Source organism: Acidovorax sp. (assembly GCF_046291265.1).
Classification (GTDB): Bacteria; Pseudomonadota; Gammaproteobacteria; order Burkholderiales; family Burkholderiaceae_C; genus Acidovorax.
Window position 1 is genome coordinate 1 of the sequence record NZ_JBKBTV010000042.1, and the last position, 44,978, is coordinate 44,978.

General features: G+C 64.5%; 39 protein-coding genes. 31 read left to right on the plus strand and 8 right to left on the minus strand.

Annotation, left to right across the window (positions count from 1 at the left end; genetic code table 11):
• Positions 1 to 228 precede the first annotated feature (228 nt).
• From cheY to ACK41V_RS15660, 7 genes are all read left to right on the plus strand, one after another.
• Positions 229 to 615 carry a chemotaxis response regulator CheY gene (gene cheY / locus ACK41V_RS15630; protein WP_409783526.1) on the plus strand — a complete coding sequence of 129 codons (387 nt, stop codon included), beginning with the start codon at positions 229 to 231 and terminating at the stop codon, positions 613 to 615.
• A 4-nt stretch (positions 616 to 619) separates the two neighbouring features.
• A complete protein-coding gene (locus tag ACK41V_RS15635) occupies positions 620 to 1,240 on the plus strand; it encodes a protein phosphatase CheZ (protein ID WP_409783527.1) in 621 nt (206 codons plus the stop codon).
• A gap of 236 nt (positions 1,241 to 1,476) precedes the next feature.
• Complete coding sequence (locus tag ACK41V_RS15640) at positions 1,477 to 2,631, plus strand: flagellar biosynthesis protein FlhB (protein ID WP_409783528.1); 1,155 nt, start codon at positions 1,477 to 1,479, stop codon at positions 2,629 to 2,631.
• The gene (flhA, locus tag ACK41V_RS15645) at positions 2,628 to 4,709 is read left to right on the plus strand and encodes a flagellar biosynthesis protein FlhA (protein WP_409783529.1); all 2,082 of its coding nucleotides are present in this window, start codon (positions 2,628 to 2,630) and stop codon (positions 4,707 to 4,709) included. Before ACK41V_RS15640 ends, flhA begins: the two co-directional genes overlap by 4 nt.
• On the plus strand, positions 4,706 to 6,211 hold the full coding sequence (gene flhF / locus ACK41V_RS15650) for a flagellar biosynthesis protein FlhF (protein ID WP_409783530.1): 1,506 nt from the start codon (positions 4,706 to 4,708) through the stop codon (positions 6,209 to 6,211). The genes flhA and flhF overlap by 4 nt, the downstream gene beginning before the upstream one ends.
• The gene (locus ACK41V_RS15655; RefSeq protein WP_409783531.1) at positions 6,204 to 7,001 is read left to right on the plus strand and encodes a hypothetical protein; all 798 of its coding nucleotides are present in this window, start codon (positions 6,204 to 6,206) and stop codon (positions 6,999 to 7,001) included. The genes flhF and ACK41V_RS15655 overlap by 8 nt, the downstream gene beginning before the upstream one ends.
• 28 nt (positions 7,002 to 7,029) lie before the next feature.
• Entirely contained in the window at positions 7,030 to 7,746 is a 717-nt protein-coding gene (locus ACK41V_RS15660) for an RNA polymerase sigma factor FliA (protein ID WP_409783532.1), read from the plus strand.
• Positions 7,747 to 8,025: 279 nt separating this feature from the next.
• Here the strand turns inward: ACK41V_RS15660 and ACK41V_RS15665 are convergent, their stop codons facing one another.
• The 3 genes from ACK41V_RS15665 to flgA all read right to left on the minus strand — a co-directional run bounded on the left by ACK41V_RS15665 (position 8,026) and on the right by flgA (position 9,588).
• A complete protein-coding gene (locus tag ACK41V_RS15665) occupies positions 8,026 to 8,379 on the minus strand; it encodes a hypothetical protein (protein ID WP_409783533.1) in 354 nt (117 codons plus the stop codon).
• A 33-nt stretch (positions 8,380 to 8,412) separates the two neighbouring features.
• Positions 8,413 to 8,733, minus strand: a complete 321-nt coding sequence (flgM, locus tag ACK41V_RS15670) for a flagellar biosynthesis anti-sigma factor FlgM (protein ID WP_409783534.1) — start codon at positions 8,731 to 8,733, stop codon at positions 8,413 to 8,415.
• A 93-nt stretch (positions 8,734 to 8,826) separates the two neighbouring features.
• Entirely contained in the window at positions 8,827 to 9,588 is a 762-nt protein-coding gene (gene flgA, locus ACK41V_RS15675; RefSeq protein ID WP_409783535.1) for a flagellar basal body P-ring formation chaperone FlgA, read from the minus strand.
• Positions 9,589 to 9,851: 263 nt separating this feature from the next.
• On the opposite strand from flgA, the gene ACK41V_RS15680 reads away from it, so the two are divergent.
• The 12 genes from ACK41V_RS15680 to ACK41V_RS15735 all read left to right on the plus strand — a co-directional run bounded on the left by ACK41V_RS15680 (position 9,852) and on the right by ACK41V_RS15735 (position 22,408).
• Positions 9,852 to 10,328 (plus strand): flagellar basal body rod protein FlgB, encoded by a 477-nt coding sequence (locus tag ACK41V_RS15680; RefSeq protein WP_409783536.1) that lies wholly within the window; start codon positions 9,852 to 9,854, stop codon positions 10,326 to 10,328.
• A gap of 39 nt (positions 10,329 to 10,367) precedes the next feature.
• Positions 10,368 to 10,772, plus strand: coding sequence for a flagellar basal body rod protein FlgC (gene flgC / locus ACK41V_RS15685; protein ID WP_409783537.1), 405 nt, complete (start codon positions 10,368 to 10,370; stop codon positions 10,770 to 10,772).
• 15 nt (positions 10,773 to 10,787) lie between these two features.
• Positions 10,788 to 11,444 (plus strand): flagellar hook assembly protein FlgD, encoded by a 657-nt coding sequence (locus tag ACK41V_RS15690; protein WP_409783538.1) that lies wholly within the window; start codon positions 10,788 to 10,790, stop codon positions 11,442 to 11,444.
• 53 nt (positions 11,445 to 11,497) lie between these two features.
• On the plus strand, positions 11,498 to 12,778 hold the full coding sequence (gene flgE, locus ACK41V_RS15695; protein WP_409783539.1) for a flagellar hook protein FlgE: 1,281 nt from the start codon (positions 11,498 to 11,500) through the stop codon (positions 12,776 to 12,778).
• Between the two features lie 56 nt (positions 12,779 to 12,834).
• Complete coding sequence (gene flgF / locus ACK41V_RS15700; protein WP_409783540.1) at positions 12,835 to 13,575, plus strand: flagellar basal-body rod protein FlgF; 741 nt, start codon at positions 12,835 to 12,837, stop codon at positions 13,573 to 13,575.
• Between the two features lie 46 nt (positions 13,576 to 13,621).
• Positions 13,622 to 14,404, plus strand: coding sequence for a flagellar basal-body rod protein FlgG (flgG, locus tag ACK41V_RS15705; protein WP_409783541.1), 783 nt, complete (start codon positions 13,622 to 13,624; stop codon positions 14,402 to 14,404).
• Between the two features lie 22 nt (positions 14,405 to 14,426).
• A complete protein-coding gene (locus ACK41V_RS15710) occupies positions 14,427 to 15,149 on the plus strand; it encodes a flagellar basal body L-ring protein FlgH (protein WP_409783542.1) in 723 nt (240 codons plus the stop codon).
• Between the two features lie 325 nt (positions 15,150 to 15,474).
• Positions 15,475 to 16,617 carry a flagellar basal body P-ring protein FlgI gene (locus ACK41V_RS15715; RefSeq protein ID WP_409783543.1) on the plus strand — a complete coding sequence of 381 codons (1,143 nt, stop codon included), beginning with the start codon at positions 15,475 to 15,477 and terminating at the stop codon, positions 16,615 to 16,617.
• A 146-nt stretch (positions 16,618 to 16,763) separates the two neighbouring features.
• Entirely contained in the window at positions 16,764 to 17,684 is a 921-nt protein-coding gene (flgJ, locus tag ACK41V_RS15720; protein ID WP_409783544.1) for a flagellar assembly peptidoglycan hydrolase FlgJ, read from the plus strand.
• 174 nt (positions 17,685 to 17,858) lie between these two features.
• Complete coding sequence (flgK, locus tag ACK41V_RS15725; RefSeq protein WP_409783545.1) at positions 17,859 to 19,835, plus strand: flagellar hook-associated protein FlgK; 1,977 nt, start codon at positions 17,859 to 17,861, stop codon at positions 19,833 to 19,835.
• A 20-nt stretch (positions 19,836 to 19,855) separates the two neighbouring features.
• Positions 19,856 to 21,109 (plus strand): flagellar hook-associated protein FlgL, encoded by a 1,254-nt coding sequence (gene flgL, locus ACK41V_RS15730; protein WP_409783546.1) that lies wholly within the window; start codon positions 19,856 to 19,858, stop codon positions 21,107 to 21,109.
• 66 nt (positions 21,110 to 21,175) lie between these two features.
• Positions 21,176 to 22,408, plus strand: coding sequence for an HDOD domain-containing protein (locus ACK41V_RS15735; protein ID WP_409783547.1), 1,233 nt, complete (start codon positions 21,176 to 21,178; stop codon positions 22,406 to 22,408).
• Between the two features lie 87 nt (positions 22,409 to 22,495).
• Here the strand turns inward: ACK41V_RS15735 and ACK41V_RS15740 are convergent, their stop codons facing one another.
• Positions 22,496 to 23,971, minus strand: coding sequence for a PLP-dependent aminotransferase family protein (locus ACK41V_RS15740; RefSeq protein WP_409783548.1), 1,476 nt, complete (start codon positions 23,969 to 23,971; stop codon positions 22,496 to 22,498).
• 155 nt (positions 23,972 to 24,126) lie between these two features.
• Here ACK41V_RS15740 and ACK41V_RS15745 point away from each other — a divergent pair, with 155 nt between their 5' ends.
• From ACK41V_RS15745 to ACK41V_RS15760, 4 genes are read left to right on the plus strand one after another with little or no spacing between them, the layout of a single operon-like run.
• A complete protein-coding gene (locus tag ACK41V_RS15745) occupies positions 24,127 to 24,741 on the plus strand; it encodes a LysE family translocator (protein WP_409783549.1) in 615 nt (204 codons plus the stop codon).
• Positions 24,738 to 25,643 (plus strand): DMT family transporter, encoded by a 906-nt coding sequence (locus ACK41V_RS15750; RefSeq protein ID WP_409783550.1) that lies wholly within the window; start codon positions 24,738 to 24,740, stop codon positions 25,641 to 25,643. Before ACK41V_RS15745 ends, ACK41V_RS15750 begins: the two co-directional genes overlap by 4 nt.
• Positions 25,640 to 26,062 carry a hypothetical protein gene (locus ACK41V_RS15755; RefSeq protein WP_409783564.1) on the plus strand — a complete coding sequence of 141 codons (423 nt, stop codon included), beginning with the start codon at positions 25,640 to 25,642 and terminating at the stop codon, positions 26,060 to 26,062. The genes ACK41V_RS15750 and ACK41V_RS15755 overlap by 4 nt, the downstream gene beginning before the upstream one ends.
• A 3-nt stretch (positions 26,063 to 26,065) precedes the next feature.
• Positions 26,066 to 27,175, plus strand: a complete 1,110-nt coding sequence (locus ACK41V_RS15760) for a DNA glycosylase AlkZ-like family protein (protein ID WP_409783551.1) — start codon at positions 26,066 to 26,068, stop codon at positions 27,173 to 27,175.
• 52 nt (positions 27,176 to 27,227) lie between these two features.
• Here the strand turns inward: ACK41V_RS15760 and ACK41V_RS15765 are convergent, their stop codons facing one another.
• The gene (locus ACK41V_RS15765) at positions 27,228 to 27,608 is read right to left on the minus strand and encodes a hypothetical protein (protein WP_409783552.1); all 381 of its coding nucleotides are present in this window, start codon (positions 27,606 to 27,608) and stop codon (positions 27,228 to 27,230) included.
• A gap of 383 nt (positions 27,609 to 27,991) precedes the next feature.
• On the opposite strand from ACK41V_RS15765, the gene ACK41V_RS15770 reads away from it, so the two are divergent.
• Positions 27,992 to 29,755, plus strand: coding sequence for a methyl-accepting chemotaxis protein (locus ACK41V_RS15770; protein WP_409783553.1), 1,764 nt, complete (start codon positions 27,992 to 27,994; stop codon positions 29,753 to 29,755).
• A gap of 193 nt (positions 29,756 to 29,948) precedes the next feature.
• Here ACK41V_RS15770 and ACK41V_RS15775 read toward each other — a convergent pair whose 3' ends face one another.
• Positions 29,949 to 30,407 (minus strand): RidA family protein, encoded by a 459-nt coding sequence (locus ACK41V_RS15775; RefSeq protein WP_409783554.1) that lies wholly within the window; start codon positions 30,405 to 30,407, stop codon positions 29,949 to 29,951.
• 242 nt (positions 30,408 to 30,649) lie between these two features.
• Here ACK41V_RS15775 and ACK41V_RS15780 point away from each other — a divergent pair, with 242 nt between their 5' ends.
• The 3 genes from ACK41V_RS15780 (at position 30,650) to ACK41V_RS15790 (ending at position 35,791) form a co-directional block, all read left to right on the plus strand.
• On the plus strand, positions 30,650 to 33,223 hold the full coding sequence (locus tag ACK41V_RS15780) for a DNA internalization-related competence protein ComEC/Rec2 (RefSeq protein ID WP_409783555.1): 2,574 nt from the start codon (positions 30,650 to 30,652) through the stop codon (positions 33,221 to 33,223).
• 70 nt (positions 33,224 to 33,293) lie between these two features.
• Positions 33,294 to 34,829: a circularly permuted type 2 ATP-grasp protein gene (locus ACK41V_RS15785; protein ID WP_409783556.1), complete on the plus strand. Its 1,536-nt coding sequence runs from the start codon at positions 33,294 to 33,296 to the stop codon at positions 34,827 to 34,829.
• 2 nt (positions 34,830 to 34,831) lie between these two features.
• Positions 34,832 to 35,791 carry an alpha-E domain-containing protein gene (locus ACK41V_RS15790; RefSeq protein ID WP_409783557.1) on the plus strand — a complete coding sequence of 320 codons (960 nt, stop codon included), beginning with the start codon at positions 34,832 to 34,834 and terminating at the stop codon, positions 35,789 to 35,791.
• A gap of 125 nt (positions 35,792 to 35,916) precedes the next feature.
• Here ACK41V_RS15790 and ACK41V_RS15795 read toward each other — a convergent pair whose 3' ends face one another.
• Together ACK41V_RS15795 and ACK41V_RS15800 are read right to left on the minus strand one after the other, a co-directional pair.
• Positions 35,917 to 36,249, minus strand: a complete 333-nt coding sequence (locus ACK41V_RS15795; RefSeq protein ID WP_409783558.1) for a VF530 family DNA-binding protein — start codon at positions 36,247 to 36,249, stop codon at positions 35,917 to 35,919.
• A 49-nt stretch (positions 36,250 to 36,298) separates the two neighbouring features.
• Positions 36,299 to 37,216, minus strand: a complete 918-nt coding sequence (locus tag ACK41V_RS15800) for a LysR family transcriptional regulator (RefSeq protein WP_409783559.1) — start codon at positions 37,214 to 37,216, stop codon at positions 36,299 to 36,301.
• Positions 37,217 to 37,392: 176 nt separating this feature from the next.
• On the opposite strand from ACK41V_RS15800, the gene ACK41V_RS15805 reads away from it, so the two are divergent.
• The 4 genes from ACK41V_RS15805 (at position 37,393) to ACK41V_RS15820 (ending at position 44,899) form a co-directional block, all read left to right on the plus strand.
• Positions 37,393 to 38,307 carry an alpha/beta hydrolase gene (locus ACK41V_RS15805; RefSeq protein ID WP_409783560.1) on the plus strand — a complete coding sequence of 305 codons (915 nt, stop codon included), beginning with the start codon at positions 37,393 to 37,395 and terminating at the stop codon, positions 38,305 to 38,307.
• 472 nt (positions 38,308 to 38,779) lie between these two features.
• A complete protein-coding gene (locus tag ACK41V_RS15810) occupies positions 38,780 to 40,033 on the plus strand; it encodes an efflux RND transporter periplasmic adaptor subunit (protein WP_409783561.1) in 1,254 nt (417 codons plus the stop codon).
• 29 nt (positions 40,034 to 40,062) lie between these two features.
• Entirely contained in the window at positions 40,063 to 43,296 is a 3,234-nt protein-coding gene (locus ACK41V_RS15815; RefSeq protein ID WP_409783562.1) for an efflux RND transporter permease subunit, read from the plus strand.
• Positions 43,297 to 43,405: 109 nt separating this feature from the next.
• Positions 43,406 to 44,899, plus strand: coding sequence for an efflux transporter outer membrane subunit (locus ACK41V_RS15820; protein WP_409783563.1), 1,494 nt, complete (start codon positions 43,406 to 43,408; stop codon positions 44,897 to 44,899).
• Positions 44,900 to 44,978: the final 79 nt, after the last annotated feature.

Here is a 44,978-nt window from a genome sequence, read left to right on the forward strand (position 1 = left end):
CGCATGGGCTCATGCCCATGCAAGCGGCCGGGCGTCCAATCGCCCGATTTCACTCCAACCCTTCGGGCAAGTGCATTTTCGGGCGGTCTGCGGCGTTGCAGCGCTTGTGGATAGCTATGCTATCCACTGCGCACCGCGCCTTGCATCCCATCCCGAAAATGCGCTTGCGCGACTCCAAAAAGACATTGAACAGGTTCCTCCCGCTATTTCCGACCGAAAGGGTCCCACGTGACCACAGCCCTTCGTTTTTTGATCGTTGACGACTTCTCCACCATGCGACGCATCGTGCGCAACCTGCTCAAAGAGAGCGGTTTTGCCGATGCCGACGAGGCGGAAGATGGCGTGGCCGCATTGAACAAGCTGCGCAGCAGCAAATTCGACTTCGTGGTGACTGACATCAACATGCCCAACATGAACGGCTTCCAGCTGCTGGCTGAAATCAAGAAGGACGACAAGCTCAAACACTTGCCTGTTCTGATGGTGACGGCCGAAGCCCGCAAGGAAGACATCGTGATGGCGGCCCAAAATGGCGCCGCGGGGTACATCGTCAAACCCTTCACCAAGGCCACTTTGGAAGAAAAAGTGACCTTGATTCTGAAGAAGATGGGGTTATGACACCATGGACGACACACCGGACAACAGCCAGCCGCCTGCCGATGTACACCACAAGATCGGCCAGCTGACCCGCCAGCTTCACGATTCGCTGAACGAGCTGGGTTATGCCGACAAGCTGCGCGGCTCGATGGGCGAACTGCCCGACGCGCAAAGCCGCCTGTCGTACATCGCCCGCCTCACCGGAGAAGCCGCTGAGAAGGTGCTCAACCGCGTGGAGCAGGCCAAGGCGCAGCACGACTACATCGCGGCGGAGACGCGCCGCGTGGTGACATCGCTCGTCAAAGACCCGGTGGCGGCGGTGGCCAAGGGGGAAATCATGAATTTCCTCACCGATGTCGAGCGCGTGACCAAAGAAGCCGATACGCATCTGACCGAAATCATGATGGCGCAGGACTTTCATGACCTGACCGGCCAGGTGATTGCCCGCGTGGTGAACCTCGCTGCCACCATCGAAGATCAATTGGTGCAACTGCTGATTCAGACGGCGCCACCCCACGTGCAGGTGCCGGTGGTGGAAGCCCAACGCGGTCACCTTCAAGGCCCCGTGGTGGATCCCGAGAAAACGACCGACGTGGTCACCGACCAATCGCAGGTCGACGATCTTCTGGCCAGCCTCGGGTTCTGATTTCTGCGAATTTCCGCAGATTTTGTATAAAAATGGCCTCTAGCGCTTATCCAATAAGCGCTGATAGCTATCATTTTTAACAATCCTTCGTAGCACGGCGCCTCCCCAGCCGTTTGCGGCTACAACGTTGCCGCCGCTGCGGCCAGCAAGGATAAGAGGGGGCTGCGGCCCCCTTATCCAGCTTTAGATTTCCAGGTCGCTCACGACAATGGCAGGACACCAGCCGTCATGCCATCATGGAATCCAGCCAAGAAAAAAGCCTCCCCGCGTCAGAGCGCAAGCTGCAAAAAACGCGTGCGGACGGTCAGGGCGCTCGCTCGCGGGATCTGTCGCATCTGGCCATTCTGGGCGCAGGCGCTGCCTGCCTGCTGCTGCTGGCCCCAGAGCTGATGAACCGCATGCAGTTGGCGATGAGCCAGCAGTTGGCATTCAACGCTGCCACGGTCATGTCGCCGGGCCACATGATCACGCGACTGCAGGACATGGTCGTGATTGGTGTGATCGCCAGCGCGGTGTTTGCCCTGCTGACCGGAGGCGCAGCCCTCGTGAGCGCCATTGGCGCGGGCGGCTGGATCTTCAGCGCCAAGCCCATCAGTCCCCAGTTCAACCGGCTGAATCCGATTTCCGGGTTCACGAATCTTTTTTCCAAACAGCAAATGGCCAACGTGGCCAAGATGATTCTGATGTCAGCCATCCTGACATTTGTAGCGTGGAAGTACATGGGCAACAGCATCGAGCAGGTGGCCATGCTGGTGCTGCAACCCTCGCCGCTGGCCATCCGCCAGGTGGCCGACTGGCTCACGTCGGGCATGAGCCTGCTTTTGCTGGTGGTGTTCCTGGCAGCGCTCATCGACGTGCCCCTGCAGGCGTACTTCTTCAAAGCGCGGCTCAAGATGTCGCACGAAGAGGTCAAGCAAGAGCACAAGGAATCGGACGGCAACCCGCACACCAAAGGCCGCATCCGCCAGCGCCAACGCGAAGTGGCAGACCGGGCCAGCGTGTCGGCGGTGCCCAAGTCCGATTTTGTGGTGATGAACCCCACCCACTATGCCGTGGCACTGAAATACGACGAGAAGACGATGAGCGCGCCACAAGTGGTCTCGCGCGGCACGGACCTCACCGCCCTGCGCATCCGTGACCTGGCCAAGGAACACGGCGTGCCCGTGCTGCAGTCGCCCATGCTGGCGCGCGCACTGTACGCCCACGCAGAGCTTGACCAGGCCATCCCCGCCACGCTGTACACCGCCGTGGCGCAGGTGCTGGCTTATGTGTACCGACTGAAAGCGGCACTGCGCGGCGAAGGCCGCATGCCCGACAGCCTGGTTGACCCCTATGTTCCGCCGGAACTCGATCCGCTCAACCGCACCACGGTGCAAGGCGCCCCAGCATGAACAACTCCATGACGTCTCTTCGGCAATGGGCGGGCAACAACTCGGGTGCCTTGCAGGGCATGTCGGCGCCGCTGCTGGTGGTGGCCATCCTGGCGCTCATGGTGTTGCCCATCCCGCCCTGGTTGCTGGACGCTTTTTTCACCCTGAACATCGCCGTCGCGTTGATGGTGATGATGGTGGCGGCGTACATGCTGCGCCCGCTGGATTTCGCGGCGTTCCCTGCGGTTTTGCTGCTGACCACACTCATGCGCCTGTCGCTCAACGTGGCGTCGACCCGGGTGGTATTGCTGGAGGGTCACACCGGCCCGGGCGCCGCCGGTGCGGTGATCGAGGCCTTCGGCCACTTCCTGATCGGCGGCAACTTTGCCGTGGGTCTGATTGTTTTCGCGATTCTGGTGGTGATCAACTTCGTGGTGATTACCAAGGGTGCAGAGCGCATCGCCGAGGTGTCTGCGCGCTTCGCGCTGGACGCCATGCCGGGCAAGCAGATGGCAGTAGACGCCGATCTGAACGCCGGGATGATCGACGAAAAGGAAGCCAAGCGCCGGCGCGCAGAAGTTGCCGAAGAAGCGAACTTCTTCGGTTCCATGGACGGTGCCTCCAAGTTCGTGCGCGGCGATGCCGTCGCGGGCATCTTGATCCTTGTGATCAATATCGTGGGCGGTTTTGCCATCGGCATGCTGCAGCACGGATTGTCGGCCGGACAGGCGGCGGACAGCTACATTCTGCTGGCGGTTGGTGATGCGCTGGTGGCGCAGATCCCCGGGCTGCTGATCTCGGTGGCAGCCGCCATGGTGATCTCGCGCGTGGGCAAGGACCACGACATGGGCCGCCAGATCGTCGAACAGCTCTTCATGTCGCCCCGCGTGCTGGGCGTGACGGCCGGCATTCTGATACTGCTGGGCTTGATCCCGGGCATGCCTCACCTGGTGTTCCTCACTATGGGCGGTCTGCTCGGCTACGCCGCCTGGACGCTGTACGAACGCCAGAAGGTGCCGCCCGAAGTCGAAGCGCCCCCTGCCCCGGTCGCCGATGGCGAAGCCACCTGGGACGACCTGCAGCCCGTGGACCTGCTGGGCCTGGAGCTGGGCTACCGCCTGATCAGCCTGGTGGACAAGAGCCGCCAGGGCGACCTGCTGACCCGCATCAAGGGTGTGCGCCGCAAGTTTGCGCAAGAAGTGGGCTTCTTGCCCCCTGCCGTGCATGTGCGCGACAACCTCGAATTGAAGCCCAGCGGCTACCGCATCACGCTGCGTGGCGTGGTGGTGGGCGAAGGCGAGGCCTTCCCCGGCATGTTCCTGGCCATCAACCCCGGCGGCATCACCACGCCGCTGATTGGCACCCCCACCACCGACCCCGCGTTTGGATTGCCAGCACACTGGATCGACGATCGGCAGAAGGAAGCCGCACAAATGGCAGGTTTTACGGTCGTTGATTCCGAAACCGTGATGGCCACCCATTTGTCACACTTGATGCAAGTGCAAGCCGCCAAGCTTCTGAGTCGCACAGAGACCCAGCAACTGGTGGAACACGTGGCCAAGCTGGCCCCCAAGCTCATCGAAGAAGTGGTCCCCAAAATGGTCTCCATCGCAACGTTCCAGAAAGTCCTCCAGCTCCTGCTGGAAGAGTCTGTGCACATCCGCGATATCCGCACCATCATCGAGACGCTGGCCGAACACGCTGGAGGCATCTCGGACCCGGTGGAACTGGCCCGCCGCGTGCGCATTGCGCTGTCGCCCGCCATCGTTCAGCAAATCTACGGCCCTACCCGCGAACTCAACGTCATCGCCATCGAGCCTGGCCTGGAGCGCCTTTTGGTGCAAGCCCTGGGCAACGCAGCGGGCCCCGCACTGGACCCCGGCGTGGCAGACATCCTTACGCAAAAGGCTGCCGAAGTGGCCCTCAAGCAGGAAGAAATGGGCTTGCCCGCCTGCCTGCTGGTTCCCGACCAGATTCGCAATTCCATCTCTCGCCTGGTGCGCCGCGTGGCGCCCCGCCTTCAGGTGCTTGCGCACAGTGAAATCCCAGAGACCCACACCATCCGCATTGGGCCGATCCTTAAAGGTGCATCAGCATGAACATCAAACGCTTTAACGCTCCCACATCCCGGGAGGCTCTGGCCAAAGCGCGCATGGCCTTTGGCGACGGCACACTGATTTTGTCCAACCGCCCCACGGCCAATGGCGTCGAGGTGGTGGCCACGGCAGAAGACACCTTGTCGGCCTTGGACGGAGGTACGGGGTCTTCGGCCTCCTCCAGCCACCCACCGCTGTTGGCGCCCACGCAGGCGCGCGGCATCCCTTCGCGTGCGAGTCAGGCCAAGGTGATAGCGCCGCCGGTTCGCAACCCCATCGAAGAAGACACCGAGCAACTTGCCATGAGCACGCTGTCGTTTCAGGACTACGTGCGCGAGCGCATGCTGCGCCGCCGCCATGAAGCCATGAACGGCCCGTCGGACCCGCCCACGCTGTCCGAGCGCAGCCGCGACGAAGCGCCTGAGCGCGAGCGCATCACCTCCGCACCGGCCGTGGTTCGCCACAACCCGCTGCGCACCATCCCCATGGACCTTCCGCCCGAGCCCCCTCGTCGCCGCCAGGAAGCATCGACCAGCCATCTGGCCCAGGTGAACAACCAGCAAAGCGTGATGAGCGAGCTGCATGCGATGAAGGATCTGATTGAGGACCGCTTCAACACCCTGGCCTGGCTGGGACAAGCGCGCCAGAACCCGATTCAGTCGAACCTCATGCTCAAGATGATCCGCGCTGGGTATTCGCCTGCTTTGGCACGCGCCGTTTTGGAGCGCATGCCCGAAGAACTCTCGGCCGGCGAATCCGTGCGCTGGCTGATGGAAGTGCTGGAGCGCAACCTCAAGACCGACCTGACGGACCCACCCCTGTATGAACAAGGTGGCATCTTTGCGATGGTGGGCTCCACGGGCGTGGGCAAAACCACCACCACCGCCAAGCTGGCGGCCATGTGCGCCCGCGTGCACGGCCCCGGCAGTGTGGGCCTGATCACGCTGGACACGTACCGCGTCGGTGCGCACGAACAACTGCGCACCTACGGCCGCATGCTCGGCATCGTGGCCCACCTGGCCCATGACCGCGCTGCACTGCAAGACCTGCTGGGCCTGCTCAGCGGCAAGAAGATGGTGCTCATCGACACCACCGGCGTGGCCCCCAGAGACCCCCGCAAGCGCGACATGCTGGATGTGCTGGACCTGCCCAACGTCAACCGCCTGCTGGTGCTGAACGCCGGTTGCCACGGCGACACGCTGGACGACGTGCTCACCGCGTTCAAGACCGACGGTTCGCAGCAAGCCATCCTCTCCAAGGTGGACGAAGCCGTGAAACTGGGCCCCGCCATCGACGCGCTGATCCGCCACCAGATGGTGCTGCGTGGCGTGACCAACGGCCAGCGGGTTCCTGAAGACTGGGAGCGTGCCGACGCGAACAAGCTCATTTCCACGTCCATGCGGGCTCCGGCCAAATCGGCTTTCGACCCCAAGGCCGTCGACCTGAACTTCTTCTTCTCGCATTCGCCCGACACCATGAACGAGCGGGGGCTGGTCGATGCTTGATATCGGCTTTCATCAAGGCGCGGGGCTGCACAGCTTCACACCGCAAACTGAATTGCGGGTGCTGGCCGTTGCCAGCCAGGGCAACGCCGCCACCGGGCTGGAAGCACTGTGGCAGATCTGCGCCAGTTTGCAGCGACTGGGGTACCCGGTCGTGGTGCTGGACGGTACGGCGCTGGAAACCGAAGACAGCCCGGGCTTGCTGCATTTGCTGCAACAAACGCCGTGGAACGATGGCGCCAGCATGAACATGGGCGCCACCGCATCGTCGCTGGCGGTGATTCCGGCCGCCAAAGGCCTGGCGCACATCAGCCGCGAGACACGCAGCACGCACGCCTCGCCGCTGCAGGGGCTTTTGCCCTACTTCAGAACCTACGGGCTGATGGTGCTGCATGCGCCTGCGTCCACCCTCGGGCCGCTGTTGACCCACACCGCCACCACGCCGCTGGTGGTGATGGGGCAAGGATCCGCCGGGGTCATCACCAGCTACAAGAGCCTCAAGCAGATCGCCGTGCACACGGGACTGCCTTGTATGGTGGCTGCGCTATTGCACGGCAATACTGCGGCCGAACGGCGCAAAACCCAGTCGGCCTTGCAGACGCTGCAAGGGTGCGCCGAACGCCATCTGGGCGGCCCTGTGCGCACCACCACCATTGCCACCCAGAACCCCCAGGACCTTCAGCGCCTGGCCTTGCAACTGCTGGAGAATGCGGGCACTATCAGCGGAACGCTGACTGCGCTTTCATCCAGTAACTTGTCCAACGTGCCTGCGCAGTTTGCCTGGAGCCATTGACGTTCTACCAGTGCACAACACGCTTTCTATGTACACCGCCAAAGGCCAGCTTGATCGTGACGCGATGATCCGCCAGCACGTCCCGCTGGTGCGACGGATTGCACACCACATGATCGCCAAGCTGCCTCCCAACGTGGAGCTGGACGACCTGATCCAGGTCGGCATGATGGGTTTGGCAGAGGCGCTTTCGCGCTACGAGGTGGCCCAGGGCGTGCAGTTTGAAACCTTCGCCACCCAGCGCATCCGCGGCGCCATGCTCGACGAGCTGCGCGAGGGCGACTGGATGTCGCGCAGCTCGCGTAAAAGCCAAAAAGACATCGAGCACGCCGTGCAACGCATAGAGCAAAAGCTGGGCCGCAGCCCGCTCGAATCGGAAATCGCCACTGAAATGGGCATGCCCCTGGCCGAATACCAGTCCCTGTTGGGCAAGGTTCGCGGTACGCAGCTGGTGTACCTGGAAGACATGACCCGCGGGAACGAGGACGATGACGGCTTTTTGGACCGCCATGTGGGCGACGCTGATGCCGACCCGCTGGAAATGCTGCGCGACCAGCGACTGAAGGTGTCACTGGTCAACGCCATCAAGACCTTGCCGGAACGCGAACAGCACATCATGGGCATGTACTACGAGCACGACATGAATCTCAAGGAGATTGCAGCCGTGCTGGGCGTGACCGAGTCGCGGGTGTGCCAGTTGCACAGCCAGTCGATTGCCCGGCTGCGCGCAAAAATGCGCGCGCATTAGGCTCCCCCTGAGTCGCCTTCGGCGCCTTCCCCCTGAGGGGGACGCCACCGGCGGCCTGGCAAAGCCAGTTCCACGGTGGCACTGGCTGGGGTCGCGCCCCGTACCGCGGACTATCAGCCTCTCAACCGTATCTGCCATTGATACAAAAAAAGGAGCTGCTTGCGCTTGAATTCATTGGGTTTCAAATAGAAAACTACCTGAAACCCTTTGTGATCAAGCGCAAGCAGCTCTTATTTTTGAAGTAACGCTTGGCAGATGGTGCCAAGTCTTCACCGGACACTACCCAGCTGATTTATAGATGCGTGCCGCATTGCCACCGGCACGGGCACCGTAGGTGGTGGCGTCCGAAGGCGGCAGCACGGCGGCCACCTGGCGGTCTGTGAGGGCGGCAACGCGCGCCAGATTGTCGCGTTGCATGTCTACGCTGGCACCTACCGCCTGCAGGCGTTTGGCCAGATCGGCGGGAAGGGAGTCGACGTTGGTGCGCCGCATGACCTCGGCCAACTCAGCGGCGGCCTGCCGCAGGGCTGTGCTGCGCAATTCCAATACCGGGGGATCAATGGCCAATAGAGCGGCCGAAACAGCCTCCACTTGCTGCTCCACGTTCGCCAGGGCTGTTTCCAGGGACGACATGGGGCTTCAGTTCAAGATCGGATGGAGTGCGGTCTAGCCGCGGGAGCGCGCCAGGATTTCCTGGGCGTTGGACAGCATTTTGTCGGCGATGGCCTCGGCATCCACAGAAAACGTGCCTTTTTCGATGGCAGTGCGGACGGCTTTGACCTTGCCCGCATCAAAGTCGGCGGTCGTCCGCGACGTTTGATCCAGGGCCCGCGCCGCATTGGAAACAGTGACAGGCACACCGGCGGTTGACGCTGCCACTGCGTCTTTGACGGCTCCTTCAGCGGGGCTGGCTGGGCTTTTGGCTGGCTTTGCCAACCCCGTTTGCGCCAGTGCAGCCGGGAGTTCCGGTTTTTGACCTATCTTCATCGCTCTCTCCACCACCCCGTTTGATGTGGGGCACAGTAGCAATGTTTTCGACCCATCTGCCGCAGACTTTAGCGATTTATCGGGGTGGCGTCATTAAAGAGCCACCTCCACTGTCCCATCGGCACCCACAATGCCGCCGACAATTCGCCCATTAGCCATGCGAATGCGCACAGAATCCCCTGCGCCCCCCGCAGACATGGCCTGCCCGGCCGACGTCACCGCATAGCCAGGTCCCTGGGCCATGACCTTGACCTGGGCCCCCGCGCGAAAGAGGTGAGGGGCTCGCACCATGTTCTGGCGCAGCGCCTGCCCAACGACCAGCTGGCGAGATGCCACCAAGCCCACCCAAAGATCTGGATTGGCCATCACGGGGGTATTGTCGGCCGCCCAGTCCACTTCGGCCTCGGTGGCGTCATTGGCAGTCAGCACGGCGCCGGGAGCCACATTGCTGGTCAGCACCCAGGCGGGACCATAGGCTTTGACGGTGACGGGCAAAAAGACGTTCCAGGCGGTGGCGCCTTGAACACAACGCAGCCCCAGCCGGGTCCGCCCCCACAGGCGGGCGCCTACGGGCAGGTACGGTTCAACCTTGGCGCAGGGCGCGAGCCGCAGACGCGAATCCAGGGCGCCCACACTCACTTCCATGCGCAGCGGCATCCCGGCGGTCTGGTTGCGCGATACCGCATCGTCCAGCCACTGCTGCGTCAGCGGTGCCAGATCGACCGACGGGTCGACAGCAGCCTGCGCCACGGCCTGGCCGGTGAACCCAGCGATGCAGGCGGCAGCCATCAGCGGCGCAGCACCACGCAGTGCCGTGCGAGCCAATGCAGAAGAAAGGTGGGGGATTGAGCGCATGGTGTGCCTCCTGGGTGTGCCGGGTGGACCGGGTGTACTGGGAGCCCCGAACTCAGGGCAGTGATGGGTCTGCCGGTAGGGAAAAAGCCATTTCACCCCTGGAACTATAGGCAGTTGCCCACCCCGCAAACCCCGAAACTGCGCGCCCATTTCCGCGTTCTTTGCGCTTTAGAAAAACGCCCCGGTTTCCATAATCAAGCCACGCCGGAAATCCGTTGAAACCTTGGACCCGGCGCCTTTGCAACTCACGGTGTGAGGCACACATGCTTGAAAAGATGACCAACCGGCTGGATTTCCACGGCTCCGCACTTGTCCTGCGCGCCGAGCGCCAGCGCGCCATCGCCAGCAACATTGCCAACGCCGACACGCCGGGTTACGTAGCCCGCGACTTCAAATTCAGCGACGCCCTGAGCGAAGCCACGTCCACCCAGAGCGCAGGGGCAGACGCCACCTCGAAATCGGGTGTCACCCGCAACGTGTTGGCTGGCGTCGTGGGCACCGCAAGCGCCACGGACCCACGCCATATCCCGATCCCGATCACCCGCAGCAGCTCCGATGCGCTCGGCGCCCGCGGCGCTCTGGGCTACACCGTGCAGACCCAGCCTGCCCTTGACAACAACTCGGTCGATCTGGACCGCGAACGCGCCAACTTTGTGGACAACTCGGTGCGCTACGAGGCGACGCTGCGTTTTATCAACGGCAGCGCCAAAACCATGCTCAGCGCCATTCAGGGCCAGTAAGCCTTACGCCCACCGGTAGCCCAGAAAGCGAGATTCACCATGTCCATGTTCTCCATCTTCAGTGTGTCGGGCAGCGCCATCAGTGCGCAGTCGCAGCGCCTCAACGTGGTGGCAAGCAACCTGGCCAACGTCGATGCCGTGGCAGGGCCCGATGGCCAGGCCTACAAGGCACGCCAGGTGGTCTTCAAGACCGAGCCCATGGGCGCCGACAGCTCTGCAGGCGTGCGCGTGAGCGGTGTGACGGAAAGCAACGTGCCCGGCCGCCGTGTGCACGACCCGGCCCATCCATCAGCGGACGCGGAGGGTTACGTCAACCACTCCAACGTCAACGCAGTGGAGGAGATGGTCAACATGATCTCGGCCTCCCGCTCCTACCAGAACAACGTCGAGGTCATGAACACGGCCAAGACCCTGCTCCTCAAGACCCTGCAGATGGGCCAGTAACCCGAAGGCATCACCATGATCAACAGCGTGACCAACACCTCGTCCACCACCGATACGGCGGGCACCAAAGCAGCAGCGGCCAACGACAACGAGGGCGCGCAAGACCGCTTCCTGAAATTGCTGGTCGCCCAGCTGAACAACCAGGACCCGATGAACCCGCTGGACAACGCGCAGATGACCTCGCAGATTGCGCAGATCAACACCGTGACCGGCATTCAGCAGCTCAACTACACCATGCTGGGCATTGCCGAGCAGTTCAGCTCGATGCAGACGATGCAGGGCGCCACCATGATCGACCGCACCGTGGTGCTCGAAGGCGACAAGCTGCCCGTAGCCGGTGGCGTCGGCAAGGGCATGTTCGACCTGAACTCGACCGCCAAGGATGTGAAGGTGGAGATCCTGACGCCCGGCGGCCAGCTCGTGGGCACCGTCAACCTGGACGCCAAGGAAGCGGGCCGCCACGAGTTCGAATGGGACGCCAGCAAGTACACCGGCAGCACCAGCGACCTCAGATTCAAGGTAACGGCTCTCGACAGCAAGGGCGTGGCTGTGGAGTCCACCTCGCTGATCCAGTCCAAGGTCGTCAGCACAGGGGCCAGCGATGGCCAGCTGACCCTGAACCTTGCGAATGGCGCCACCGTCACCTACGACAAGGTCCGTGCCGTTCTCTGATGTCCCGCTGACCCCACCCCAGCATCCAACGATTTGATCCCTAGGAGAACACCATGAGTTTCCAGCAAGGCCTCTCCGGCCTGAACGCCTCCAGCAAGAACCTGGACGTCATTGGCCACAACATCGCCAACTCCAACACGGTTGGCTTCAAGGCCTCGCGCGCAGAGTTTGCTGAGATGGTGGCATCGGCCATCGGGTCATCTGGCGGCACCAATGCGGGCATCGGGGTGGAAGTGGCGGCGGTCGCGCAACAGTTCACCCAGGGCAACCTGAGCATCACCGGCAACAGCCTGGACGTCGCCATCAACGGCAATGGGTTCTTTTCTCTGCAGTTGCCTGATGGCACCGCTGCCTACACCCGCGCCGGCAACTTCAAGCTGGACAAGGTGGGCAACATGATCACCAACGACAACGCCAAGGTGATGGGCTACCCGGTTGACCCGGCCACCGGCCTGCGCAGCGGCACTGACCCCATCCCGATGGTGTTCCCCACGGCCGAGCCCATCCCCGCCAAACAGACCACCACCATCACGGCGGCCTTCAACCTGGATGCGCGCGCTACGGACGCAGCAGGCGACCCCGCCGCCACACCGCCCGTGCCGCCCACACCGCGCGCCACCTATGGCACGTCGATCAACGTCTATGACAGCCAGGGCGTGGCCAAGCCCGTGAGCCTGTATTTCCAGAAGACCGCCACCGACAACACCTGGGACGTGTACGACCAGCTGGACGACCCCACCGCCGTGCCACCCGTGGTGGCCACGCCGATTGGGCAGATCGAGTTTGACAACAACGGCGCCATCATCGCCCCTGTCGCCCCGGCGCCCGCCACCGGCTTTTCCCTGCCGCTGACCATCAACCCCACGCCGCCCAATCCCAACAATCTGCCCACGTACAACGTGGACGTGAGTCTGGACAAGGTGACGCAGTTCGGCACCAAGTTCGCCGTGTCCAACCTGAGCCAGGACGGCTACACCGCAGGCGAGCTGACCGGCATCAACATCGAGAACAACGGGATGATCATGACCCGTTACTCGAACGGCGTGACCCGTGCCGAGGGCCAGATCGCGCTGTCCAGCTTTCGCAACACGCAAGGCCTCGCTTCGGTGGGCGGCAACAACTGGGTCGCCACATTCGAGTCCGGCCAGCCCGTGGTGGGCACTGCCACCGATGGCAACTTTGGCTCGCTGCGCTCAGGGGCGCTGGAAGACTCCAACGTCGACCTCACCGCCGAGCTGGTCAACATGATGACCGCCCAGCGCGCCTACCAGGCCAACGCGCAGACCATCAAGACGCAAGACCAGGTGATGTCCACCCTGGTGAATCTGCGCTGATCGCCGTAGCCACAACACCCCCCTGAATCCGCACTGGACGACACCGGAGAGCCCCTATGGACCGCATCATCTACACCTCCATGACGGGCGCCAGCGCGGCCGCCCACCGGCAGGCCGTGCTGTCCAACAACCTGGCCAACGTGTCTACCAACGGGTTCCGGGCGGAGATGTCCACCTTCCGTTCGGTGCCGCTGCAGGGCGACGGCGCCAAGACGCGCGTGTTTGCGCTGGAGGCCACCTCGGGCCATGTGAGCACGTCGGGCCCCGTTCAGCGCACGGGGCGCAATCTGGACGCCATGGCCATGGGCAGCGCCTGGTTTGCGGTGCAAGGCCTGGACGGTACCGAGGCCTACACCCGCGCCGGCATTTTTGAAGTCTCCGCCCAGGGCCAGATGCTCACCCCCACCGGCTTGCCCGTGCTGTCAGACGGCGGCGCACCCATTGACGTGCCACCGGGCGCCGAGATCAGCTTGGGCTCCGACGGTACCGTCACCGCCAAGGCCGCAGGCCAGCCCGCGCAGGCCATTGGCCGCCTGAAGCTGGCCACCCCCACGCTGGAAGACCCGCTCAAGCGCGGGGACGACGGGCTGTTTCGTACCGTCTCGGGCGAGCCCATTGCCAATGACGCCAATGCCCGCATGCTGGCCGGCGCCATCGAAGGTTCCAACGTGAACCCGGTGGAATGCATGGTGGGCATGATCGCCGCCTCGCGCCAGTTCGAGCAGCAGATCAAGCTGCTGCAGACCGCCGAAACCAACGACAAGACCGCCAGCCAGTTGCTGAGCATGAACGGCTGATGCCGCGCCAGCGCAGCACCCGCAGCCCCCTCCACAAGGACGCACCATGATCAACTCCCTCTGGATCGCCAAGACCGGCATGTCTGCCCAGCAGACCCAGCTCGACGTCATCTCGCACAACCTGGCCAACGTCTCCACCACGGGCTACAAGCGCAACAACGCGGTGTTTGAAGATCTGATCTACCAGAACCTGCGCCAGGTGGGTGCCAACAACGACGAGCAAAACCAGCTGCCCACCGGGCTGCACCTGGGCCTGGGTGTGCGCACTGTGGCCACCAGTCGCAGTTTTGCGCAAGGCAGCCTGCAAGAGTCGAAAAACAGCCTGGACGTTGCCATCAACGGCAACGGCTTTTTTGAACTGACCATGCCCGACGGCACGATTGGCTACACCCGCGACGGCTCGTTTCAAGTGGACTCGCAAGGGCGACTGGTCAGCTCCAGCGGCCTGCCGGTGGCCAATGGCATCACGGTGCCCCCCAACGCCACCAGCATCAGCATCAGCACCGAGGGCGCGGTGTCGGCCATCGTGCCGGGCAACACGCAGCCCCAGCCGCTGGGCAACATTGCCATGTCCAACTTTATCAACAGCGCGGGCCTGGAGCCCATCGGCCAGAACCTGTTCAGGGAATCGGCCGCGTCAGGCCAGCCCCAGCAGGGCACGCCGGGCACCAATGGCCTGGGCATCGTGCGCCAGGGTTTTCTGGAGTCGTCCAACGTGAACGTGGTGGAAGAGCTGGTGACCATGATCCAGACCCAGCGCGCGTATGAAATGAATTCCAAGGCCATTCAAACCTCGGACCAGATGCTGGCCAAGCTGGCACAGCTGTGATCCCTGCCAAAGGACGCACCCCATGACCCAATACCCGCTCTTTCTCGTGGCTCCCGCCATTGCTCGCCGCCTGCGCTCGGGTGCTGCGGCTGTGGGCGCCGCCGTGCTGTGCGCAGGCTGCGCCAGCCTGTCGCCTCCACCCCCCGTTGACATTCTTCCCACCGCCCCGCCGCCGCTGGCCGCGGCCAGCCGCACGCCACCGCCGGTCACCGGCGGCTTGTTCCACACCGCCAGCTACCGGCCCGGGTTCGAAGACCGCCGTGCACGCCTGGTGGGCGACAGCGTGACGATCCAGATCATCGAGAACGTGACTGCCAGCCAGAAGTCGTCGTCCACGGTGGACCGCACGTCCGAAATTTCTGCGGGCGTGACCGCACTGCCGTTCGCCAAGCCGACCTTCACCGACAAGCTGGGGGTGGGCGCCAATTCGGGCAACACCTTTGCGGGCAAGGGCGGCACCGAAAGCGCCAACACTTTCCAGGGTTCCATCACCGCGACCGTCATCGACGTGCTGCCCAACGGCCACCTCATCGTCGCGGGCGAGAAGCAGATCGGCGTGAACCAGAACGTGGATGTGCTGCGCTTCTCGGGCACCATCGACCCGCGCGCCTTGCAGCCGGGCAGCATCATCAACTCCACCCAGGTGGCGAATGTTCGCGTCGAGTCCCGCGGACGCGGCGCGCAGAACGAAGCGCAAGCGATGGGCTGGATGGGGCGGTTCTTCAACACCATCACGCCTTTTTAAGCTCCCCCTGAGTCGCTGCGCGCCTTCCCCCTGAGGGGGACGCCACCAGCGGCCCGGCGAAGCCGGTTCCGCGGTGGCGCTGGTATGGGGCTGCGCCGGTTTTGAACCTTCGGGGCGATACTACGGCCCGTTTAAAAATGATAGCTAATAGCGCTTATAAAATAAGCGCTAGAGCCCATTTTGATTCATATTCTTATCTTTCTAAGCGCCTCGATGCAGTCGCCGCACTTGCGGTTCCTCCGCGAAAAACGAGTGCCGCAATAGGCTGGTGAACCCGCTTCTTTTTGGGTTTTAGTTCTTGCCATGGCCTTCCACAATGGATGCCATGAAAGCCTTGTCCCATTCCCTCTTGCAACGCCCCGTGCGTGCGCTGTGGCTGCTGTTGGCCGTGGTGGCCGGCGTCGCGGCAGCCCCCGCACACGCCCTGCGCATCAAGGAAATCGCGGCGGTGCAGGGCGTTCGCAGCAACCAGTTGACGGGCTACGGCTTGGTGGTGGGCCTGGACGGTACGGGCGACCAGACCACCCAAATGCCCTACACCACGCAGGCCATGACCAACTACCTGCAGCAGATGGGCATCAGCCTGCCGCCCAGCGCAGCCGGGCAGTTGCAGCTCAAGAACGTGGCCGCAGTGATCGTCACGGCCCAACTTCCCGCGTTTGCACAACCGGGGCAGATGATCGACGTGAACGTGTCCTCCATGGGCAATGCCAAGTCGCTCAAGGGAGGCACGCTGATCGTGACCCCGATGCGCGGTGCCGATGGCGAAATCTACGCACTGGCCCAAGGCAATATGGTGGTGGGCGGGGCGGGCGCCTCTTCGGGCGGCAGCAAAGTCCAGATCAATCACCTCAGTGCAGGCCGCATCCCGCAAGGCGCCCAGGTAGAGCGCGCTGTGCCCACCCCGCTCAATGAGGGCGAAACCATCACCCTGGGACTGAATTCCTCCGATTTCCAGACCGCCCGACGCGTCGCCCAGGCCATCAACGGCAAGCTGGGTAACGGCCTGGCTACCGCACTCGATGGCCGGACGGTGCAGGTGCGTGCGCCAGTGGATCCGGGTGCGCGGGTCGGCTTTATCGCCGATCTGGAAGAGCTGCCACTGGAATCCTCCACACCGTCTGCCAAGGTGGTGATCAATGCACGCACCGGCTCGGTGGTGTTGAACCAGGCCGTGACGCTGGGGCCTTGCGCCATTGCCCACGGCAACCTGTCCATCACCATCCGTTCGACCCCGGTCATCAGCCAGCCCAACCCGCTTTCGCAGGGGCAGACCGTGGTGACCCAGCAAAGCGACATCACCATCAACCAGGAGCCGGGCAACATCATTCAGATGCCGCCATCGCCCCTGCTGGCCGATGTGGTGCGCGCACTGAACTCGCTGGGCGCCACACCGGGTGACCTGCTGTCGATCCTGCAGGCCATCAAGGCGGCAGGCGCGCTCAATGCAGAGCTGGAAGTGATCTAGATGTTCCCCCCTGAGCCGCTTCGCGTCATCCCCCCAGGGGGACACCCCCAGCAGCCTGGCAAAGCCAGTTCTGCGGCGGTTGCTGGCCTGGGGCGCGCCTGTTCCACGCGCATCGGGCATGACACACCGCGCCAAGGAGCTTGACCATGTCCCTCTCCCTGCCCTCATCCTCCACCACCAGCAGCACGTCCAACGCGCTGGCGGTGGACATCCGCTCGCTCAATGCCCTCAAGTACGAGGCGGGCACGGCCAGCAGCGCGCAGGTCACCCGCGAGGCGGCCAAGCAGTTTGAATCGCTGTTCATGCGCGAGCTGATCAAAAGCATGCGCGAAGCCACCATGAAGTCCGGCTTGATGGACAGCGGCCAGGCCGACCTGGGGCAGGACCTGCTGGACCAGCAGCTGTCGGTCAGCATGTCGGGCATGCAGGGCGGTTTGTCGGAAGCCATTGCACGCCAGTTGTCGCGCCAGATGGGCGGCGCCCAAGACGCAGAGTTCGCCGTGCCGTCCACGCTGAGCCTGCAAAAGTTTGCCCCCCGCACAGCCGCGCCCGACACCACCCTGCCCGACACTACCGCCCCCGTGCCCAAAGGCCGCGACAGTTTTGTGCAGCACCTCTCCGGCACCGCAGAGCGCGTATCCAAGGAGAGCGGCATTCCCGCCAACTTCATGCTGGGCCAGGCCGGGCACGAAACCGGCTGGGGCAAGAGCGAGATCCGCAACAAGGACGGCTCCACCTCGTACAACCTGTTCGGCATCAAGGCCACCAAGGGGTGGACCGGCAAGGTGGCTGAAATCACCACCACCGAATACATCAACGGCAAGGCCCAGAAGGTGACCGCCAAGTTCCGCGCCTACGACTCGTACGAAGACTCCTTCCGCGACTACGCCCGCCTGATCAAAGAAAGCCCCCGCTACGAGAAGGCCGAATCCGTCGCCCAGTCCGGCTCGGCCATGGCCTATGCCTCTGCGCTGCAAAAGGCGGGCTACGCCACCGATCCCGAATACGCGAAGAAACTCAGCGGCGCCATCAACAGCGTGCTGCGCACTCAGCGCGCCCAAGCATGATATGAAACTCCCCCTGAGTCGCTTCGCGCCTTCCCCCTCTCTCGCTTCGCGGGAGGGGGACGCCCCCAGCGCGGCGGGGCGGCCCTTGCGCGGGGGCACTGGCCTAGGCCATGCCAGCCTCACGCTCAGTGGGCGGCTAGCCGCGCCGCAGAGAACAGAGAAGCGAGGTGAATCATGAGCCTGCTCAGCGTCGGCGCCCGCGCCCTTCTGGCCAACCAGGTGGCCCTGCAGACTGCGGGACACAACATTGCCAACGTCAACACCGCGGGTTATTCACGCCAGACGGTGGTGCTGCAAACCGTGCAGGGCCAGTTCACGGGCGGCGGGTACATCGGACAGGGCGTGGATGTGCAAACCATTTTGCGCAACCAGAGCGAACTCCTGACGCGCCAGGCGGCCACAGCGGGATCGGTGCAATCCGCTGACATCGTGCGCGCAGAGCGACTGAAGCAGCTGCAGGAAGTGTTCAGCGGTGGCACGGCCGGTCTGGGCGCCGCCATCAACGACATGATGAATGCGTTCTCGGACGTGGTCAGCGCACCCACCGACATCACCGCCCGTACCGTGGTGCTGACGCGCATGGACGAAACAGCCGCCCGCATGCGCTCAGCCGCAGACCGCCTCAACGAGATCCAGTACACGGTCACAGAGCAGTTGCAAAGCAGCGCAACCGCCGTCAACAGCCTGGCCATGCAGATGGCCAGCATCAACGAGCAGATTGCACGTGCCAAAGGCAATGGACAGACACCCAACGACCTGCTGGACCAGCGCGACCAGGTCATCCGCGACATCAACCAGTACGTTCAGACCACGCAGATTCCAGCGGATGACGGAACGATAGGACTGTTCGTGGCAGGCAGCCAGCCGCTGGTGCTGGGCACCACCGCGACGCAGTTGTCGGTGGGCGACGCGACCGCATTCCCTGGCAGTGGTCAGCTCAAGCTGTTCTTCAACCGCCCGGGCGCGACCCCCATTGAACTGGACGAGAACGTGTTGGGCGGCGGCACGGTGTCGGGCCTGCTGCGCTTTAACAACACCGACCTGGCGGAAGGGCGCAACCTGCTCGGTCGCATGGCCATGGCCATCGGCATGACGATGAACGACCAGCAGAACCTGGGGCTCACGCTGGATGGTGCACTGGGCAAAGACCTGTTCTCGGTGCCCACCAGCATGCCGGGCTACACCAACGGCGCGGGCGTGGGCACCGTCGCTTTCAGCAATCCCACCCAATTTGCAGCGTCCGACTACGAAATCCGGTTCACCACCGGCACCGCGGGCCAGGTCGTGCGCCTGTCCGACGGGCAGGCCACCGCGTTCACTGACGCGGCCAACCTGGCCACACTGAACATTGACGGGCTGACCTTCAACCTGACCACACCCGGCACGCCCGGCGAGCGGATGCTGTTCAAGCCGTTCAGCACCGCCGCTGCCAACATGCAGTCGCTGGTGTATTCGCCGCGCGATCTGGCGGCGGCCAATCCGATCAATGCGGCCATGGGCACGTCCAACGGCGGCACGATGCAACTGTCGGGCCTGAAGGCCACGGGCCTTCCCAACCCGCCCGGGCTGGTGTTGCCACCCAACGCCAACCCCGCCGCATTGCCCCCCATTCTGGGCGGCATCCAGTTGCAGTTCACGGCAGGCCCGCCCACTACGTATGACGTGCTGGACCGTGGCACAGCGCCGCCCACCACGATTGCGGCCGCACAACCTTACACGCCGGGTGCCCCGATTTCCATCAACGGCTGGGAGATCAAGCTGCAGGGCAGCCCCAATACGGGCGACACCGTGGTCATCGGCAACGCATCCGATCCGCAGTACGGCGACATCTTTACGCGCAACTCCGGCAACGCCAGCGCGTTGATGGGCCTGCGCGACGTGAAGATGTTTGACGAGTCCACCCTCAGCGACGGCTACGCGGGCGCCATGGCCCAGGTGGGGACGCGCACCCAAAGCTCGCTGTTTGCGGCAGAACTCTCAACCACCATTGCGGCCAATCTGGAACGTGACCGCACCGCCATTTCAGGCGTGAATCTGGACGAAGAGGCCGCCAAACTGATCCAATACCAGCAGGCCTACCAGGCGTCGGCCAAAATGATCCAGATCGCACAGAGCATTTTTGACTCGCTCATCCAGGGCATTGGCCGCTGACCGCCGCACAGGAGATTGACATGAGCAACAACTTCTACCGCCTTGGCACGGCCAACATGTACGACAACGCCCTGCGCAACCTGGGCTCGCGGCAAACCAGTTTGTCCAATCTGCAGGAGAACCTCACGTCCGGCAAGCGTGTGGTGCGCGCCAGTGACGACCCCGTCTCTGCCGCACAGGCCGAGCGTTCCATCAACCGACTGGCCCGCATCCAGACCGAGCAACGTGCACTGGAAACCCAGCGCAACGCGGTTGCGCAGGCCGAGTCAGCTCTGGGCGATGCGATTGGCCTGGTGCAAAATTTTCGCGAACTGACGGTGAGTGCAGGCAGTGCCACGCTCACACCCAATGACCGGGTCACGATTGCCAACCAGCTGCAGGGCCTGCGCGAGCAGATTCTGGAAGTGGCGAACCGCAAGGACACCAACGGGGTGCCACTGCTGGGCGCACTGGGCAGCGCATTGGCGCCTTTTCTGGGCCCGCTGACCAGCACACCGGACTACAGCTTTGCCGGGCTGCCAGGGCAGACGGCCAGCACCGGGGTGACCATTCCGGGTACGCTGGATGGCGACGCGGCGTTCATGTTCGATCCGCAGCGCGACGGGGTTTACAACGCGGCGGTCAGTGCCATTCCGAATGACCGGCAGCTCACCACCACCGCGGTCACACCCGTGGACAAGAGCCTGATCACCGGGGACAACTACACCATCACCTTCAGCGCCGTAGGTCCAGGCGCCACGGTCGGCACCAGCACGGCGACCTACACGCTGACGAACACCACCACCGGTGCGGTATCAGCACCGGTCACGGTGCCCGACTACCCTTCGGACAAGCCGGTCACCATTGCGGTGGCCGACATTCCCGGCCTCAGCTTCAACATCACCGGCAACCCGGCCAACGGTGACACCATCACCATGCAACCCAGCCCCAGCATGTTCAGCACGCTGGACAGCGCCATCCGCGACATCCGCAGTGCGCCCAACAGCAATGCCGCCATCCAGGCGGTGGGCCAGGCCCTGGGCAACATGGACATCGGGCTGGAACGCCTGCACAACATGCGGGGCTATGCGGGCGAGTTGCTCAACCGTGCAGACCGCATTACGGGCGACCAGGAAAAGCGCTCTGTGCAGCTGGAAGGAGACCGTTCCCGGGCCGAGGATCTCGATATGATCCAGGGCATTTCGGACTTTCAGAACCAGCAGGTGGGTTACGAGGCCGCCCTCAAGTCCTACGCCATGGTCCAGAAACTGTCCCTGTTCAATTTCATCGGTTAGTACCTGCTTGCGGGGTGGAGGAGACACCCCCCGGGAGCAGGCCCCCGTTACCTTGCCTGAGAGCACATGGTCCAATCCGTTCTTGGCAGCCTCATTCTGGGCTACCGCCCTCTGTGGAACCGCGCCCGCAAGCTGGCCGCCATCCAGCTCTACGCCCACAACGAAGCATCCGCCGTGGTCGATGGCTCGCACCTGCTGCGCACGCTTCAGGAGCTGTGGTCAGCCAGCTCCCCACCCCTGCTGATTTCATCCCAGACGCGGCAGTTTCTGTGCGACTTGCTCGAACACGCACCGCGTGGCGCGCCGTGGATTGAAGTGCGTGGCGAGTGGTTGTCCGACTCGACCATCTATGCACGGGTCAAGTCCGCCCACCAGCGGGGCCTCAAGCTGGTCTGGCGCGGTGACATTGGCAAGCTGCCCGAGGCCGACATCGCCCGCTGCTTTGACAACAGCCTGCTGACCCTGCGCCCCGAAGACGCGGTGGCCGCCTTGAAGGCCGCTCCCGCCCGCCCGGGCGCACCGGCACAAGCCGCGCGTGCCCCCAGCCCGGTGCTGGCGGGACAGATGTACGAAGGCATTGCCAGCCGCGCGCTGATGGAGCATTGCCTGGACCAAAGCAACGCGCTGGCACTGGCTGGGTGGCCGACGGAAGACGTGCTGTACAGCATGCGCCACACCCCCCAGCAACCGTCGCATGCGGTGATCTTCAAGCTGATGAAAGCCATCGACGCCGAGCAGTCGCTGGAGACCTTTGAAGCCATCATGGGCGAAGACCCGTTGCTGGCGTACCGCTTCATGGTCTACACCAACTCGGCGGCGCTGGGCCTGCGCACAGGCATTGACTCGCTGCGCCGCGGGCTGGTGATGATGGGCTATGGCTCCATCAAACGCTGGTTGTCTGACCAACTGCCCCACGCCAGCACCGACCCCAACTTGCAGCCGGTGCGCGACGCCATGGTGATGCGCGCCAACCTCACCGCCCACCTGCTGGATGCGGGCGTTGAAAACGACCTGCGCCGGGAAATCTACCTGTGTGGCCTGGTGTCGCAGCTCGATGAGCTGATGGGCGAACCGCTGGGCACCATCCTGCGCCGCCTGCCCCTGTCAGAGCGCATCTACGACGCCACGGTGCTGGGCACCGGGCCCTATGCCAGCGGCCTGCAGATGGCCTGTGCGCTGGAAACCGACGACGCCAGCGCCATCCGCCAGCTGTGCGAGACGCACGAGATGGACCTGGAAGAGGTCAACCGCGCACTGCTGCGCGTGCTGGCCGACCTAGACGTGGAGCGCAAGTCCTAGGTTTTTGGTGTTTTTGGCCTCTAGCGCTTATCCATCAAGCGCTGATAGCTATATTTTCAATAGCAAACAGCCATTTGCCTTGCGCAGTCAGCGCCCTTGCTCGGCCCTGACCCGCTGAAAGACACGCCAGAACGTCGCGTCCTGCGTGGTGGCAAAGTTGATGCGCATCAGCGTGCTGGGCTTGCGCTCTGCGTGGAACAGCGCACCCGGCGCCAGCAGGTAGCCCTCATCCAGCATGCGCTGCGACAGCGCGTCGGTGTCCACCCCGGTATCCACCCACCCAAACAGGCCCACGGGCTCGGCTGCAAACGTGCACCCCGCGCCCAGCGCCAGTTTGACGCTGCGCGCACGCGCCGCATCGAGCCGGGTGCGGATGCGCTCGGCGTGGCGGCGCAGTTGGCCCTGTTCGATACACAAAGCCAGCGCCTTCTCCAGCAGTGCTGGTGTTGTCAGGGTGGCGAGCAGCTTGGTATCGAGCAGTTGCTCGGTCAGCGCGGGCGGCGCAGCCAGATACCCGATGCGCCAGTTGGGCGCCAGGATCTTGGCAAAGCCGCTCACGTAGATGGTGCGCTGCAGGCCATCGAGTGCCGTGAGCCGCGTGGCGTGCTCGGGCGCAATGTGGCTGTAGGTGTCGTCTTCGACCACATGAAAGTTGTACTGGTTGGCCAGCTGCAAAATGCGGTGCGCGCTGCCGGGCGTGAGGCAATAGCCGGTCGGGTTGTGGAACACGCTCACGCTGACGTACAGCTTGGGCTGGTGCACCTCGCAATACTTCGCCATCACTTCCAGATCGGGGCCATCCGCACGGCGCGGCACCGGCAGGATGTGCATGCCCATGGCGGACAGCCGCGCAAACTCTACGGCCCAGCCTGGCTCCTCCACCATCACCGGGTCGCCCGGGCGCAGCAAGGTGCGGCTCACGATGTCCAGCGCGTGCGTGGCACCCACCGTGGTGATGATGTTCTCAGGCGCCGCATGTACGTTCAACGTGGCCAATTTTTTGGACAACACGCGGCGCAGCCCCGTGTCACCCAGAGGCTCGCCGTACTGCAACGAAAAGTCCTGCAAAGCACGCGTGTGCGTCACCTTGCGCACGGCGGCGGGCATGAAGGTGGACTCCAGCCATTCGGGCGGAAACACCCCCATGCCCGGCTGCGGCTTGTCGCTGATCTTGTGGAACATGCCCCGGATCAGCGCTGTGGCGTTGATGGGGTGCGCACCGCGCCCTGCACCCCGGGCCGCAAACCAGTGCGCGGTGCTCCAGTTGCCCACCGGGCGGTCGTCCGCATCGGCGGCCGTGCCGTCCAGTATGCGCTCTGTGGTCAACGCAGGCACCATCTCCCGCACAAAAAAGCCGCGGTTCTTGCGCGCCTCCACCAAGCCTTGCGCCAGCAGCTGGTCGTAGGCCGCCACCACCGTGGATGGGCTCACGCCATGCTGCTGCGCGCACTGCCGTACCGAGGGCAAGCGGGCTCCGGGCGCGAGCAGGCGATTGCGAATGCGCTCCCCAAAGCGGGCTGACAACTGCTCGGTGAGCGACTGTGTGGGCGTTTTCATCAACATGGCAGGTCTTCAGAACGTTCTTGGGGCCAGTGTGTATTGGCAAAAGCAGCAATACAGATCACAAACTGCGCTGCTTAACTGTATTGGTTGTGTATTGGCATCGAAGATTACATTGAAGCCTCAAAACTGACAAGCAGCCCACCCCCAAGCCCCCCATGAGCGCCCCCGAACTGACTGCCCTGCTGCTTTTCTGCACCGCGATGAGTTTCTCGCCGGGGCCGAACACCACGTTGTCCACTGCGCTGGCCGCCAACCTGGGGCTCAAGCGAGCCCTGAAGTTCTGCCTGGCTGTCCCCGCTGGCTGGACGCTGCTGATGCTGGCCAGCGGGCTGGGCATGGGGGCATTGATCACTGGCGTGCCCGCCCTGCGCTGGGCGGTGACGCTGCTGGGCGTGGCCTACATGTTCTGGCTGGCATTCAAGCTGAGCCGCGCGGGGCAACTGACCGAAGTTAACAGCGACCGGCTGAACGTGACCTTCTGGCAAGGCGTGGGCCTGCAGTTCCTCAACATCAAGGCCTGGATGCTGGCGCTCACGCTCAGCGCGGGCTGGGTGGTCAACGCTGCGGGGCAGCCCTCCACCAACCCCGGCGAGCGCCTGGCCATCATCTGCCTGGTGATGATGGTGTTTGCCTTCACCAGCAATTTTGCGTACGCACTGGTCGGCTCGCTGCTGCGCCAGTGGCTGGCCCAGGGGTCACGGCTGCTGTGGTTCAACCGCCTGCTGGCTTTGGTGCTGGTGGTGACGGCACTGTGGATGTTGACACTATGAAACCCGAAGAAATCAAGGGCCTGTGGCTCGGTCTGCTGGGCGTCACCATCTTCGCGCTGACCTTGCCCATGACCCGCCTTGCCGTGGGTACGCCCGAAGCGCCGCAAATGTCGGGCGTGTTCATCGCCCTCGGGCGCGCCGTGGTGGCGGCCGCATTGTCGGCCGTGTTTCTGGTGGCCACGCGCGCGCCATGGCCCCGGCGGGCTGACTGGTGGCCCCTGGTGATCACGGCGGCTGGCGTGGTGTTTGGTTTCCCCCTGTTCACATCCATCGCCATGCGCTATGTCGAGGCGGTGCACGCCAGCGTGATCGTGGGCGTGCTGCCGCTGGCCACGGCGGCGGTCGGAGCGCTGCTGCACCGGCAGCGCCCCTCGGCGGGCTTCTGGATTTGCGCCGCCATTGGCAGCGGCCTGGTCGTGGGGTTTGCACTGCTGCGCTCGGGCAGCGCAGGCGTGGCGCTGCACCCCGCCGACGCCCTACTGCTGGCTGCCATGGGATGCGCCGCCGTGGGCTACGGCTACGGCGCCCGGCTATCGCAGCGCATGCGGGCCGAGCATGTGATCTGCTGGGCGCTGGTCATTGCCTTGCCCATCACGCTGCCAGCCACGCTCATCACCCGCCCGCAGGGTGCGCTGCAGGCATCGGCCTGGTGGGGGTTTGCCTATGTGGCGGTGTTTTCGATGTGGCTGGGCTTTTTTGCGTGGTACCGCGGCCTGGCGATGGGCGGCACGGTGCGTGTGAGCCAGGTGCAATTGGTGCAGCCGTTTCTGGGCATGCTGTTTGCCGTGCCGCTGCTGGGCGAGCGGTTGGACGCCGTAACCGTGGGTTTTGCGCTGGCCGTGATCGCCACCGTGTTCATTGGAAAGAAGATGCCTGTGCGAGCCGCCGAAAGCCACCCATGAAAATGCACCAGATTCCCTTTGCCACCACCGACTGGGCGGCCGCACCCCGCGAAGAGAAAAGCGCCGAGGCAGGCCAGGCGTTCTGGCGCACACAGCAGTTTGGCGATGTGCGCGTTCGCATGGTGGAGTACACGCCCGGCTATGTGCGAGAACGTGTTTGCGGTCTCGCAGGGGTCGCGTTGGAGCGCAATCGGGATGAGTGGATGCTTCGGATGCGCCGCATGGGCTCATGCCCATGCAAGCAGTCGAGGCATTCAATCGCCCGATTTCGCTCCAACCCTTCGGGCAGTGGTCTTGGCGGGCGGTCTGCGGCGTTGCGGCGCTTGTGGATAGCCGGGCTATCCACTGCGCCCCGCGCCTTGCATCCCATCCCGGCAAGGTACTTGTGCGACTCCAAAAAGACGTTGAACACGCTCTAAGCGATGGCGCGCTCACCCACGCTGGATGAGCTGCGCCGCTACGCGATTGCGCGCAGCCTGTTCAAACCACTGACGCTGCCGGGCGCAATCCGCAAGCTGGGTTTTGTGCAGGCCGACCCGATGCGGGCACCCGCGCGGGCACAGGATCTGATCTTGCGCATGCGGGTGCGCGACTACCGCGCCGGGGACCTGGAACGCCGCTACGAGCGGCTGGGCATCGAGGAAGATGCTTTTGTCAACTACGGTTTCGTGTCGCGCGAGATGCTGGCGCTGCTGCACCCGCGCACGCCGCGCAGGCCCTGGGATGCGGCCACCACCGAGCGTGCGCGCGAGGTGCTGGCGTTTGTGCAGCAGCGGGGCGTGGTGCACCCGCGCGAGGTGAGTGATGCGTTTGCGCACCACGGCCGCGTGGCGGGCGCCTGGGGTGGGGAGCTGAACGCGAGCACGCGCCTGCTGGACGCCATGCACCACCACGGCTGGCTGCGGGTGTGCCGCCGCGAATCAGGCACCCGGGTGTATGCACCGGTGGAGCACCCCGCGCAGGATGCCAGCCCCGCCGCACGCAGGGCGCGCGCCGAAGCACTGGTCGATTGCATCATGGCGCTGTATGCCCCGTTGCCCGCGCCCAGCCTGGGCTACCTGGTCACGCTGCTGCGCTACGGCGCGCCGCAACTGGCGGCTGAGTCGCGCGCGGTGGCCAAGGCTGCGCGATCACGCTATGGCCATGCGGTGGTGGATGGAACCACCTGGTTCTGGCCCGCAGACGAAAACCCGGTGTCGCGCCGCCACCAGCCGGACGAAGCCACGCGCTTGCTAGCGCCGTTCGATCCGGTGGTCTGGGACCGCCGCCGTTTTGAGATGCTGTGGGGCTGGGCGTACCGGTTCGAGGCCTATGTTCCGGCCCCCCAGCGCACCATGGGCCATTACGCACTGCCGGTGCTGTGGGGCGAACAAATGTTGGGCTGGGCCAACCTGCGGCTGGAGGGCGGCAGGCTGCAGCACAGTTTGGGGTTTGTGGCCGGTCGCCCGCCTCGCGATGCGGGGTTTCGGCGCGCGCTGGACGAGGAATTGGCGCGTTTTGAGGACTTCCTCGTTTCGGGTGCCGGGGCTTAATGAGCCGTCAACACCTCAACACATCAACACATCACGGCGCTGCTGCAACCCTTCAGCACCTGCCAGCGGCTTTGTTGAGTGCGTTGCACGAAGCTGAAGCGGCTGCAGGTGCCGCTCCTTTGCCGACCATCGGCGTGCAGATGGCATCTGAATTGGGCGTCTGCCCGAACGACATGGCTTTCTGGAAACCCGTGGCCGAGTACATGTAGCACTGGTAGGTGACGCCATCGCCGGTCTTGGCGGTGTAGTTGATGCGCCCGCCGGTTTCCGTGGTTTTGTTGGCAATGGTGAAGGCACCTACCTGGCGGCCAATGGCCACCGAGGTGCGTTGTTCCAGCCCCTCCTGGCTGATGGTTGCGGCGCAGCCGGACAAAGCCAGTGCAATCAGTGCGGCAGAGCCGAGGAAGGTGCGGGGGAGCTTGCGCGATGTCATCTGATCTGTGCCTTTGAAAATGAATTCAGGCCAGTGTGAGGGCTTCGCCGCCGCGCGGGAACCCGACCTCGGTAGGGTGTTGTCGAAGCACGCAATGTGGGCCAATGGGGCGCTACAGCAGTTTTTTCCCGTCGATCTGCCTCCGCGGGTACAGGGCGACGCGGGGTGGCGCATACCGCCGGGCCTGGTGCCTTCAAACGGGCTTTGAGAGCCCATGCCAGACCACGTAACAGACCGCTTGGGAGGCTGGCTGCGAAGACTGCTGAGGGGTGCCCGGATGGCAGGGATGCTGGGGATCACCCTCGTGCGTTGTGTCGGAGTTTGTGCAATCGTCAAAAAGCGCGCAACATCTGTACACAAACACAAGGCTTCAGGAGACAACCATGCCCAAGCACCTTCGGATGGCCCACAAACTCTGGCTGGCCGTAATTCTGATCGTGGTCATGCTGGTCGCGGTGGTGGGCTTTGCAGCCTACCGGTCTGCCCAGGTGCAGGCCCGGGCCGATGCAGTGACCAAAGAAATGGAACAGCGTGTGCAGGCGGCCTTGCGCTGGTCCGGCCTCACAGAAACCAATGCCGCCAGAACACAAGCGCTCATCGTGAGCAGCGACCCAGCGGTGGAGGCCGAGTTCAAGGATGTGATCACAGCCACATCGGCGCAGATCAGCGAGGTGCAGAAGTCGCTGGAGTCCATGGCCCTGTCAGATGCCGACAAGCAACAGATGGCCAAGATTGCCGCTGCGCGCAAAACCATGATCGACCTGCGCGGCGAGGCCCGCAAGCTCAAGAGCGACGGCCAGCAAGACCAGGCCGTCACGCTGATCACCCAAAAGTACAACCCCTCGGTCACTGCCTACACCACCACGCTGCGCGACTTTGTGCAGCAACAGCAGCAGGGCGCCGAGGCGGTGCAAAAGCAGATGGCCGCGCAGCGCATGCTGACGGTCAAGATCGCCGCGGTGGCGGTGGGCCTGCTGTTGCTGGCGATCATTGTGGGTGCGTACTACCTGATCGGCAGCATCCAGCGGCCGCTGGAGCAGGCCAATGGGCTGGCCGAACGCATTGCGGGCGGTGACCTGAGCATGCAGGAATCGGTAACCCGCGGCGATGAATTTGGCGACCTGCTGCGCTCGCTCTACACCATGAGCAACGCGCTGGGCCGCATGGTGCACCAGGTGCGGCAGAGCACCGACAGCATCGCCATTGCCAGCGCCGAGATCGCCACGGGCAACCACGACCTGTCGGCCCGCACCGAGCAGACCTCCAGCAACCTGCAAGAGACGGCTGCCGCGATGGAGCAGTTCACCAGCACCATTCAGCAAAGCGCGGGCAGCGCCCAGCAGGCCAGCACGCTGGCGGTGGGTGCCACCGGGGTGGCCCGCCGGGGCGGCGATGTGGTGACCCAGGTGGTGGCCACGATGGAAGACATCAACCACAGCAGCAAGAAGATCTCGGACATCATCGGTGTGATTGACGGCATTGCGTTCCAGACCAACATCCTGGCGCTGAACGCTGCGGTAGAAGCCGCACGTGCAGGTGAGCAGGGCCGCGGATTTGCGGTGGTGGCGTCGGAGGTTCGCAGCCTGGCCCAGCGCAGTGCGGAGGCCGCCAAAGAGATTAAGCAGCTCATCAGCGCGTCGGTCGAAAAGGTGGAGACGGGATCGCGGCTGGTGTCGGATGCCGGTGCCACCATGACCGACATCGTGCAGTCGGTGCAGAAGGTGACCGACATGATCAGCGAGATCACGGCCGCATCGTCCGAACAAAGCCAAGGCATCTCGCAGGTCAACCAGGCCATCGGCAACCTGGACCAGATGACACAGCAGAACGCCGCACTGGTCGAAGAGAGTGCCGCCGCTGCACAAAGCCTGCGGGAGCAGGCTGATCAATTGGCGCAGGTGGTGTCGATGTTCAAGGTCAACGCCGCCAGCTACGGGCCGGCCCAGGCTGCCATTGGCGCGGCGCGGGCCACTTCTGCCATGCACAAACCCGCAGCGGCCAAGGCGGCCTCAGCGGCTGCGGCGCCTCGCATTGCTTCGCCGCGCCCTGCCGCAGCGGGGGCGCCTGCCAAGGCCGCTGCGGGTGCTGGTGCACCCCGCAAGGCGGCGGCAGCGCAGGGTGCTGAGGAAGACTGGGAAAGCTTCTAAGCGCTACATTTTTGGTAGCTGCTTGCGCTTGATTCTTATCGGTTTCAGGCCGTTTTGTATCTGAAGTCTTTATTTATCAAGCGCTATCTGCTCACTTATTAATAGCTGTTCTGGCCTGGCTATCTTGCAGCGGTAGCTGCAAGTCCCACAGGCGGCGTCCACGTTCAGCAGGCGCCGCAGTGCGTTTTGGGGGTTAGCCCAATTCGGCGATCAGCTCAATCTCGACACACGCGCCCATGGGGATCTGTGCCACGCCAAACGCGCTGCGGGCGTGCACGCCCTTGTCGCCAAAGACCTGGCCGAACAGTTCGCTGGCACCGTTGGTGACCAAGTGCTGCTCGGTGAAGTCGCCGGTGGAGTTGACGAGGCTCATCACCTTGACGATGCGCTTGACGCGGTTCAAATCGCCGCCGCAGGCCGCTTGCAGTGTGCCCATCAGGTCGATGGCCACGGCGCGGGCTGCGGCCTTGCCTTCTTCGGTGCCGATGTCGCGGCCGAACTGCGCGGCCCAAGGCTTGCCGTCCTTGCGGGCGATGTGGCCGCTCAGGAACACCAGGTTGCCGGTCTGCACAAACGGCACATAGGCGGCGGCGGGCACCGAGACGGGGGGCAGGGTGATGTTGAGTTCTGTCAGCTTGTCGTAAACGCTCATGGTTTTCCTCGGTGTGAAGTGAAGTGAAGCAAAGGGTTGGGGGTGTGGTGGGCGCCAGGTTTTCTTGCCACCACGTTCGGCCGTGGTGGCGGCGCCCGAATCATCGCCGCCAGTGTTACACAGCCGATGCGCGCCATGGGCCCGCAACGGCGATGGCGCCGCATTAGCATCAGCCCATGCCCGCCATAAGCGCCTCTAATGCTGTTTCGCCTCCTTCCGCGCATCCGATGAAGGAGGTGGACATGGAGGGCGCAGCCGCGGCGCATGCGTCTGCCAGCACAACACGGATTCGCGCGCCACTCTGGCGGGTGCCAGCCGTGCTGCTGGGGGTGGTGGTGGGCGCTGCGGTTCAGCTGCAGCAACCCGAGCTGTGGGCGGCCGGTGTTTACGCGGCCTTGATGCTGGCAGCGGGGCTGGCTGTGGGGTGTGCACTGGCCATCGCGCGGCGCCGCAGCGTGGGGCGGTGGATCTGGCCGCGCTGGGCCACCCTGGCGTGGATCGGCAGCGTCGCGGCGCTGGCCATGTTTGCACTGTGTGGGTTGCGCGCCGCCAGCTATGCAGAGCAGGCACTGGCCCCCGCGTTGGAGGGGCAAGACATCCGCGTGACGGGCGTGGTGGCGGCCATGCCGCAGGCCAACGAGGCCGGCACGCGGTTGCGTATGCGCGTGTTGTCTGCGCGGTTGAATGGCGAACCCGTGCGCTTGCCGCCCCGGGTGGACGTGGCCTGGTACGGCGGTGCGTTTCGCGATGCGGCGGGCGTTGCTGACCTGCAACTCAAGCCCCCGGCACTGCGCGCGGGGGAACGCTGGGAGCTGACGGTCCGCCTGAAAGCGCCCCATGGCCTGCGCAACCCCCACGGGTTTGACTACGAACTGTGGATGTGGGAGCAGGGCGTGCAGGCCACGGGCTATGTGCGCGTGGGGCCCAAGGACGAAGCGCCAGTGCGCCTGGCAGCCACCTGGCAACACCCGGTGGAGCAAGCCCGCCAGTCGGTGCGTGATGCCATCCAGGACCGGCTGGTGCATGGGGCCGACGACGCCGACCCGTCCCGTGCGCGCATCGCCGGGGTGGTCGCAGCGCTGGTCACTGGCGACCAGCGCGCCATTGACCGCGCGGACTGGGATGTGTTCCGCGCGACTGGAGTTGCCCACCTCGTCGCCATCTCAGGGTTGCACATTACGTTGTTTGCGTGGCTGGCCGCACAGGGGGTGGGCGCGTTGTGGCGCCGCTCGGCGCGGTTGTGTCTGGCGGTGCCCGCGCCATCGGCGGGGCTGGTGGCCGGGGTGGTTCTGGCCGCGGGCTATGCGCTCTTTAGCGGTTGGGGCGTGCCCGCACAGCGCACGGTGATCATGCTGGCCACGGTGGCGCTGCTGCAGCTCAGCGGGCGCCGTTGGCCCTGGCCGCAGGTCTGGCTGCTGGCCTGCGCGGCCGTGGTGCTGGTGGACCCGTGGGCACTGGCACAGGCCGGGTTCTGGCTGAGCTTTGTGGCCGTGGGAATTCTGTTTGCTACTAATCCGATAGCTGTTAGCGCTTATCCATCAAGCGCTAGAGCCCGTTTTTATGCATTATTTCGAGAGCAATGGGTGGTGACACTGGCGCTCTCGCCGCTGAGCCTGCTGTTGTTCGGACAGGTTTCGGTGGTGGGATTTGCGGCCAATCTGGTCGCGATTCCGTGGGTGACGCTGGTGGTCACGCCGCTGGCGTTGGCGGGGGTGTTGTGGGCGCCGCTGTGGAGCCTGGCGGCGCTGAGCTTGCAGCCTTTGACGGCCCTGTTGTACTGGCTGGCGCAGTGGCCCTGGGCGGTGGTGTTTTTGCCCGCCGCGCCGCTGTGGGCAGGCATTGCCGCGGTGGCGGGCGGCGCGTTGCTGGCCATGCGCCTGCCGTGGCGATTGCGGTGGTTGGCACTGCCGCTGCTGTGGCCGGTGCTCTGGTGGCAGCCCGCGCGGCCCGCGGTGGGGCAGTTTGAATTGCTGGCGGCAGACATCGGCCAAGGCAATGCTGTGCTGGTGCGCACAGCGACCCACACACTGCTGTACGACGCAGGCCCCCGCTTCAGCCGCGAGAGCGACGCCGGGCACCGGGTGCTGGTGCCGCTGCTGCGGGCGCTGGGGGAGCGGGTGGACCGGCTCATGCTCAGTCACCGCGATGCCGACCACACGGGCGGTGCCGCCGCTGTGCTGCTGCAACAGCCGCAGGCAGAACTCATGGGCTCGCTGGAGGCCGACAACGCGCTGCAACGACTGCGGCCCCTCCAGCCCTGTATGGCGGGCCAGCGCTGGGTGTGGGACGGTGTGGCGTTTGAAGTGCTGCATCCGCTGCCCGCAGATGACGCCGCTGCCACAGTGGCCGCCACCACCTTGCGTCCACCGCGTCCCAATACGTTGAGCTGTGTGCTGCGCATCACGGCCGCCGGAGCGCCCGAGGCCCCCGGCGCGGTCGCGTTGCTGGCCGGGGACATCGAGGCGCCGCAGGAGCAGGCGCTGCTGGCGCGCGACGCCGCACTGCGGGCCGATGTGCTGCTGGTGCCCCACCACGGCAGCAAAACCTCGTCGTCCGCCCCCTTTCTGGAGTCGGTTCAGCCACGCACAGCTTTGGTGCAAGCAGGCTACCGCAACCGTTTTGGCCATCCGGCGCCCGAGGTGCTGCAGCGCTACCAGCAGCGGGGCATTCGGGTGGTGGAGTCATCCTGGTGTGGCGCCGCAGCCTGGTCATCGGCGCAACCCGGTGCGGTGGTGTGCGAGCGCGATGTGGGCCAGCGCTATTGGCAGCATCAGATGGGCCGCGCAGTGGATGGAGCCGATGGCGCAGTGCGATGAGGGGCTGTTGGCCGGCGGTTTGTGGGCGGTGGGCGCACAACTTGCTATCCTGTTACCAGGAGGCCCGTTCATGCAGAAATTTGATGAGATGTACGCCATGCTGCCTTTTGCTGGCAGCGATGTGCGGGAACACTACAAGCGCTACGCGCAGTGGTTGAGCAAACAGCCCCCTGACGTGATGCAGGCCCGCCGGGCCGAAGCCGAGATGATCTTCCGGCGCGTGGGCATCACCTTTGCCGTCTATGGCGCCAAGGACGAGGGCGGCGCGGGCAACGAACGGTTGATTCCGTTTGACCTGATCCCGCGCATCATCCCGGCCCACGAGTGGTCCAGCATGCAGCAGGGCCTGGTGCAGCGGGTCACGGCGCTCAACCGCTTCATCCATGACGTTTACCACGGCCAGGACATCATCCGCGCGGGCATCGTCCCTGCCGACCTCATCCTGAACAACGCCCAGTACCGCCCCGAAATGGCGGGCGTGCAGGTGCCGCAGAACATCTACGCGCACATCGCGGGCATCGACATCGTGCGTGCGCCCAACGACAAGGGCGAAGGCGAGTATTACGTGCTGGAAGACAACCTGCGCGTGCCCAGCGGGGTGAGCTACATGCTCGAAAACCGCAAGATGATGATGCGGCTGTTTCCCGAGCTGTTCAGCCAGCACAAGGTGGCGCCCGTGGCCCACTACCCCGACATGCTGCTCGAAACCCTGCGCGCCAGCGCGCCGGCCACGGCGGACGAGCCCACGGTGGTGGTGCTGACGCCCGGCATGCACAACAGCGCGTACTTCGAACACGCCTTCCTGGCCCAGCAGATGGGGGTGGAGTTGGTCGAGGGCCAGGACCTCGTGGTCAAGGACAAGTTTGTGTACATGCGCACCACACGCGGCCTGCAGCGCGTGGACGTGATCTACCGCCGGGTGGACGATGATTTTCTCGACCCGCAGGTGTTCCGCCGCAACTCCACCCTGGGCTGCCACGGCCTGATGGAGGCGTACCGCGCGGGCAACATCGGCATCTGCAACGCGGTGGGCACCGGCGTGGCCGACGACAAATCCGTCTACCCCTACGTGCCCGAAATGATCCGTTTCTACCTGGGCCAGGAACCCATCCTCAAGAACGTGCCCACCTGGATGTGCCGCAAGGACGAGGACCTGCAGCATGTGCTGGCCAACCTGAAAGACCTGGTGGTGAAAGAGGTGCACGGTGCCGGGGGGTACGGCATGCTGATTGGCCCCGCCGCCACGAAGGCCGAGATCGAAGACTTCCGCCGTGCGCTGCTGGCCAACCCCGCGGGTTACATCGCCCAGCCCACGCTCAGCCTCTCCAGTTGCCCGACCTATGTCGACAGCGGCATCGCCCCGCGCCACATCGACCTGCGCCCCTTCGTCCTGAGCGGGCGCGAAGTGCAGATGGCCGCCGGTGGCCTGACGCGCGTGGCGCTGCAAGAGGGCTCTTTGGTGGTGAACTCGTCGCAAGGCGGCGGCACCAAAGACACCTGGGTGCTGGGCGAAGCCGCCGCCAAGGCCCCGCCGAAGTCGGTGCAGACCCAGTCGCAATCCCAATCTCAATCTCAGTCGCAAAGTCAAACGCAAGGGAGCCTCTGAGTATGCTGAGCCGCACCGCCGACCATTTGTTCTGGATGTCCCGCTACACAGAGCGGGCGGAGAACACAGCACGCATGCTCAATGTGAGCTATGAAACCTCCCTGTTGCCGCAAGCCGCAGATGTGGCGCAAACCGGCTGGGAAGGCCTGCTCTCCATCAGCGAGCTGATTCCCGCCTACACCGCCAAACATGGCGAGGTGACGCCCGCGCGGGTGCTGGAGTTCATGGTGCACGACGGTGACAACCCGTCGTCCATCCTGTCGTGCCTGCGCGCGGCGCGCGAGAACGCACGTGCCGTGCGGGGCGCGCTGACCACCGAAGTCTGGGAGACCCAGAACCAGACCTGGCTGGAGCTGCACCGGCAACTCCAGGGTGGCGCTTTTGAGCGTGATCCCGGCCAGTTTTTTGAATGGGTAAAGTACCGCTCGCACCTGTCGCGCGGGGTGGTACTGGGCACCATGCTGCAGGACGAGGCTTTTCACTTTCTGCGCATGGGCACGTTTTTGGAGCGCGCCGACAACACCGCGCGTTTGCTGGATGTGAAATTCCACGCGGTGAAGAACGACTTTTTTGGCCGCGCCAGCGAGCGCAACCAGGAGAGCGACTTTTATCACTGGAGCGCACTGCTGCGCAGCGTTTCGGCGTTTGAGGTCTACCGCAAGGTCTACCGCGACGTGATCACGCCAGGGCGCGTGGCGGACCTGTTGATACTGCGCAGCGACATGCCGCGATCACTGCACGCTTGCCTGCGTGAGGTGGTTGACAACCTGGCGGTGCTGGCCAACGAGCAGTCGGGGGAAACGCGCCGCAGGGCGGGGCGCCTGCTGGCCGACCTGCAGTACGGCAGCATCGACGAGATCCTGGCGACGGGCTTGCATGCGTTTCTGACCCAGTTCCTGGACCGCGTGAACGACCTGGGAGGGGGCATCAGCCGCGACTTTTTGGTGACTGCAGGCGATTGAGCGGTTGATGGCTGGATTCTGACGGACCCTTAAGTGGTCCTGATTTGATAGCTATCAGCGCTTGGTGGATAAGCGCTAGAGCCTGATTTGACTGTTATTTTGGATGCAGCCCAGTCACAGGGCGTTCATTCCTGCGCATTGCGCTTTTGGTCGCGCAGCATGAAGAGGTAGAGGCTTTCGACCTTCTCACGCGCCCAGGGGGTTTTGCGCAGGAACTTGAGGCTGGACCCCACGCTGGGGTCGATCTGAAAACAACGGATGGGAATTTGCCTGCCCAGCTCATCCCACCCAAAGTAGTCCGCAAGCGCCACCACCACGGCCTCCAGCGTCACGCCATGCAGCGGGTTTCGGGCTTGCTTGGTGGGAGCGGTGGTTGCGGTGGGTTGGCTGTTCGGTGCCCCGGCGGCAGATTCGCCAGGGACGGAATCGGGGGCGGGGGTGTGCTCGGTAGCGTTCATGGGCGCAAGCATAAAGCCGCCAGCGTTCCGTTCCTACGGCCCGTGCGGTTCATACCGTTCTCTGCAGATGTTCCTCGCGCTGGAAGAGTTCTGCGGCCCAGTCCACAAACGCGCGCACTTTAGCGCTCAGGTGCCGGTTGGGCGGATACACCACGTACACCGGCAGCAGCGGTTGGGTCCATTCGGTCAGCAACTGCACCAGCGTGCCGCTTGCGAGATGTCGCTTGGCCTGCCAGCTGGTGATCTGGCCGATGCCCAGGCCTGCCACGATGGCGGTCACGTAGGCGTTGCTCTCGTTCACGCTGACCTGGTAGGGGCCGCTGACGTCGAGGGTTTCTTCGCCCTTGCGAAACTCCAGCGGGTAGTGCCGCCCGCTTTGCGGCGAAAAATAGATCACGCTGGCGTGTTTTTCTTCCACCTCGATCGGGTGTACAGGCGTGCCCTTGCGCGCCAGATACTCGGGCGCTGCAACGGTGATGAATTCGAGGTTGCCAATGCGCCGCGCTACCAGCGATTGATCGCTCAGTTCGCCGCCCCGAATCACGCAGTCCACGTTGTCGCCAATCAAGTCCACCATGCGGTCGCTCACCCCCAGGTCCACCTGGATGTCGGGGTAACGCGCATGAAACTCTGCCAAGTGCGGAATGATGAGCAACTGCGCCACCGATGTGCCCACATCGATGCGCAAGCGCCCGCGCGGGTTGGCGCGTGCGTTGGTCATGCTGGCCTCGATGTCGTCCAGGTCGGTCAACAGACGCACCGTTCGGTCGTAGTACGCGGCACCGTCGGGCGTGACAGTGACGCGCCGTGTGGTGCGGTTGAGCAGCTTCACGCGCAGTCGCTCCTCCAGCGCCTGCACATGCTTGGTCACCGTGGCTTTGGGCAGCGAGAGCGAATCTGCTGCCCGGGTAAACGTGCCGGCCTCCACCACCCGCACGAATATGCGCATGGCCTGTATCTGGTCCATGGCTTCTCCTTGAATCTGGAACGTCAGCACCCACCAGTGGGTGCTGCGGAATTCTCACACGGCGATTGCTCTGCGATTGTTGAGCTTTTGGAAACAGTGCGGTGGTGTTTAGCCTGTTTATCCCAAAGCCACAAGCCACTACATTTCATCCATCGTCAATTCAATGGGTACATGCCATGCAGCCCGACCAGCCCTCTTCGTCTTCTTCGTCACCTTCGCCTGCACCACAGCCCGTTGCCACCCCCGCCAAAGCGGCCCGTGCAGCCCTGGCTGCAGGTGCACCCGCGTCAGTGTGCACCGATTCCACCATTGAGGTGGGCCAGGGGCAAGACGTAGCGGTGCGCATGTATGGCCGCAAGAAGACGGGGCAGATGTCGCCGGTGGTGGTTCACTTTCATGGCGGCGCTTTCACCACGGGTGACCTCGACAACGGTTGCACTGTTGCCTCGTTGCTGGAGAGCGTGGGCGCTGTGGTGGTCTCGGTGGCTTACCCGCTGACCCCTTTTCCGCAGCCTGTAGATACGGGTTACGACGTGCTCAAGTGGGTGCATCGCAACCGCACCAAGCTGGGCGGGCAGGGCGCACTGGTCTATTTGGCGGGCGAAGAAGCGGGTGGCAACCTGGCCGCCGCGGTGGGCCTGATGGCGCGTGACCAGTCGCACCCGCCGCTGGCCGGGCAGATCTTGCTGTCGCCCATGCTGGACCCATGTGTCGGCACGGCATCGCTGCGCGAAGCCACAGGCAACGCCACGGGTTGCAAATGGGCCGAGGGCTGGCGCAATTTTCTGCGCTGCCCCCGGGATGCTGAACATCCCTATGCCGTGCCCGGCGCTGCTCGTCGCCTGGCGGGGTTGCCGCCCACCTTGATTTTGGTGGGCGACACCGATCCCATGCACGACGAAGCCCTGGCCTATGCGGCCCGGCTGGAGGCCGCTGGCCTGCAGGTGACGCGGCATGTGTTCTCCAAAACGGCGCAGTGGCCCGATGCCTTGCTGCAGACCGGCGCGCAACATGAGTGCCCCTGCGCGGCTGGCGCGCAAGAGCAGTTTCGAACCTTTTTTGAAGCCACCCGAAGTCCGGTGCCTTCCTGAGAAAAGCCGGGAGCCGTAGAAAGTGGTTGACCTCAACGTTGGTTGAGGTTTGATACTGCGGCCTTGTCGCCTGCCACCTGGTTTTCAACGCTGATTTTTCTGGCCCCACCGTGCCGGAGGGAGATGCTTTGTCCACGCATTTCTGCAAGCCGTGCCCGCGAGGTCGCAGACGGCAGGCAGAGCCATTGATATCAACGCTAGATACGGAGGAAATCACACCATGAACAACCCTTTGGGCGGCCCGCCCGCTTGTCGCTGTCACAACCCGCAGTGTTGCAACGTCTCCTAACGTTCGCGCACTTTTTGCGCGGCAGGGCGAGGCCAAGTCTTGACTTTGTCACCGTGTCACTGCCGAGACTGCCCATCCCTCCCCGGCGCTGACACCGGTCGGCATAACGCTCACACACCGGGGCGTGGCCGACACCCTTCACCGGTTTGCCTCACAAGGGCGGCCTTAACGATTGAAATGACCATGAACTCCCATCTATTCTCCAAAAATCGCCCCCTGGGCCTGGCCACTATCGCCACCGCTGTAACCGCCGCTGTGGCGGCCGCCATTCTTGTGTTCCAGGCGCCCGTTGCGCAGGCCGACGGTGGCCCTGCAGCACCACCCGCCATGCCTGTGTCAGTGGCTGCCGTGGTGCAAAAAGACATTGCGCTGTGGGATGAGTTCTCGGGCCGTCTCGAAGCCGTGCAGCGGGTGGATGTGCGGCCCCGCGCATCGGGCGCCGTGCAGGCCGTGCACTTCCGCGAAGGCTCGCTGGTGAAGCAAGGCGACCTTCTGGTGACGGTGGACCCTGCCCCTTACGCCGCCGAGGTGGACCGCGCCGAAGCCCAGGTGGTGGCCGCGCAGGCCCGCGTGTCGTACACCCGCAGCGAAATGGAGCGCGCCACACGCCTGCTCGAAGAAAAAGCCATTGCCCAGCGCGAGCACGACGAGCGCCTGAACGCCCAGCGCGAGGCCGATGCCAACCTGCGCGCCGCCCAGGCCGCACTGCAGACCGCCAAGCTGAACCTCGGCTACACCCAGGTGCGCGCCCCCGTGTCTGGCCGCGTGGGCCGCATTGAAGTGACCGTGGGCAATCTGGTGGCTGCGGGCCCCGGCGCACCCGTGTTGACCACGCTGGTGTCCGTGAGCCCCATCTACGCGAGCTTCGACACCGACGAACAGATTGTGGTGAAGGCGCTGGCTGATCTGCAAAGCGGCCAGCGTGGCAATAGCGCGCGTCAGCTCATCGAGCGCATTCCTGTGCAGATGGGCACTGGCACCACGGGCAGCACGCCCCACACCGGCCGCCTGCAGCTTATTGACAACCAAGTAGATGCGAAAAGCGGCACGGTGCGCGTGCGTGCAGTGTTCGACAACGAAGACGGCGCACTCATCCCCGGCCAGTTCGCCCGCATCCGCATGGGCCAGGCCCGCAACACCCAGGCGCTGCTCATCAACGAGCGTGCAGTGGGCACCGACCAGAACAAGAAGTTCGTGATGGTGGTGGGCGAGGGCAACAAGGCCGAATACCGCGAAATCACCCTGGGCGCGCCGATTGACGGCCTGCGCGTGGTGACCTCGGGCCTGAAGGCGGGCGAGAACATCGTCGTCAACGGCCTGCAGCGCGTGCGCCCCGGTGCCGTGGTGGCGCCACAGCCCGTGCCCATGGCCGCCAAAGCCGAGCTGGCCAACGACCCCAAGCAAGCCAAGAACGCAGCCAAGTCGCCAGCGGCCTGAGCCAGAGCGACCGAAGGAATTTTGCATCCATGAACCTATCCCGCTTTTTCATCGACCGCCCCATCTTCGCCGGGGTGCTGTCGGTGCTCATCTTCCTCGGGGGGCTCATCGCATTGCGCGGTCTGCCCATCTCCGAATACCCTGAAGTCGCGCCGCCCTCTGTGGTGGTGCGCGCACAGTACCCGGGCGCCAACCCCAAGGTGATCGCCGAGACCGTGGCCACGCCGCTGGAGGAATCCATCAACGGCGTGGAAGGCATGCTCTACATGGGCAGCCAGGCCACCACCGACGGCGTGATGACGCTGACCGTGACCTTTGCCCTGGGCACCGACCCCGACAAGGCCCAGCAGCTGGTGCAAAACCGCGTCTCGCAGGCCGAGCCGCGCCTGCCCGAGGAAGTGCGCCGCCTGGGCGTGACGACCGTCAAGAGCGCGCCGGACCTGACCATGGTGGTCCACCTGGTCTCGCCCAACAACCGGTACGACATCGACTACCTTCGCAACTACGCGGTGCTCAATGTGAAGGACCGGCTGGCCCGCATCGGCGGCGTCGGCCAGGTGCAGATTTTCGGCGGCGGCGACTACTCCATGCGTGTGTGGCTCGACCCGCAAAAGGTCGCGCAGCGCGGCCTCTCGGCCAGTGATGTGGTGACCGCCATCCGCGGCCAGAACGTGCAGGCTGCCGCCGGTGTGGTGGGCGCATCGCCCGGCCTGCCCGGCGTGGACTTGCAACTGTCCATCAACGCCCAGGGTCGTCTGCAGACCGAAGAAGAGTTCGGCGACATCATCGTCAAGACCGGTGCCGACGGCGCGGTGACGCGCTTGCGCGACATCGCCCGCCTGGAGCTGGGTGCGGCCGACTACTCGCTGCGTTCGCTGCTCAACAACGACCCCGCCGTGGGCATGGGCGTGTTCCAGGCGCCGGGCTCCAACGCGCTGGACATCTCGTCCAACGTGCGCAAGACCATGGACGAGATCCAGAAGAACATGCCCGAAGGCGTGGAGTACCGCATTGCGTACGACCCCACGCAGTTCGTGCGTGCGTCCATCAAATCCGTGATCCACACGCTGCTTGAAGCGATCGCCCTCGTGGTGCTGGTGGTGATCCTGTTCCTGCAGACCTGGCGCGCCTCCATCATCCCGCTGCTGGCCGTGCCGGTGTCGGTGGTGGGCACGTTTGCCGTGCTGCACCTGCTGGGCTTTTCGATCAACGCTCTGAGCCTGTTCGGCCTGGTGCTGGCCATCGGTATCGTGGTGGACGACGCCATCGTGGTGGTGGAGAACGTCGAGCGCAACATTGAAGCGGGCCTGACCCCGCGCGAAGCCACCTACCGCGCCATGCGTGAAGTGTCTGGCCCCATCATCGCGATTGCGCTGGTGCTGGTGGCCGTGTTCGTGCCGCTGGCGTTCATCAGCGGCCTCACAGGCCAGTTCTACAAGCAGTTCGCGGTCACGATTGCGATCTCCACGGTGATCTCGGCGATCAATTCGCTGACCCTGTCGCCTGCGCTGTCGGCACTGCTGCTCAAGGGCCACAACGAGCCCAAGGATGCGCTCACGCGCGGCATGGACAAGGTGTTTGGTGGACTGTTCCGCGGCTTCAATCGCCTGTTCCACCGCGGCTCCGAGGCCTACAGCGGTGGCGTCAAGCGCGTCATCGGCCGCAAGGCACTGATGTTCGTGATCTACCTCGCGCTGGTGGGTGCCACGGTAGGCCTGTTCAAGATCGTGCCCGGCGGCTTCGTGCCAGCACAAGACAAGCAGTACCTGATCGGCTTTGCCCAGCTGCCCGACGGCGCCACGCTGGATCGCACCGAGAACGTGATCCGCCGCATGGGCGAGATCATGAAGGAGAACCCCAACGTCGAAGACGCGATTGCCTTCCCCGGCCTGTCGATCAACGGCTTCACCAACAGCTCCAACTCCGGCATCGTGTTCGCCACCCTCAAGCCCTTTGCCGAGCGCACCCGCGCCGACCAGAGCGGCGGCGCCGTGGCAGGCCAGCTGAACCAGTCGTTCGGCAGCATTCAGGACGCGTTCATTGCCATGTTCCCGCCGCCACCGGTAGCGGGCCTGGGCACCACTGGCGGCTTCAAGCTGCAGATCGAAGACCGCGCATCGCTGGGCATGGAGGCCATGGACGGCGCCGTGAAGGCCTTCATGGCCAAGGCCTACCAGACGCCCGAGCTAGCAGGCATCTTCAGCAGCTGGCAGGTCAACGTGCCGCAGCTGTACGCCAACATCGACCGCACCAAGGCGCGCCAGCTCGGCGTGCCGGTGACGGACATCTTCGACACGCTGCAGATCTACTTGGGCAGCCTGTACGCCAACGACTTCAACCAGTTCGGCCGCACCTACAGCGTGCGTGTGCAGGCCGATGCGGCCTACCGCGCGCGGGCGGAAGACGTGGGCCTGCTCAAGGTGCGCTCCGCCACCGGCGAGATGGTGCCCCTGTCGGCGCTGATGAAGATGGAGCCAAGCTTTGGCCCCGAACGTGCCATGCGCTACAACGGCTACCTGGCCGCGGACATCAATGGCGGCCCCGCGCCCGGCTACTCGTCGGGCCAGGCCCAGGCCGCCATCGAGCGCATTGCCGCCGAGACGCTGCCCCAGGGCATCACCTTCGAGTGGACCGAGCTGACGTATCAGGAAATCCTGGCCGGCAACTCCGCCGTGCTGGTGTTCCCGCTGGCCATCCTGCTGGTGTTCCTGGTGCTGGCCGCGCAGTACGAAAGCCTGACGCTGCCGATTGCCATCATCCTGATCGTGCCCATGGGCATCCTGGCGGCCATGACCGGGGTGTGGCTGAGCAACGGTGACAACAACGTGTTCACGCAGATCGGGCTCATTGTGCTGGTGGGGCTATCGGCCAAAAACGCGATCCTGATTGTGGAGTTTGCGCGCGAGCTGGAGTTTGCCGGGCGCACGCCCGTGCAGGCTGCCATCGAGGCCAGCCGCCTGCGGCTGCGTCCCATCCTGATGACCTCGCTGGCCTTCGTGATGGGTGTGTTGCCCCTGGTGCTGTCCACTGGTGCCGGCGCCGAAATGCGCAGCGCCATGGGTGTGGCGGTGTTCTCCGGAATGATCGGGGTGACGGCTTTTGGCCTGTTCCTCACGCCCGTGTTCTACGTGCTGCTGCGCAAGCTGGCAGGCAACCGCCCGCTGGTGGAGCACGGCACACATGTGGCGCCCATCTCGCACGCGCCGGGTAGCGGTGGCACCGCCCACCCTGTGCTGGCCGCGCCGCGCAAGGAGCACGAATGATGCCCCTCACCACGGTGACAACAACGACCTTTGTGGCCCTAGACGCTCGCTCCACGATGTCCACGCCGCTGAATGCGGCGGGTGCATCGGACCGGGCAGGAGACCAACCATGACCGATTTGCTATTGAAGAAAAACTCCACCGACGGTGCCCTCGCGACGCGCAAGCGCAGCCTGCTGGCGCCCCTGGCCGCCGCCCTGGTGCTGGCTGGTTGCATGACTCAGCCCGTGGCCCCCGCGCCGCATGCGGGTGTGCCCGTGCCCACCAACTTCACCGCAGGCGGCGACGCACTGCCCATGGCGCCCTGGACAGTCGCTGCCCCCGCCGAAGCGCAGCCGCGCGGCGAGTGGTGGCTCGGTTTTCAAGACCCGGTGCTGGCCGATTTGATCCAGCGCTCGGGCAACGCCAACACCAGCATTCAGCAGGCCGCAGCGCGATTGGCCGAAGCGCGCACGCTGCTGCGCTCGGCAGACGCCGCGCGCTCCGTCCAGGTCGGTGCCTCGGCAGGTGTTTCTCGCCAGGGGGGGGCCAACACCACCGGCAGCGCGGCACCCGCCACGCTGGGCACGGCGGGGCTCAATGCCTCGTACGAACTGGACCTGTTTGGCCGCCTCTCGCAAACCAGTGACGCTGCACGTTTGGACGCCGACACGCGCGAGGCCCTGCTGCAAAGCACGCGCTTGATGGTGCAGGCCGACGTGGCGCAAACCTATCTGCAGCTGCGCGCCGTGCAGGCCGAGCAGGTGCTGGTGCAAGAGAGCTTGTCTGCCTACGAAGGCACGCTGCGCCTCACGCAGCGCCGCCTGCAGGCGGGCGACGTGGCCGAGCTGGATGTGGCCCGCGTGCAGACGGAAGTGGCAGCCACTGAATCAGAAGCCCTGGCCTTGCAGCGCCAGCAGGCCCTGCTCACCAATGCCCTGGCCGTGCTGGCGGGCGAGGTGGCCAGTGGCTTTGTGTTGCCCCCTGCCACCGGCGACGCAGCGCTGCCCGTGATCCCGCCCGGCGTGCCCGGCACCGTGCTGGCCCGCCGCCCGGATGTCTCGGCCGCCCAGACGGCCGTGCTGGCTGCGCAGGCCCGCGTGGGCGTAGCGCAGAAGGCGTGGTTCCCGGCTGTCACGCTGACAGGCAACGCGGGGCATGCATCGCCGGAGCTGGGTGATTTGTTCAAGTGGTCGGCCCGTGCCTGGGGTGTGAGCGCGCTGCTGTCGCTGCCGATCTTTGACGGCGGCCAGCGCGATGCGCAGATCGAGGGGGCCAAGGCCCGCTTGGAGGCTGCGCTGGCGGACCACCGGGGCCAGGTGCTCAATGCGTTTCGTGACGTGGAGGATCAGTTGACCTCGCTGCGTCTGCTGTCCGGCCAGGCTGAGGCGCAGGGGCGTGCGGTGACGGCGGCGCGCCGGGCGACGCAGTTGTCGGATGCAAGGTATCGCAATGGGTTGGTGAGCCAGCTGGAGCTGCTGGACGCGCGTCGCAGCGAGCTGCGCAATCGGCGGCAGGAGCTGCAGGTGCGGACGGCGCAGTATGTGGCGACGGTGGGGTTGATTCGGGCGCTGGGTGGAGGGTGGGGGGATCAGCCTGTGGCGGTGGCGGAGGTGTCGCGGTAGTTGTTTTGGATAATTTTTGAGTGTTTTTGGCTGCTAGCGCTTATGTATCAAGCGCTAGCAGCTATTGTTTTTATAGTCT

Excerpts from the sequence above, each read along its gene's own strand:
- ACK41V_RS15660 (WP_409783532.1), top strand. The coding sequence starts at position 7,030 with ATGTACACCGCCAAAGGCCAGCTTGATCGTGACGCGATGATCCGCCAG.
- flgF (WP_409783540.1), top strand. The coding sequence starts at position 12,835 with ATGGACCGCATCATCTACACCTCCATGACGGGCGCCAGCGCGGCCGCC.
- ACK41V_RS15715 (WP_409783543.1), top strand. The coding sequence starts at position 15,475 with ATGAAAGCCTTGTCCCATTCCCTCTTGCAACGCCCCGTGCGTGCGCTG.
- ACK41V_RS15775 (WP_409783554.1), bottom strand. The coding sequence starts at position 30,407 with ATGAGCGTTTACGACAAGCTGACAGAACTCAACATCACCCTGCCCCCC.
- ACK41V_RS15750 (WP_409783550.1), top strand. The coding sequence starts at position 24,738 with ATGAAACCCGAAGAAATCAAGGGCCTGTGGCTCGGTCTGCTGGGCGTC.
- ACK41V_RS15665 (WP_409783533.1), bottom strand. The coding sequence starts at position 8,379 with ATGTCGTCCCTGGAAACAGCCCTGGCGAACGTGGAGCAGCAAGTGGAG.
- flgJ (WP_409783544.1), top strand. The coding sequence starts at position 16,764 with ATGTCCCTCTCCCTGCCCTCATCCTCCACCACCAGCAGCACGTCCAAC.
- ACK41V_RS15680 (WP_409783536.1), top strand. The coding sequence starts at position 9,852 with ATGCTTGAAAAGATGACCAACCGGCTGGATTTCCACGGCTCCGCACTT.
- ACK41V_RS15785 (WP_409783556.1), top strand. The coding sequence starts at position 33,294 with ATGCAGAAATTTGATGAGATGTACGCCATGCTGCCTTTTGCTGGCAGC.
- ACK41V_RS15820 (WP_409783563.1), top strand. The coding sequence starts at position 43,406 with ATGACCGATTTGCTATTGAAGAAAAACTCCACCGACGGTGCCCTCGCG.
- ACK41V_RS15795 (WP_409783558.1), bottom strand. The coding sequence starts at position 36,249 with ATGAACGCTACCGAGCACACCCCCGCCCCCGATTCCGTCCCTGGCGAA.
- flgM (WP_409783534.1), bottom strand. The coding sequence starts at position 8,733 with ATGAAGATAGGTCAAAAACCGGAACTCCCGGCTGCACTGGCGCAAACG.
- ACK41V_RS15755 (WP_409783564.1), top strand. The coding sequence starts at position 25,640 with ATGAAAATGCACCAGATTCCCTTTGCCACCACCGACTGGGCGGCCGCA.
- flgA (WP_409783535.1), bottom strand. The coding sequence starts at position 9,588 with ATGCGCTCAATCCCCCACCTTTCTTCTGCATTGGCTCGCACGGCACTG.
- ACK41V_RS15640 (WP_409783528.1), top strand. The coding sequence starts at position 1,477 with ATGGAATCCAGCCAAGAAAAAAGCCTCCCCGCGTCAGAGCGCAAGCTG.
- flgK (WP_409783545.1), top strand. The coding sequence starts at position 17,859 with ATGAGCCTGCTCAGCGTCGGCGCCCGCGCCCTTCTGGCCAACCAGGTG.
- ACK41V_RS15760 (WP_409783551.1), top strand. The coding sequence starts at position 26,066 with ATGGCGCGCTCACCCACGCTGGATGAGCTGCGCCGCTACGCGATTGCG.
- flgE (WP_409783539.1), top strand. The coding sequence starts at position 11,498 with ATGAGTTTCCAGCAAGGCCTCTCCGGCCTGAACGCCTCCAGCAAGAAC.
- ACK41V_RS15690 (WP_409783538.1), top strand. The coding sequence starts at position 10,788 with ATGATCAACAGCGTGACCAACACCTCGTCCACCACCGATACGGCGGGC.
- ACK41V_RS15655 (WP_409783531.1), top strand. The coding sequence starts at position 6,204 with ATGCTTGATATCGGCTTTCATCAAGGCGCGGGGCTGCACAGCTTCACA.
- ACK41V_RS15635 (WP_409783527.1), top strand. The coding sequence starts at position 620 with ATGGACGACACACCGGACAACAGCCAGCCGCCTGCCGATGTACACCAC.
- ACK41V_RS15710 (WP_409783542.1), top strand. The coding sequence starts at position 14,427 with ATGACCCAATACCCGCTCTTTCTCGTGGCTCCCGCCATTGCTCGCCGC.
- ACK41V_RS15800 (WP_409783559.1), bottom strand. The coding sequence starts at position 37,216 with ATGGACCAGATACAGGCCATGCGCATATTCGTGCGGGTGGTGGAGGCC.
- flhF (WP_409783530.1), top strand. The coding sequence starts at position 4,706 with ATGAACATCAAACGCTTTAACGCTCCCACATCCCGGGAGGCTCTGGCC.
- ACK41V_RS15815 (WP_409783562.1), top strand. The coding sequence starts at position 40,063 with ATGAACCTATCCCGCTTTTTCATCGACCGCCCCATCTTCGCCGGGGTG.
- ACK41V_RS15745 (WP_409783549.1), top strand. The coding sequence starts at position 24,127 with ATGAGCGCCCCCGAACTGACTGCCCTGCTGCTTTTCTGCACCGCGATG.
- flhA (WP_409783529.1), top strand. The coding sequence starts at position 2,628 with ATGAACAACTCCATGACGTCTCTTCGGCAATGGGCGGGCAACAACTCG.
- ACK41V_RS15765 (WP_409783552.1), bottom strand. The coding sequence starts at position 27,608 with ATGACATCGCGCAAGCTCCCCCGCACCTTCCTCGGCTCTGCCGCACTG.
- ACK41V_RS15805 (WP_409783560.1), top strand. The coding sequence starts at position 37,393 with ATGCAGCCCGACCAGCCCTCTTCGTCTTCTTCGTCACCTTCGCCTGCA.
- flgC (WP_409783537.1), top strand. The coding sequence starts at position 10,368 with ATGTCCATGTTCTCCATCTTCAGTGTGTCGGGCAGCGCCATCAGTGCG.
- ACK41V_RS15770 (WP_409783553.1), top strand. The coding sequence starts at position 27,992 with ATGCCCAAGCACCTTCGGATGGCCCACAAACTCTGGCTGGCCGTAATT.
- flgG (WP_409783541.1), top strand. The coding sequence starts at position 13,622 with ATGATCAACTCCCTCTGGATCGCCAAGACCGGCATGTCTGCCCAGCAG.
- ACK41V_RS15810 (WP_409783561.1), top strand. The coding sequence starts at position 38,780 with ATGAACTCCCATCTATTCTCCAAAAATCGCCCCCTGGGCCTGGCCACT.
- ACK41V_RS15735 (WP_409783547.1), top strand. The coding sequence starts at position 21,176 with ATGGTCCAATCCGTTCTTGGCAGCCTCATTCTGGGCTACCGCCCTCTG.
- ACK41V_RS15780 (WP_409783555.1), top strand. The coding sequence starts at position 30,650 with ATGGAGGGCGCAGCCGCGGCGCATGCGTCTGCCAGCACAACACGGATT.
- flgL (WP_409783546.1), top strand. The coding sequence starts at position 19,856 with ATGAGCAACAACTTCTACCGCCTTGGCACGGCCAACATGTACGACAAC.
- ACK41V_RS15740 (WP_409783548.1), bottom strand. The coding sequence starts at position 23,971 with ATGTTGATGAAAACGCCCACACAGTCGCTCACCGAGCAGTTGTCAGCC.
- ACK41V_RS15790 (WP_409783557.1), top strand. The coding sequence starts at position 34,832 with ATGCTGAGCCGCACCGCCGACCATTTGTTCTGGATGTCCCGCTACACA.